This is a genomic window from Amycolatopsis rifamycinica (genome assembly GCF_000695625.1).
Lineage (GTDB): Bacteria > Actinomycetota > Actinomycetes > Mycobacteriales > Pseudonocardiaceae > Amycolatopsis > Amycolatopsis rifamycinica.
Window position 1 is genome coordinate 282,219 of the sequence record NZ_JMQI01000047.1, and the last position, 55,763, is coordinate 337,981.

Consider the following 55,763-nt stretch of genomic DNA (forward strand, 5'->3'; position numbering starts at 1 on the left):
CACCAGCGCTTCGCGCAGTACGCGGCGAAGCCCGGGATCTACGTGCCGTCGCTGCGCAGGTCGCTGCACCGCCGGGTCGAGCGCTTCGAGCGGGCGCACGGCCGTGAGCTGCGGATTTCCGCTCGGCGCGGAGTCGTCCTCGCCGCCGGCGGGTTCATCGCCAACCGGGAGATGGTGCGGGAGCACGCCCCGGCCTACCGCGGCGGGCTCCCGCTCGGCACGTCCGCCGACGACGGTTCGGGGATCCGCCTCGGCGTCGAAGCCGGGGCCGCGACGGGCGAACTCGGCCGGATCTCCGCGTGGCGGTTCATCACGCCGCCGAGCGCGTTCCTCGGCGGGATCATCGTCGACGCCGCGGGCCGCCGGGTCATCGACGAGTCGCGGTACGGCGCCGCGGTCGGCGAGAAGCTCATCGAGGAGCACGGGAGCCGCGGCTGGCTGCTCGTCGACGCGCCGATCGTCGCCGAGGCGCGGCGGGACACGAAGGCGCAGAGCCAGTGGTTCCAGGGTCTGCAGCTGCGCTACCTGCTGCGGCGCGGCCGGGTGACCGGGGCGACGGTCGAGGAGGTGGCCCGCAAGGCCGGCGTCGACCCCCAGGGGCTGCGCGCGAGCGTCGAGGCCTACCACGGCGACCGCGACCCGGTGGGCAAGCCGGCCGAGTTCGCGCGGCGCCTGGACAACCCGCCGTACTCGCTCATCGACATCTCCGTGCGGCCCAACCTCGGGTACCCGACGCCGATGCTCACGCTCGGCGGGCTGGTCGTCGACGAGGACACCGGCGCGGTGCGGGACACGGCGGGAGGGCCGATCCCCGGGCTGTACGCCGCCGGCCGCACCGCCGTGGGAATCTGTTCCAGGTCCTACGTGAGCGGCCTGTCCCTGGCCGACTGCGTGTTTTCCGGCCGCAGAGCGGGGATCAACAGTGCCCTGGCGCAGGGCGTTCTCGACAAAAACGAGAACGTGTTCTAGTCTTCTCGGGAGTGGAAACGAGAGAGGAACTGCGCATGAGCGAGCAGGTGATCGCCGGGGTCCGGGACCTCCTGCCGGTCCTGCGGGAACGGGCTCAGGACACCGAGGACGCGCGCCGCGTCCCCGAGGAGTCCGTCAAGGCCCTGCAGGAGACCGGGTTCTTCAAGCTGCTGCAGCCGAAGCTCCACGGGGGTCTCGAGGCCGACCCGACCAGCTTCTACACCGCCGTCAAACTGATCGCGAGCGCGTGCGGGTCCACCGGCTGGGTCGCCTCCATCCTCGGCGTCCACCCGTGGCACGTGGCCCTGTTCGACGCGCAGGCGCAGCAGGAGGTCTGGGGCGAGGACCAGGACGTGCGGATCTCCTCGTCGTACGCGCCGATGGGCAAGGCCGAGGTCGTCGAAGGCGGCTACCGCCTGTCCGGCCGGTGGAGCTTCTCCTCCGGCTGCGACCACTGCACGTGGGTGCTGCTCGGGGGACCCGCGTTCGCCGACGGCAAGCCGGTCGACTTCTGCACCTACCTGCTGCCCATCTCGGACTACTCCATTGTGGACGTCTGGGACACCATCGGCCTGCGCGGCACCGGCTCGAACGACATCGTCGTCGAGGACGTCTTCGTGCCGCAGCACCGGGCGCTGAGCTTCATCGCGACGTCGAAGTGCAAGGTGCCGGGCCAGGCCGTCAACCCCGGCCCGCTGTACCGCCTCCCGTACGGTTCGGTGCACCCGACGACGATCACCGCGCCGATCATCGGCATGGCCCAGGGCGCCTACGACGCCCACGTCGAGCACCAGCGCAAGCGCGTGCGGGCCGCGTACGCCGGCGAGCAGTCCAAAGAGGACCCGTTCACCAAGGTGCGGATCGCCGAGGCGGCCAGTGAGATCGACGCCGCCTGGCTGCAGCTGACCCGCAACATCGAGGAGCTGTACGAACTCGCCAAGCGCGAGCAACGGCTGCCCGCGGACCTGCGGCTGCGCGTCCGGCGCGACCAGGTGCGCGGCACCGAGCGCGCGATCGCCGCCATCGACCGGCTCTTCGAGAACTCCGGCGGCCGGGCGATCCAGCGCGGCACGCCGATCCAGCGCTTCTGGCGCGACGCGCACGCGGGCCGCGTCCACGCGGCCAACGACGCCGAGCGCGCCTACGTCATGTACGGCACCGGCGCCTTCGGGCTCCCCGTCGAAAACGCGATGTACTGATGGCGGCTCCCGAAGGCAAGTACGTCCAGGCCGGTGCGCTGAACCTGCACTACCACGAAGCCGGCGCGGAACACGCCGAGACGGTGATCCTGCTGCACGGCGGCGGGCCCGGCGCGTCGGCGTGGAGCAACTTCGGCCGCAACCTGCCGGAGTTCGCCAAGCGCTACCGGACGATCGCGGTCGACCAGCCCGGCTTCGGGCGGTCGGACAAGCCGGCCGAGCACCCGCAGTACTTCCGGCACAGCGCGGACGCCGTCGCCGGGCTGATGGACGCGCTCGGCATCGAGCGCGCACACTTCGTCGGCAACTCCCTCGGTGGGGGCGCGGCGGTGCGGTTCGCGCTGAACCACGGGAAGCGCGCCGGGCGGCTGGTGCTGATGGGGCCGGGCGGGCTGAGCGTCAACCTGTTCGCGCCCGACCCGACCGAGGGCGTCAAGAACCTCGGGCGGTTCGCGGCCAAGCCGTCGCGCGAACGCATGGAAGCCTTCCTCCGCATCATGGTCCACGACCAGGCGCTCGTCACCGACGAGCTGATCGACGAACGCTTCGCCGCGGCGAACACGCCCGAGTCCCTGGCCGCCATGCGGGCGATGGGGATGTCGTTCGCGCAGCCGGGCACGTACGAAGAGGGCATGCTCTGGCGCGAAGCCCACCGCCTGCGCCAGCGGGTCCTGCTGATCTGGGGGCGCGAGGACCGCGTCAACCCCCTGGACGGCGCCTTGGTGGCGCTCAAGACGATTCCGCGCGCGCAGCTGCACGTGTTCGGCGGCTGCGGGCACTGGGCCCAGCTGGAGAAGTTCGACGAGTTCAACCGGCTGGCCCTCGACTTCCTCGGGAGTTCCTGATGGGCATCCGGTCACTGGGCTACCTCCGCATCGAAGCCACCGACATGGCCGCGTGGCGCGAGTACGGGCTCAAGGTGCTCGGCATGGTCGAAGGCAGCGGCACCAATCCGGATGCGCTGTACCTGCGCATGGACGACTTCCCGGCGCGGCTGGTCATCTCACCCGGTGACGCCGACCGCCTCGCCGTCACCGGCTGGGAGGTCGCCCACGCGGGAGAGCTGGCCGAGTTGCGGTCGCGTTTGGACAGCGCGTCGGTGCCCTACAAGGAGGGCACGCCGGACGAGCTGGCCGACCGCCGCGTCGACGAGCTGATCAGCTTCGACGACCCGTCCGGCAACACCCAGGAGGTGTTCCACGGCGTCGCGCTGCAGCACCGGCGCGTGGTGAGCCCGTACGGCCACAAGTTCGTCACCGGGGAGCAGGGGCTCGGCCACGTCGTGTTGTCCACCAAGGACGACGAGGCGTCGCTGCGGTTCTACCGGGACGTCCTCGGCTTCCGGTTGCGCGACTCGATGCGCCTGCCGCCGCAGCTGGTGGGCAGGCCCGCCGACGGGCCACCCGCGTGGCTGCGGTTCTTCGGCTGCAACCCGCGCCACCACAGCCTGGCTTTCCTGCCGATGCCGACGCCGTCCGGGATCGTGCACCTGATGGTCGAGGTGGAGAACACCGACGACGTCGGCCTGTGCCTCGACCGCGCGATCCGGCGGAAGGTGCCGATGTCGGCCACGCTCGGCCGGCACGTCAACGACCTGATGCTGTCGTTCTACATGAAGACGCCGGGCGGCTTCGACGTCGAGTTCGGCTGCGAAGGCCGCCAGGTCGACGACGACAACTGGATCGCGCGCGAGAGCACCGCGGTCTCGCTGTGGGGCCACGACTTCTCGGTCGGCGCGCGGCCTCCGGGCGCATGACCTCCGTCGCGGTCGACCAGACCGAGTTCCGCAGCGTGCTCGGGCACTTCTGCACGGGCGTCACGGTCGTCACCGGCCGCGACGGCGACACGCTCGCCGGGTTCGCCTGCCAGTCGTTCGCGGCGTTGTCGCTGGACCCGCCGCTGGTGCTGTTCTGCCCGGCGCGCACCTCGCGCACCTGGCCGGTGCTGGCCGCGGCGGGCCGGTTCGCGGTCAACGTGCTGGCCGAGGACCAGCAGGAGGTCAGCGCGGTGTTCGGCGCCCGCGGCGAGGACAAGTTCGCCCGGTTCGCCTGGACGCCGGCGCCGTCCGGCGCGCCCCTGCTCGACGGCGCGCTGACCTGGATCGACTGTGCCCTGGAAGCGGTGCACGAAGCGGGGGACCACTACGTCGTGATCGGCCGGGTGACGGCGCTGGGCGCGCCTTCGGAGGCCCGCCCGCTGCTGTTCCACCGCGGCCGGTACGCGGTCACCGAGCCGGCCCGGGACGCGCTCGCGGCCCTGATGCCCTGGCCCCGCCCCGACGACTGGCTGTGACCGGCGGTCGCACGACCGGGTGGTTGTGCAGGGATTCACAGGTGGGCCGCATCCCATTGACGAGAAAAAGCCGAGCCCCGGCGCGCACACTGTTACCGAGAAGAAATCTTCCCGGGAGGAGTGAGTCGCGCATGCGTGGGCCCAGCGGACGGATCGCCCGGTTCGGGCGGCGGGTGCACCCCGGCCGCAACCCGCTGGCCCGGGCGGGCGACCGCGTCGAGGCCTTCCTGCTGCTCCTGGCCATCGCCGGCGCGGTGCTGGCCCTCCCGTTCGCGGCGGCGTTCGGCTCCGAGACGTACGCGGCGCAGAACGCCCGCGCGGCGCAGGAGCGCGCCACCCACCACCCGGCAACGGCGGTCACCCTCGCGGCGGCGTCCGGCCAGCCCTTCAGCACCGACGGCGCCGGCGCCCCGGCCGCCCAGACGACGGTCCGGGCGGCCTGGTTCGACGCGCGCGGCGCCCGCCACACCGGCGACGTCCTCGCCGACCCGGCCACCCCGGCGGGCGCCCGCGTCCCGATCTGGCTGGACCCCCGCGGCGAGCTGACGGGCGAGCCCCTGACGGCCTCGACCTCGGCGGCGGACGGAGTGTTCGCGGCGATCCTCCTGTGGTCGGCGATCACCGGAGCGTTGGCGGCCCTGTACGCGACCGCCCGGTTCATCCTGATCCGCTGCCACGCGGCGGCCTGGGACCGCGCGTGGTCGCAAGCCCGCCACGACAGCCGGTTCTGACTTCGTACGCCACCACGGCGCCGGCCGGCTTCCCGGGCCGGAATCACTTCCAGCGGAAGTGCACGAACACCCGGCCGAAGTTGTCCTTGTCCTTCTCGACCCGGTGGTAAAGCGCCTTGACGTCCTTGCGCTCGAGGAACCGCAGCACGTGCTTCTTCAGCTGACCCGAGCCCTTGCCGGGGATGATCTCGACGAGGGGGGCCTTCTTGGCGACGGCCTCGTCGATGATCGCGCGCAGCGCCCGGTCGATCTCGCCACCGCGGTTGTAGACGTCGTGCAGGTCCAGCTTCAGCTTCACAGCGCCTGCCACCAGCCGTTGACCGCCGGGGGCTCGGTGGCGTCGATGCGCTCGCCCGGGCGGGGGATGGCCAGGGGCAGGTCCGCCTCCTTCGCCTCGGTCCACACGCGGTCGGCCGGCTCGCCCCACGGGTGCATCGCCAGCTGGAACGTCGCCCAGTGGACCGGGACCAGCAGCTTCGCGCGGACGTCGAGGCCCGCCGCCACGCCTTCCTCCGGGGTCATGTGGATGTCGGGCCACAGCGGGGCGTACGCGCCCACCTGGATCAACGCCACGTCGAACGGGCCGTGCTCCGCGCCGATCGCCGCGAAACCGGCGAAGTAGCCCGTGTCGCCGCTGTAGAACACCCGGTGGGACGGCCCCAGCAGGGCCCACGACGTCCACAGCGTGCCGTCATTCGTGAGGCCGCGGCCGGAGAAGTGCTGGGCCGGCGTCGCGACGAAGCGGACGCCCGCCACCGTGGCCTCTTCGTGCCAGTCGAGCTCGATGATCCGGGCGGCCGGGACGTGCCAGCGTTCCAGGTGGGCGCCCACCCCGAGCGGCACGAGGAAGGGCGCCTCGGTGGAGGCGACCAGCTCGCGGACCGTGGCCAGGTCGAGGTGGTCGTAGTGGTCGTGCGAGATCACCACGGCGTCGATCCGGCCGAGCCCGGACAGCGGCACCGGCGGCTCGTGCAGCCGCCGCGGGCCGGCGAACGCCGCCGGGGACACCCGGTCGCTCCACACCGGGTCGAGCAGCACGCGGGCGCCGTCGAGTTCGACCAGCGTGGACGCGTGGCCGTACCAGGTCAGGTGCAGGCCGTCGGCCGCCTCGACCGGCGCCGAGGCGACCAGCGGCACCGCGCCGGCCGGTTTGCGCAGCTCACGGTGCTCGCCGAAGAACATCTCGCGGAAGATGGTCCGCATCGACGCCGCGGTCATCGGCTGCCGCGGCGCCGCGTTGCGGAACACCTTGCCGTCGAACTGCGGCGAGGAGCGGACCCGCTCGGCCCGGGCGCCGGTGGCCTTCGCGCCGAACGCCGCCGGCAGGTCCCGCAGGGCCGTGATCTTCTTCCTCATGCCCCGAGTCTACGAACGGTTCCTGAGAGGGGCCCCAGCTTCATGCAGGTGGGCCAGCGCCTGCCGGTAGGACTCGACCAGGCTCGTCTGCAGGTACGGGACGCCCAGCTCGGCGCAGTAGGCCCGGACGATCGGCTGCGCCCGCCGCAGGTGCGGCGACGGCATGCTCGGGAACAGGTGGTGCTCGATCTGGTAGTTCAGCCCGCCGAGCGCGACGTCGGTGACGACGCCGCCGCGGACGTTGCGCGAGGTCAGCACCTGCTTGCGGAGGAAGTCGAGCTCGGTCCGCCCGGTCAGCGTCGGCATGCCCTTGTGGTTGGGCGCGAAGATCGATCCCATGTAGACCCCCCACAGTCCCTGGTGGACGGCGAAGAACAGCAGCGCCATCCCCGGGCTCAGCACCGTGAACAGCGCGCTGAGGTACAGGACGAAGTGTCCGGCGAGCAACGCGGCTTCGACCTTCCGGTGGCGCAACCCCGGCTTGCGGACCGCGCGGATCCCGGACCAGTGCAGGTTGAGCCCTTCGAGCGTGAGCAGCGGGAAGAAGAGGAACGCCTGGTACCGCCCGATGAACCGCGGCACTGGTCCGGGATTCGCGCGCGCCTGGTCCTTCGACCAGACGAGGATGTCCGGATCGACGTCGGGATCGAGCTCTTCGTGGTTCGGGTTGGCGTGGTGGCGGGTGTGCTTGTCCATCCACCAGCCGTAGCTCATCCCGATCCCGAGGTTCCCGGCGAGCATCCCGGCGACCTCGGTGGGCCGCCGTCGCCGGAACACCTGCTTGTGCGCGAGGTCGTGGGACAGCAGAGCGATCTGCCCGAACATGACGGCCATGAAGGCGGCGACGCCGAGCTGCCACCAGGAGTTCCCCAGCAGTGCGAAGGCCACCCACCCGGCGGCGAACAACCCGGTCACCAAGGCGATCCGGGCGGCGTAGTAGCCGGGACGGCGTTCCATCAGCCCGGCGGCGGAGATGCGCTGGCTCAGCCGGGCGAAGTCGCTGCCGACGGAGTTCTCTGTGGTGGTCACCCACCCGAGTCTTCGCGCCCGCGACGTACTCCGGAATCCGGTGCGCCCCAGACGGTTTGCGGGGGCCAGCCCTACCGGCCGCGCTGGTATGCGCGGCCGCCGGACGATCAGCCCACGTACTCCGCGAGGTGCTTCCCCGTCAGCGTCTTCTTCCGCGCCTTCACCAGCTGCGCCGGCGTGCCCTCGAACACGATCTTGCCGCCGTCGTGGCCGGCGCCCGGGCCCAGGTCGATGATCCAGTCCGCGTGGGCCATCACCGCCTGGTGGTGCTCGATGACGATCACCGACTTGCCCGCGTCCACCAGCCGGTCCAGCAGGCCCAGCAGCTGCTCGACGTCCGCCAGGTGCAGGCCCGCCGTCGGCTCGTCGAGGACGTACACCCCGCCCTGTTCCGCCATGTGCGTCGCCAGCTTGATCCGCTGGCGCTCGCCGCCCGAGAGCGTGGTCAGGGGCTGGCCCAGGGTCAGGTAGCCGAGGCCGACGTCGGACAGGTGCGTCAGGATCTTGTGCGCCGCCGGCAGCGCCGCGTCACCGGCGGCGAAGAACTCGAGGGCCTCCGCCACCGGCATCGCGAGCACCTCGCTGATGTCGCGGCCGCCGAAGGTGTACTCCAGCACCTCCGCGTTGAAGCGCTTGCCCTCGCAGACCTCGCACGGCGTCGCCGTTCCGGCCATGATCCCCAGGTCCGTGTACACCACGCCGGCGCCGTTGCAGTTCGGGCACGCGCCTTCCGAGTTGGCGCTGAACAGCGCCGGCTTCACGCCGTTGGCCTTGGCGAACGCCTTGCGGATCGGCTCCAGCAGGCCCGTGTACGTCGCCGGGTTGCTCCGGCGCGAGCCGCGGATGCCGGTCTGGTCGACCGTCACCACGCCCTCGCCGCCGGACACCGAGCCGTGGATCAGTGAGCTCTTGCCCGACCCCGCCACCCCGGTCACCACCACGAGCACGCCGAGCGGGATGTCGACGTCGACGTCCCGCAGGTTGTGCGTGGCCGCCCCGCGCACCTCCAGGAAGCCCGACGGCGAGCGCACCGACGACTTCAGCGACGCGCGGTCGTCCAGGTGCCGACCGGTCAGCGTGCCGCTGGCGCGCAGACCGTCCACAGTGCCCTCGAAGACGATCTCGCCGCCCTCGGTGCCGGCCCGGGGGCCGAGGTCGACGACGTGGTCGGCGATCGCGATCGCCTCCGGCTTGTGCTCCACGACCAGCACCGTGTTGCCCTTGTCGCGCAGCTGCAGCAGCAGGTCGTTCATGCGCCGGATGTCGTGCGGGTGCAGGCCGATCGTCGGCTCGTCGAAGACGTAGGTGACGTCGGTCAGCGACGACCCGAGGTGGCGGATCATCTTCGTGCGCTGGGCTTCCCCGCCGGAGAGCGTCCCGGATGGACGGTCGAGCGAGAGGTAACCGAGCCCGATTTCGACGAACGAGTCGAGCGTGTGCTTCAGCGCGTCCAGCAGCGGCGCGACTGACGGCTCGGCCAGCTTCCCGACCCACGCCGCCAGGTCGCTGATCTGCATCGCGCAGGCGTCGGCGATGCTGATCCCGTCGATCTTCGACGACCGCGCCTCGTCCGACAGCCGCGTGCCGTCGCAGTCCGGGCAGGTCTGGAAGGTTACCGCCCGCTCGACGAACGCGCGGATGTGCGGCTGCAGCGCGTCGACGTCCTTGGACAGCATGGACTTCTGGATCGACGGCACCAGGCCCGAGTAGGTCAGGTTGATGCCCTCGACCTTGATCTTGGTCGGTTCCTTGTACACCAGGTCGTCGAACTGCTTCTTGGTGAACTTCTTGATCGGCTTGTCCGGGTCGAAGAAGCCGGAGCCGCGGAAGATGCGCCCGTACCAGCCCTCCATGCTGTAGCCGGGGATGGTGATCGCACCCTCGTTGAGGGACTTGTTCTCGTCGAAGAGCGCGGTCAGGTCGATGTCGTTGACCTTGCCGCGGCCCTCGCAGCGCGGGCACATGCCGCCGGTGATGCTGAAGCTGCGGCGCTCCTTGATCTGCCGGCCGCCCTTCTCGATGGTCACCGCGCCGGCGCCGCTGATCGAGGCGACGTTGAACGAGAACGCCTGCGGGGAACCGATGTGCGGCGTCCCGAGCCGGCTGAACAGGATGCGCAGCATCGCGTTGGCGTCGGTCGCGGTGCCGACCGTCGAGTGCGGGTTGGCGCCCATCCGCTCCTGGTCGACGATGATCGCGGTGGTGATCCCGTCGAGGACGTCGACGTCGGGTCTCGCCAGCGTCGGCATGAACCCCTGCACGAAGGTGCTGTAGGTCTCGTTGATCAGCCGCTGCGACTCGGCGGCGATCGTGCTGAACACGAGGGAACTCTTGCCGGATCCGGAGACCCCGGTGAACACCGTCAGCCGCCGCTTCGGCAGTTCGACGCTGACGTCCTTGAGGTTGTTCACGCGCGCGCCGTGGACGCGGATCAGGTCGTGACTGTCGGCCACGTGCTTGCTCATCGGGAACTCCAGTTTTCGGTTCGAGCCTCGGCGGCTTGCCGGTATTCGTGCGGTGAAAGGCCATAGGCGTCCCGGAAACGGCGGACGAATTGCGCGACCGGCAGGTCCACCGCGCTCGCGAGCGTTTCCAAGTCCAGGGGTCTGGCGTATTCGCGGTCGATGCGGTCGCGGACGCGACGCAACAGCACCAGTTCACGCAGGTGATGGTGCGCGGCGGCTTTCAGGCTGAGACACATGTCGGATTTCCTTCCGGAATGCGCCCGAGCACCGCCCGGGCCGCGATCGGGAGCAGCAGGAGGGTCAGCACGCCGGACAGCACGAGACCACCCGTGCTGCCGGCCAGTTCGATCAGCGGCCCGCCCAGGGCCAGGCCGAGCGGAGCGGCCACGGTGGCACCGGTCGTCCACAGCGTGACGACCTGCTGCTGCTCCCCGGGCGCGAGCCCGGACTGCAGGAAGCTGTACGCGACCGGCGTGAACGGCGCGTACACCAGGCCGCCGAGGCCGAAGACGAGCAGCGCCACGGTGAGGTCGCCGGTGACGGCGAGCGCGATCGGGCACAGCGCCCACAGGCCGATGATCGCGACCAGCAGCGGCCGCTGCGGCAGGTTCCGCAGCCGGCTCACGAGCGCGGCACCGACGAACGCGCCGGCCCCCAGCGCGCCCCACAGCATCCCCAGACCGGACGCACCGGCGTGCAGCGACCCGCTCACGTACAGCGGGAGCGCCACTTCGACCGGCATGTACAGGAAGTTGAAGAAGAACTCGACGACCAGCAGCCGCGCGGCGACCGGACGGCGCCGCAGGATCCGCCAGCCCGATTCGTGGGTTCCGCCGTCACGCAGCGCGTCCCGGCCCGCGGTTCCGCGGGGGACGCACGCGAGCGTGGCGGCCAGGAGGACCAGCGCTCCGCCGGCGTCGACGAAGAGCGCGAAGCCCGCGCCGGCGGTCGCCACGACCACCCCGCCCAGCACCGGACCGGCGATGTAGAGCGCGAACGTCGTGTTCAGCCCCAGCAGGCCGTTGACCGAGAACCGCCCGGCCTCGCCCGCGGCCGACGTCGCCAGCAGGCGGCGGCTGCTCGAGCCGGCCAGCCGGAACGTCGCGCCGCAGAGGAGACCGGCGATCAGCACCGGCAGCGTGAGCCGGCCGGTGACGGCCAGGACGCCGAGCACGGCGAAGGTCAGCGACCGCAGCAGGCAGTCGGCGACGAGCAGCGTGCACGGCGGCACCCGCACCCGGCCGAGGCCGATGGCCAGCGCCAGCACGGTGGACAGGACGAACGGCGCCGCCTCCACGAGCCCGATGGCGATCGCCTTCGGCACGTCGCCGTGGCGGGAGAGCGTCTGCACCGGCATGGCCACCAGCAGCATGCCGGTGCCGACGTTGGCGAGCAGGTCGCCCAGCAGGAGCCCGGCGATCCGCCGGTCGCGCAGCACCTCGCGGTAGCCGAGCGCCGCGGCGGCGGTCGCGGTCAGCGCAGCTCCTGGATGCGCAGGAGGTTGCCGGCCGGGTCGCGGAACGAGCAGTCGCGGATGCCGTAGGGCTGGTCGACCGGTTCCTGGACGACTTCGGCGTTGCCCGCCTCGAGCTTGGCGAAGAGGGCGTCGAGGTCCTTGGTGGCGAGGTTGACCCCGGCGTAGGTGCCCTTGGCCATCATCTCGTTGACGGTGCGGCGCTCGTCGTCGGTCAGGCCGGGCATCGCGGCCACCGGCGTCAGCACGATGGCGGTGTCGGGCTGGTTCGGCGGGCCGATGGTGATCCACTGCATGTCGCCGTACTTGACGTTCTGGCGGACCTCGAAGCCCAGCAGGTCGCGGTAGAAGGCGAGGGAGGCTTCCGGGTCGGTGTGGGGGAGGAAGCTCGAGTGAATGGTGACGTCCATGGCGGTCACCCTAGGTGGCCGCCGACGGCCGCGCTTCTCGATTCCTGATCGGCCTGGTGACCTGTTTGGCGACGCACGGCGGCATCCCGGCGGTGGCCTCGGCCTGCTGCTCGCGGTAGACGCTCGGGGGCATCCCGACCAGCTCGGCGAACCGGGTGCTGAAGGTGCCCAGCGACGAGAAGCCGACGGTGAAGCACACCTCCGTGACGCTCAGTTCGCCCTTGCGCAGCAGGGCCATGGCCCGTTCGATCCGCCGCGTCATGAGGTACGAATACGGTGACTCTCCGTACGCCCGCCGGAACTGCCGGCTGAGGTGCCCGGCGGACATGTTCACGCCACGGGCCAGCGCCTCGACGTCGAGGGGCTGGGCGTACTCCCGGTCGATCCGGTCCCGGACCTTGCGCAGCAGCGCGAGGTCGCGCAAATACTGGGCCGCGGCGGCTGGGCTGGTCACGCACGAATCGTCCCACATCGGACCGATCCCGCGGAGGGAATCGTGTCGACCCCCGAATCACGCGTGTCGACCCTCCGATCACGCGTGTCGACCGTTCCCGCACGGCGTCCGCGGTGACCCAAGAGGCATCTCGCGTGATCGGAGCGGCATCTCGCGTGATTGGAGGGGCATCACGCGTGATGGGAGGGTCGACACGGTCAGCGGAGGGCGTCGCGGAGGGTTTCGCGCAGCCAGCGCTGGGCGGGGTCGGCGTCCAGGCGGGCGTGCCAGGACAGGCGCACCTCGAGTCCGGGCAGGTCCGCCGGGACCGGGAACCAGCGGAGGCCGAGGGTGGGGCCGTACTGCTCGGCGAGGCGCTGGGGCAGGAGCCCGGCGTACTCGCTGGAGGCGATCACGAGCGCGGCGACGGCGGAGGTGGGCACCACGGCCACGACGTGGCGGCGCAGGCCCGCCGCGTCGAGCACGTCGTCCAGCGGCCCGCGGGCGAGGCCGCGGCGGGACGCCGACACGTGCGGGTGGCGGCACAGCTGCGCGAGCGTCGGGCGGCGGTGCCGGCCCAGCGGACTGTCCGCGCGCACCGCGGCCACCAGCCGGTCGCGGTACAGCACGGCGGTCCGGATGTCCGGGGCCGGGTGCTCGCCGACGCCGATGTCCAGGTCGATCGAGCCGTCCCGGAGGGCCTCGGCGCTCTCGGCGCCCTCGGCCACGAACCGCAACGTCACGCCCGGAGCCGCGGACGAAGTGGCTTCGGCCGCCGCTGACGCCAGCGTCGCGGCCACGCCGTCGTTGATGCGGATCGTGAAGGTGCGCTCGAGGTCCGCGGGCGACAGGTCGGTGTTGACCAGGGACGCCGCCTCCTCCAGCAGCGACCGCACCCGCGGTGCCGTGCGCAGCGCGAACGGCGTCGGGGCCAGCCCGCGGCCGGCGCGCACCAGGATCGGGTCGCCCATCGCCCGCCGCAGCCGGCCCAGCGCCCGGCTGGTCGCCGGGATGGACAGGTGGAGGCGCTCGGCCGCGGCCGTCACGCTCCCCTCCCGCAGGAGCGCGTCGAACACGCGCAGGAGGTTCAGGTCGAGCTGCTCGGGCATAGTTGCAGCCTACGCAAAAGAGCCTTGCCAAAGTTGCGTCGCGCGCAGTACTCCGCCGTTCCTACCGTCGGGCTCATGGATGTCAAAGAACGCACGGGCCTGCTCCCGCTCATGTGCGCCTGCGTCGTGCTGGTCGTCGGCATGGTCGCGGCGGTCAACCTCGCCGTCCCGCTGCTCGCCGCGAGCTCGCTGCACCCGTCCGCGTCCACGCTGGTCTGGATCGTCGACACCTACGTCATCGTGTTCGCCTGCCTGGTGATCCCCGGCGGGGCCGCGGGCGACCGGTTCGGCCGCAAGGGGATCCTGCTGGCCGGGCTGGTGCTGTTCGCGGCGGGCGCGCTGCTGTCGGCGGTGGCGCCCGGTGTCGCCGTCCTGCTCGCCGGCCGGGCGCTCACCGGGATCGGCGCGGCCGCCGTGCTGCCCAACTCGCTCGCCGTGCTGCTGCACGCCGTGCCCGCCGGCCGCCGGACGGCGACCGTCGCGACCTGGGCGTCGATGACCGGCATCGGCGGGGTCGCGGGCAACGCCGGCGGCGGGCTGCTGCTGGCCGGCGGGTCCTGGCGCTGGCTGTTCGCCGCCGCCGTGCCGGTCGCGCTCGCGGCCGCCGCCCTGGTCGCGCGCACCGCGCCGGTTTCGGCGCGCCACGACCGGCCGCTCGATCCCGTGGCCGCGCTCCTGCTGGTCGGCGCGTCGGTCGCGCTGCTGCTCGGGATCGTCCAGGGCCCGGAAGCGGGCTGGGGCAGCACGCTCGTCCTGACCGGGTTCACCTGCGCGGCCGTGCTGTTCGCGGCGTGGGCGTGCACCGAACTGAGGTCGGCGCACCCGCTGCTGGACCCGCGGCTGTTCCGGATCGCCGGCCTGCGCAGCGCCTGCCTGGGGATGACCACGATCTTCTTCGGCATGTTCGCGCTGTTCTACGTCAACGCGTCGTTCCTGCAGTACGCGAAGGGGTACGGCGTGGTGGCGACCGGCCTCGGCATCGTCCCGCTGACCGTGCCGATCGTCCTCGGCGGACGGCACACCGGGCGCCTGGTCCGGCGGATCGGCCTCGACGCGACCGTCGCGCTCGCCTTCGCGTGCGTCGGAGCCGGCTTGCTGGGACTGTCCACGAGCGACACGCGGACGCCCTACCTCGCCTATGCGGCTTGGCTCGTCGTGACCGGGACCGGGGTCGCGCTGGCGCTGCCGGCGCTTTCGGGGGTCATCGCGGGCTCGCTGCCGCCGTCGCAGGCCGGGGCCGGCACCGGGTTGCAGGCCACGACCCGCGAGTTCGGCAGCGCGCTCGGCGTCGCCGTCATCGGCACGGTGTCCACGGCGGGGTTCACCGCCGCGCTGCCGCCGGACGCCCGCGGGGCGCACACCGTGGCCGAGGCGCTCGCGCGGACCCCTCGCGCGGCCGACGTCGTCACGGCGTTCGTGGCGGGCACGGACGCCGGACTGCGCGCCGCCGGGGTCGCGGTGCTGGTCCTCGGCGGGCTCGTCGTGGGGGAGTCGTGGTGGGCACGGCGGACGCGGTAGAAGCCGCCCCGGGGGTTCCCGTGCCCCCGGGACGGCTTCGCACCGGTGCTTCAAGACCGTGGAGCCCCTTCCGGCGGCATACCCTTCCGCCGGAACGACCTCCACGGCCCGTGTGCCCCGGCGGAGTGACCCGCCGCGGCACCCGGCCCCGGGCCCCCGCCCGGTGCGCCGGAAGAGGGCCACCCCGGGGGCGTCGGGTTCCCTCGGGATGACCTTCTCCCGGCCCGCCGGGCGCTCGCTCGACCCACCCTCTTCCGAGGGGCCGGGGGCGAAGCCCCGATGGAGACGGACGCGAGGCGGGCTGGGGGACGCTGGGGGCCGGCCACCACACCACCCAGCCGCGGAGGGGGTGTGGTGGCCGGCATGGGACGGAGACCGCCGCGCGCAGTCCCGTCCCGGCTTCTCTACCTCCCCATCGGGATGGCCATGGTCGGCAGCGCCGCCCCGGGCTGGGCGGCGAACGCCGTGGTCGGCGGGGCCGGCAGCGACTGCGCGGGGAACGCCGTCGTGGGGATGTCGTTGGCGAACTCGCTTTCGAACTCGCGCTCGAAGGCCTGGTGGTCGAAGCCGCTGTCGAACTCCGGCGGCACGTCGGCCGCCAGTGCGGCGAGTGACGGCTCGATCGTGGGCACCTCGGGGACCTCCGCGACGGGCGCGGGCTCCGGCTCCGGCACGTAGTCGGGCGCGGGCAGCCGCCGGTCGAGCTCGGCCATCCAGTCCAGCATCGCCCTCGGCTTGTCCCACGCGGAGATGCCGACGAGCCGTCCGTCGCGGATGAAGCCGGTGATGCCGTCGGCCAGTGACACGGTGTCCTCGGCCAGCGACGGCATCCCGCACATCTGCAGCCGGGTGTCGTACAGCGTCGACCAGGCGCGGGGGAGCGGGGTGAACGGGATGGCGCTGGAGTGGCCCATCAGCAGGTTGTCCGCCGCGTGCCGGGCCGACTCGACCGCGTTGATCCAGTGCTCGACCCGCCGCGGGGTCTCGTCGAAGCGCAGGTTCGGCCAGCGCGCGATGTCACCGGCGATGACGACGTCGGAAGCGCCTTCGGCGAACAGCTTGGAGTCGCAGAGGACGCCGTCGCTGATGTCGAGGCCGGAGCCGCGCATCCAGTCGACCGACGGGACGCTGCCGATGGCGAGCACGACGACGCTGGCGACCAGCAGCTGGTTGTTCGTCAGGTGCAGCCCGACGGTGTCCTTCGTGCTGATCCAGTGCCGGACTTCGCTGCGCATCGCCAGGTTCGCGCGGTGCTCGTGGTGCGCCTCGACGATCCCGCTCGAGACGCGGTCGCCGAAGCGGTGCAGCGGCGCCTTCGCGTGCCCGATCAGGGTGACGTCCCGGCCGATGTGCCGCATGCTCGCGGCGAACTCGTTGCCGATCAGGCCGGCCCCGATGACGACGGCCGGCTTCTTGCTGGCGTTGAGGCAGCGCCGCACCGCCATCGAGTCCTCGACCGTGCGCAGGATCCGCACCCGCGGGTCGTGCCGCGGTGCCCCGGGCAGGTGCCGCGGGTAGACGCCGGTCGCGGCGATCAGGCCGTCGTACCAGAGGGACTCGCCGCCGGGCAGGTGCACGACCCGCTCGGTGGTGTCGAGGTGCGTGACCCGCGCCCCGAGCCGCCAGTGGACGTCGAGGTCGGGCAGGTAGTGCGAAAGGCCCACGTCGCTGGGCCGTTCGGTCCCCATCACCAGCGCCTTGGAGACCATCGGCCGGTGGTAGGGCCGCCGGGCCTCGTCGCCGATCAGGACGATCTCCCCGTCGAACTTCTGTTCCCGCAAGCGTTCCGCGGCGCGCAGCCCGGCGACGCCCGCACCGACGATGACGATCCGGTCGCCGTCAGCCATCGAGGTCCCCTCTCATCACGACCGCCTGCATCGGGCAGCAGCGGGCGGCCATCTTCGCCTGTTCAATGGTGGTTTCGTCCAGCAGCCGCGTGTGGAAGCGCAGGCGGCCGTCCTGACCGAGGTCGAACACGTCGGGCGCCTCCATGGCGCAGATGCCGTAGAGCTCGCACCGGTCGTTGTCGACACTGATCCGGGGCCCGCTACCGGGCAGACGGAAGGGCATGTCAGGCCACCTGCTCTTCCACGAGGCCGATGCGCTCGAGCGTGCGGGCCGGCATGAACCGCAGCATGGACACCGTCACGGCCGGGACGAGCAGCGTGATGCCGCCCAGCCAGGTGACCGAGAGGTGGCCGTTCGCGATGGCGCCGAACCAGGAGTGGATCGCGATCAGCCCGACGGCCGGGTACGCGCAGCGGTGCAGCCACAGCCACCGCCGGTAGGACGTGAAGCGCTGCAGGCCGGCGGTGAGGAAGATGGCGAACATGACCTCGAAGCCGACCATGCCCGCGATGTGGCGCGTTTCCTGGCCGGAGCCGAACGGGATGAACATGTAGGCGAAGCTGTACGGCTGGACCGTCAGGTAGGTGAAGCCCAGCGCGTGGACCAGGCCGAAGATGATCGTCGCGGTGGCCAGCACCATGTGGGTGCTGCGCAGGGCCTTCCGGCCGGTGACCGAGCGGATCCAGCCGGTCGCGGTGAGCACGCCCCAGGTGAGCGTCAGCATCGCCGCCCCGTACGACGTCCGGGCGGCGAAGGCGGCGAGGCCGCGGGCGGCCGGGTCGGTCTTCGGCTGGAACTGCTGGGTGAGGAAGATCGTCGCTTCGTGCCATGTCTCAACCATGGCTACCCCCGGTTCTCGCGGTGGCCGGCCGGGCTGCCCTGGCGCGGCCACGGTTGCTCTTGATCTGGCGCAGCACGTAGAACAGGCCGCCGCCGACCAGCAGGAACAGCGCCGCCACCACGGCGAGCTGGGACGTGTCGAGGCCGAGCTGGATCCCGGTGGGCGCCGCGGTCGTGGAGACGACCGGCGCGGGCAGCGCGGTGTAGTCGACCATCCCGGTGCTCTCGAGCATCGTCATGTGCCGCATCACGGCCTGGTTGCCGACGGTCGCGAAGGCCCGCACGTCGTCGTTGCGGGTACCGGCGCGCAGCTGCGCGAGGACGGCGAACACCTGGCCGTGCGCCGCGCGCAGCCGGTTGGCGAAGACGCGGTCGAACTCCGGGCCGGGGGAGGCGGCCATCTGCTCGGCGAGCCAGCCGCGCTGTTCCTCCGACGGCTGGTCGGGGACCGGCGAGTTCAGCTTCTGCGAGAGGGCACGGGTCGCCACGTCGAGGCGGCCGTGGTCCATCATGATCGCGAAGCCGACCTTCTGGACGAGGGGGCTGCCCTTCTCCATCGCCATCATGCCCGAGGGCATCTCCCACAGACCGGCCTGGCGGACCTTGGTGAGCAGCACCGCGTCGGTGTCGGAGACGGCGGTCGTCTGGGCGAGCGAGGTCGAACCCGGTGCGAGCAGCGACAGGACCAGGGCCAGCACGAACAGGATCCGGACGAGCGGCCGGGAGCGCTCGAAGACCGACGGCGACCCGGTCTCCAGCCAGGCGAGCTCAGACGCCGAACGCATTTTGCCTCCACTCGTCCTGGGTCAGCGTGATCTTCTTGCCGTCCGGCGCGATCGGGTACCACGCCTGGTCGAGGCCCTGACCGGAGGTGTCGGCGGGTTCGGTGTCGCCGGTGAAGTGGTAGAGGGGCCAGCCGGCGAGGGTGAGCTGCTGGCTGCCGTCGTCGCGGGTGATCTCGCCGATCAGCGACTGGTCGACGTCGATCGGCGGCAGGGTGCCGCCGGCCTTGACCGGGATCCACTTGGCCGCGCACGCGCCGGTGCAGTTCGACCGCGGGGGATTGGGGGTGTCCCGGTCGTAGCGGTAGATCGTGTACCCGGTCCCGTCGACGAGCAGGAGCCCGAGGTCGAACGTCTTCGCTCCCCTGAGCTGGCTCTTCGCCGGGTTGTTCGGGTCGGCGGTGATGCCCTGCGGCATCGGCAGGACGACCTGTCCCTGCTGCATGCCGGGCATCTGCATCCCGGCGGCGCCGCCGGCGGCGTAACCACCACCCGAGGTGGTGGCCGCGCCGGCGGTACAGGCGGTGAGCAGGGCGAGTGCGGTGAGGCACACGGCGGCGGGGACCACCGGGCGGGGAATGCGGATCACTGCTCCTCCGTGGGGCATGACTACGCGCTGTTGCCGGTAGTGCAACGGAAAAGGGCGCGAAAGATCCACAGTGGACATTCGGTCCGGAGTGGATGCGGAGCGTTGCGGGGGACAACGCCTGGTCGGGGTCTTCGGTAGGGGATACGGACACGGTACGGAAACGGTTCAAAAAAGTTTTGCTCCCGGTTTGCGGGCCCGGGGGCTGGACGTAGGCCGTCCGGCCCACCAGGATGTCCCGCGTGGGACGGCACACCCGGGCGCTGAGAGCCATCGGAGATCACGATGCCGTCGCCGAACCCGGCGACGGCCACGACGATCTGGCGAAGGCGCTCTACCAGGAGTTCGGCGGGTCCCTGATGGCGTTCGCGCTGCGGCTGACCGGCCACGACCGGCAGTGGGCCGAGGACGTCGTGCAGGAGACCCTGATCAAGGCGTGGCGCAACGCCGACAAGCTCGACCGCCAGCCCGAGATGCTGCGTGCCTGGTTGTTCACGGTGGCCCGGCGGATCGTCATCGACGGCTGGCGCAGCCGCAGTGTCCGGCCGCAGGAGCTCGAGGAGATCGAATCCGACGCGATCGCGGTGTCCGACGAATCGGACCGGACGCTCGCCGCGATGATCGTGTACGAGGCGCTGCAGGGCCTCTCGCCCGAGCAGCGGGAGGCCATCCAGCAGACCTACCTGCGCGACCGGACCGTGAACGAGGTCGCGGCGACCCTCGGCGTGCCCCCGGGCACCGTGAAGTCCCGCATCCACCACGCCGTCCGCGCGCTGCGCCGGGCCTTGCGCGAGCGGGGGTGAACTGAGCGTGGCCGGATCCGCACACACCGACGTCGCCGCCTACGTGCTGGGCGTGCTGAGCGAGGCCGAGAACACCCAGTTCGAAGCCCACCTGATGAACTGCCCGCACTGCCAGCTCGACCTGATCGAGCTCTACCAGCTGCCGGACGTGCTCGACCTGGTGAAGCGCAGCTGGCCGGAGCCGCCGATGCCGGCGCCCGGCCCGCGCACCCTGTCGCCGGGCCCCCGGGTGCTGCGCGGCCTCATGGAAGAGGCCGCCGTCAAGCGCCGCCGCCGTCGCCGGATCGGCATCCTCGCCGCGGCCGCGGCCGCGGCGGCCGTGATCGCCGGCCCGCTGGTGACCCTGGCGGTCCGGCCGGCCGACGCCGTCCCGCCCGCTTCGCTGGCCGCCCCGAGCAACAAGCAGCCGCCGCCGGCGACGAGCGTTCCGGCGACGTCCACCGCGCCGCCCGGCGGTGCGCAGGGCCAGCCCGGCGGCGGCCAGACCTACGGCCGCGGCAGCGGCGGGTCCGCCGTCAGCGCCCTCGTCACCGTTTCGCCGGTGGAGTGGGGCAGCCGCGTCGAGCTCGAGCTGCGCGGGATCGTCGGGCCGGTGAAGTGCCAGCTGGTCGCCGTCCCGGCCACCGGTACCGAGCGCGTCGTCTCCAGCTGGTCGGTGCCGCCCAAGGGCTTCGGCATCCCCGGCTCGCCCGAACCGTTGCGGCTGCAGGGTTCGGTCTCCCTGGCGATGGACCAGATCAGCCGGTTCGAGGTGCGCGGCGAAGACGGCACCGTCCTCGTCGTCGTTCAGCGCTGAATCTCTTTCTTTTCGGTAGAACGCCGTGACCTGGATCGATGCCGTCCGGTTGCGTTCTGGTAGATAACGAACAGATAACGAGCCGGTCGCTTTTGAACCTCAGGGCGCCCATGTCCGTATCCCCCAATGCATCCCCCGATGCGATCCGACAGCCGGAACCGCAAGCATCTCCACTCCGGTTCCGAGCGATCTCGAGCTCCATCAACGGTAGTTCTTGCCCGGGCTGCCGCGCTGCCAAAGCGCGCGCCCGGAAAAACGAACGAGGTGAACTAGTCTATGGCCCGGAATTCTCGGTCCCCCGTGACGGGCAAGCACCGCGTTGCCCGCCGAACCAAGATCGCGATGGGTGCGATCGGCCTGGCGATCGCCGTCGGCGCACTCGCCGTCGCGGTCACCACGGGCCGCACGGGCGAAGCCAGCGCGGACCAGGCGGACCCGTCGTTCTTCATCGACATCACCAAGGTCCCCGCCGGCACCAATGTGAACGCGGCCTTGAAGCAGAAGGGCGCCAAGGGTTCCTTCACCGTCGACTGTGGAACGAACGCGGACGGCTCGCACCACAACCCGGACAACTTCATCGCGCAGCCCGGGATCAAGAACGGCGCCCAGCACCTGCACGACTACGTCGGCAACGTGACCACCGACGCGGATTCGAGCCTCAAGAGCCTGCTCGCCGGCGGCACGACCTGCAAGAACGGTGACAAGTCGGCGTACTTCTGGCCCGTCATCCGCATCGACCGCGAGGACGCGGCGGCCGACCAGAGCGAGAACCAGAAGGCCAAGCAGGAGCAGCAGGGCAAGACGGGCGACGTCCAGGAGGACAAGAGCGCGCAGGACGCCCAGGACGCGCAGGCGCAGAACCAGCGCGAGCGCGCGGGCCAGGGCGGCGGCCGGACGGGCTTGAGCGCCCAGCAGCAGCAGGGCGACCAGAACGACGGCCGGCAGCAGGACCGGCAGCGCCGTCAGCAGCAGCAGAATCAGCAGCAGGACCAGAACCAGCAGCAGGACCAGAACAAGAACCAGCAGAACCAGACTCAGGGTCAGCAGCAGGAGGAGCTCGGCGGCCCGCAGGGCGAGAACGAAGAGGTCGGCGACAACGACGGTGAGATCGTCGAGCCGGAGTCCGCGGAGCTGAAGTTCATCGGCGGTGGCGCGCAGAACGTCGTCGCGATGCCGCTCGGGCTGAAGATCCTCTACGGTGACGCCAAGCAGAGCACCAACGGCCCGGCGAACGCCCGGCCCAGCTGGACCTGCACCGGGTTCGAGGACCGGCTGACCGACAAGTACCCGATTTGCCCGCAGGGCAGCAAGGTCGAGCGCATCCACGCCTTCCCGAACTGCTGGGACGGCAAGAACACCGACAGCGCCAATCACCGCACCCACATCGTGTTCGCTGACCAGCAGGGCAAGTGCCCGCAGGGCTTCAAGAACGTCCCGCAGCTGCAGGTCACCCTGGTGTACGACATCCCGCAGGACGTCCAGCAGAACAAGCAGTACAAAGTGGACGCTTTCGCGCAGGAAGCGCACAACCCGCGGTCCGACCACGACGACTTCGCGAACGTGATGAGCAGGCAGATCATGAACCGCCTGGTCAACTGCGTGAACTCCGGCAAGGTCTGCGCCGAATAACGCCACCCGGCCACCTCGAAAGCAGGAGGGAGAACTTCCGATGAACCGTGCTCGCCCGGCCGCCGCCGCGCCGATCGCCCTTGCCGGACTCGCGCTGGTCGCGGCCTGCGGGACCAACCCGTACGCCGCTTCCGGTGCCGTCCAGCCGGTGGTGCTCGGGGCGCAGCAGCAGCCGGCGAGCGCGGTTCCGGCCGGCGCCGCGACCCGGCTGATATCGTCCACTGTGGACGGGTTGGGCCCGGTGCTGGCCGATGCCGAAGGGCACACGCTCTACCGGTACGCGAAGGACTCGGCCGAGCCGCCCGCGGCCACCTGCGCCGGCCCGTGCGCGATGACGTGGCCGCCGCTGGTGTCCGACGGCCCGGCGATCGCCGCCGGGGTCGACGGCGAGCTGGTCGGCCTGGTCACCCGGCCCGACGGCCGCAAGCAGGTGACGGTGGCGGGCCGGCCGGTCTACCGGTACGCCAAGGACACCGGCCCGGGCGTCGCCCTCGGCCGGGAAGCGGGCACGGACTGGACCCCGGTCACCCCGCCGGGCCAGAAGGCGGACCCGGCCACGGTGCAGACAGCGGAGGTCGACGGCCTCGGGCCCGTCCTCACGGACGCGGACGGCCGCACCCTCTACCTCTTCACCAAGGACGCCAAGGGTTCCGGAAAGTCCACCTGCGACGGAGCCTGCGCGCGGAAGTGGCCACCGCTCCCGGCGGACGGCCGCGTCACGGTCGCCGGCGGCATCGACCCCGGACTGGTCGGCCGCATCACCCGAGCGGACGGCACGAGCCAGGTGACGGTGGGCGGCTGGCCGGTGTACACCCACACCGCGGACAGCGCACCGGGCGAAGCGAGCGGCCACGGCGCGGGCGGCACCTGGTTCGCGCTCGAACCCAACGGCTGCAAGGCCGACCCGGCCAGCAGGCCGACGGTCCGGCAGGCACTGGCCACCACAACCGGCGGGTAAGCCCGCCCCACGATCCCCGGCCCGGCGGACCCTTCCCTCCACCTCACCCCCTTCGGTCCGCCGGGCCGGTCGCACCACCCCGAAACCGCGGGATCCCTCCCGCACCCCGGCCCCGGCCCGGTGGACGCTTCCCTCCACCTCACCCCCCCCAGTCCACCGGGCCGGTTGTTTCACCGCACGAAACCGCGGGAGCCTCCTCCCGCACCCCGAAACCGCGGGATTCCTCCCGCACCCGAGCCCCGGTCCGGTGGACGCTTTCCCTCCACCTCACCCCCCCAGTCCGCCGGGCCGGGATTCTTCACCCACCGATCCGGTCCAGCCGGATCAGCGAAGGAGGAGAAAGGCGGGACCCCTCCCGCCCGCGAGTTCCGGCCCGGTGGACGCTTCCCTCCACCTCACCCCCGTCCACCGGCCGGAACCCTTCCCCCCAACCTCAAGCCCGCAACCCACCCCTCCAGACCCGCAGCCGAGCCCAGATCCGCGAGATGCCCTCCCACCCACGCGAGATGCCCTCCCAATCCCGCGAGATGCCTCTCCAGTCACGCGAGATGCCTCTCTAGTCACGCGAGATTCGCCCCCAGTCACGAGATGCCCTTCCGATCACGCGAGATGCCTCTCCAGTCACGCGAGATTCGCCCCCAAGCACGCGAGATCCCCCTCCCGTCACACAAGCTCCTCGGCTGATCACGCGACTTCCGCCCCAGCCACGCGAACCCCGCCAAGCCCCAGCCAGGTGGCCGCCCCTCGATCACCCGGCCGCCGGCACCGAAGGCTCCGCGGTCCCGAACCCCGGTCCGGGGGATGCTTCCCTCCACCTCACCCCCTCATCCCCCGGATCGGTGAACGCTGCGGTCCCCGTGCTCCGGCACGGGGACCGCGGCCCAGAAGTCCAGCGGCACCCGGCCCGTTCCCCGGCCCGCGGAGTCGAGCAGCCGCCCCATCAGCTTGATGCTCCGCAGCGTCACCGCCCGGCCGGTGATCTCCAGCCACGGCAGCTTCGCCGCCAGCCGCGCCTCCACCGCCAGCACGTCGGGCGGGGAAGCCAGCCACAGCACCAGCATCAGGTTCTCCGCCCCGGTCAGCGCCGCGCACATGCGGACCTCCGGCACCATCGCCAGCGACCGGGCCGTCGTCTCCAGCTTGTCCGGCGGCACCCGCAGCCACAACGTCACCGTCACCGGCGCCGGGGACACCGACCGCGCGATCTCGCAGCGGACGCGGATCGCGCCGCGGCCCAGCAATCCGTCCAGACGGCGGCGCACCGTCGTCGCCCCGACGCCGAGCGCGGCCGCCAACGCCGCCGCCGACGCGCGGGCGTCCGCCCCCAGCGCCAGGATCAGGGCCCGGTCCGCCGCGTCGAAGCGCAGCGGTGCGCGGTGGCGAGCCGGCTTGGCCGACAGCGCCTCCCGCTGACGCGGCGAAATCGCGCGGACCCGCCAGCGGCTGCCCTCGGTGAACATCCGCGGGGACAGCGTCGTCCGCACCCGGGCCACGCCGGGCACCGCCGCGATCCGGTCCGCCACGTGCGCCGCCAGCTCCCGCAGCGACGGCGCCACGACGTGGACGAGCAGATCGCACGGGCCGGCCACGTACTCGACGGTGGCCACGTGGCCGTCCGAGGCCAGCGCGGCGGCCACCGGAAGGGCCGCGCCTGGCTCGCAGTCGATCGCGACGAAGGCCAGCGTCAGCTGCTCGAGCAAGGCGCCGCCGGGGTACGCGGTGAGCCAGGCGTCCCCGCGCTCCACGAGCGCGTCCCAGCGCCGCGCCACGGTCACCGCGCTCAGGCCGAGCGCGTCCCCGAGCGTCGACCACGACGCCCGCGGCGCCGCCTGGAGCGCGTCGGCCAGTTTGAGGTCCTGCTCCGCCAGCATGGCGGACTCTTCGCTCATCGGCCCTCGAAACGGTGGTTTCGGCGATTTTACCCGGCCATTGTGCTCGACTCTCGCATGATCGGCGGATGAGCCTGCACTCCGACGCCGCCGCCCTGCTCGACGAACTGGTCGCCCTGCGCCGTGACCTGCACCGCATCCCCGAGATCGGCCTGCAGCTGCCGCGCACCCAGGAACGGGTGCTCACCGCCCTGGACGGCCTGCCCCTCGAAATCACGCTCGGCGAGAACCTGTCCTCGATCACCGCCGTCCTGCGCGGCGGCCGGCCCGGCGGCACCGTCCTCCTGCGCGGCGACATGGACGCGCTCCCGGTCACCGAGGCCAGCGGCGAAGAGTTCACCTCGATCCTCGACGGCGCCATGCACGCCTGCGGCCACGACCTCCACACCGCGGGCCTGGTCGGCGCGGCCCGGCTGCTCGCCGCCCGCAAGGAAGACCTCCCGGGCGACGTCGTCTTCATGTTCCAGCCCGGCGAAGAGGGCTGGGACGGCGCCGGCCTCATGATCGACGAAGGCGTGCTGACGGCGTCCGGCAAGCACGTCGACGCCGCGTACGGCCTGCACGTCTCGGCCGCGAGCTACCCGAAGGGCCAGTTCACCGCCCGGCCCGGCACGCTGATGGCGGCCTCGGGTGCCCTCGAAGTCCGCGTCCTCGGCGACGGCGGCCACGGCTCGTCCCCGCACGACGCCCGGGACCCCATCCCGGCCGCGTGCGAAATGGTGACCGCCCTGCAGACGATGGTCACGCGCACGTTCGACGTCTTCGACCCGGTCGTGATCACCGTCGGCTCGTTCCACGCCGGCACCCGGCGCAACATCATCCCCGACGACGCGGTGTTCGAGGCGACGCTGCGATCGTTCTCCCCGGAAGTCGCGGCGCGGGTCGGCGAGCGCGCGGTGCGGGTCTGCCGCGGCATCGCGCAAGCGCACGGCCTCGACATCGAAGTCACCTACGAACCCGAATACCCGGCCACGGTCAACGACGCCGGCGCGTACGAGTTCGTGGCCGCCACGATCCGCGACGTGTTCGGCGAGGAGCGCTTCACCGAGATGGCCGATCCGATCACCGGCTCGGAGGACTTTTCCCGTGTCCTGGAACGGGTTCCGGGCGCTTACCTCTTCCTCGGCGCGTGCCCCGCCGACCCGGCGACGGCCCCGGACAACCATTCGCCGCGGGCCCGCTTCGACGACAGCGTGCTCGGCGACGGCGCCGCGCTGCTGGCCGAACTGGCCGTCCGCCGTCTCGCACTCCTGGCCGGGTGACACGCGGGTACCCTGGCCCTCGTGCTCGGCATCTTCCGGCCGGATCGGCCGGTCGAACACCCTGCGGTTCCGGTGACTTCGGAGGAGGCGGCGTGACGCGCACGGTGTTCACGGGCGGTTCGGTGTTCGACGGCACCGGGGCGGACCCGGCACCGGCCGACGTCGTCGTCGAGCACGGCCGGATCGTCGACGTCGGGACGGACCTCGACGGCGACGAGGGCGTCGACTGCACCGGCACGGTGCTGCTGCCCGGGCTGTTCGACTGCCACGTGCACGTCACGATCTCCGACATCGGGCTGCTGTCCCGCGTGCAGAAGCCGTTCTCCTACCAGTTCTACGAAGCCGCGCGGAACCTGTGGGCGACGCTGGGGCTGGGCATCACGACCGTCCGCGACGCGGCGGGCGCGGACCTCGGCATCAAGCAGGCGGTGGACGACGGCCTGATCCCGGGCCCGCGGCTGCAGATCTCCATCGGGCTGATCAGCCCGACCGGCGGCCACGGCGACGCGTGGAACCCGTCGGGGCTGTGCGTCCCGCTGATGGTCCCGCACCCGGGCCGGCCGGAAACCACGGTCGACGGCCCCGACGAGATGCGCCGGGTGGCCCGGACGCTGCTGCGCGCGGGCGCGGACGTGCTCAAGGTGTGCACGACGGGCGGCGTGCTGTCCCCGCGCGACGACCCGCGGCACTCGCAGTTCACCCCGGAGGAATTGGACGTCCTGGTGACGGAGGCGGCGATGCAGGGCCGCCCGGTGATGGCGCACGCCCAGGGCGCGGCGGGCATCAAGAACGCCGTCCGCGCGGGCGCGCGTTCGATCGAGCACGGCATCTACCTCGACGACGAAGCGATCGAGCTGATGCTGGGCCACGGAACCTGGCTGGTGCCGACGCTGATCGCCCCGGTCAACGTGGTCCGCGCGGCCGACGCGGGCGTCGACCTCCCGCCGGCGGTGGTGGCGAAGGCGCGCGAAGTGGTGGAGGCCCACCGGGACTCGGTCCGCCGCGCGTACGCGGCGGGCGTCCGGATCGCGATGGGCACGGACAGCGGAGTGGGCCCGCACGGGACGAACCTCGAGGAACTGGCGTTGATGGCGGCGTGCGGAATGCCGCCGGGCGACGTCCTGGAGGCGACGACATCCTCGGCGGCGCGGCTGATGGGCCTGGACGGCGAACTGGGCCGGCTGGAGCCGGGCCTGCGCGCGGACGTCGTGGTGGTGGCCGGGAACCCGTACGACTTCCCGGCACTGGCGGCGAACATCCGGGAAGTGTGGAAGGACGGCATCCGCGTCGTCTGACACAGCGGTTAGCCCTTTCGGCGCTACTCAGCGTCATGCGGAGGCGGCAACCTGTGACGCGTGAAGTTCTTCCGCTCCGAAGACCCCGTACTGCGGCCCTCGGCCGTCGTCCTGTGGGCCACAGCGGGCATTCTCCTGGCCGTCGGGTTGACTGCCGGCCTCCTCGTCGTCTACCGGAACATGGACCCGCAACGCGTGTCCACGTGGTTGGACATCGTGCGGATCGGCCTCAGCGTCGGTGCGGGCACCGGCGGCCTGTTCGCCCTGTGGCTGGCGTCCAGACGCCAGCGCTCGGCCGAGCAGACGCTCGTGCTGCAGCGGGAGGTGTCCCGCTCGACGGTCACCGACAGCACGGAACGCCGGATAACCGATCAGTACAGCAAGGCGATCGACCAGTTGGGACACGAGAAAGCTGCGGTGCGGCTCGGTGCCATCTATTCGCTCGAACGCATAGCGCAGGATCACTCCGGGCATAGGCAGACCGTCGTGGACGTCTTCTGCTCGTATCTTCGCCTCCCTTTTGCTGTCCCGGGTGGTATCGGTGAGGGTGGTGAACCAGTAAAAGGTGAGTACGATGACGCCGACGAATTGGAGGTCCGCCGCACTGTTCAGAGTATGATCTGGGCGCATCTCGGCGATCCGGAAAAGCGCAATTTCAAGGACAAGTTCTGGCCTGGAATCTCACTGGATCTGTCGCGGACAATTCTCGTCGATCCGATCTTTCGGCACTTGTCGGTCCGTAGTTTGAAGTGTGAGGGCACGGTTGTTCACGGTCTGGCGGACTTCCAAGGTATCAAGGCCGCGGAAGTAAGCGGCTTCGGCAAGGTGAAGTTCTATGGGAAGACGACGCTGGCCGGGAGTGTGTTTCGTAATGGCCTGGCGTTGATCTCATCGAATTTCAGTGACGAACTCGACCTGTCGGGAGTCAGTGTCTCGCGACCGTTCTCTGTAGGGCACTGCCACTTCGGCGGCAAGGTCGTGTTGACGGGTAACCCGTCGGGTGGCCTGATGTTGAACAATTGTGTTTTCGAAAAAGATCTATTCTTGAACGATGGCAAGTTCGATCTTCTATTTGTATATAAAAGCGAGTTTTGCGGCCGTTTCATCACCGATAATTTATATCTCGAGACTGTGGCGTTGGTAGTTGGTTCCACTTTCCATACTCCGCCTGATCGGCATGACCGTGTGGTGCATGTCGCAAACCTGGAGAACTCCGACGAGCTGCTTCGGTCCATGATCGAGCAACTCGGCGCCGACGACAGTTGAAGCACGCGTGTCGTCCGTCAGAGGTCCGGGTTCAGCAGGTCCTTCAACGCGGCCGCGAACTTCGCCGGGTTGCGCTGCGGGGCCAGGTGCGCCCCGGGCATCTCGGTGAACGGCAAGCCCAGTTCCAGGGCCAAGATCTTCGCCGGCTGGTAGTGGTAGCGGCCCCGGCTGCCCTCGCCCGCCACCGGGAAGATCTCCGTGCTCGCCCTGCGCAGGGCCCGCAGGTCCGGCAGGTAGTCGAAGAACGCCGTCAGCTCGCGGTCGAACAGCCGGATCCACTCGGCTTCGTGGGGGAGGCGCAGGTTCGGCAGGTTCGGCAGCGCCGCGCCGGCGATGGCGTCCGCGAAGCGGGTCACCGCGGCCATCAGCTCACCCGAACGGGCCAGCCGGACCTGTTCCGCCGCCGCTTCGAGCCAGCCGCCCGCGTCCGGCATCAGGTGGACCGCCGGGGGTTCGTGCGCGACCAGCGTCGTCACGCGGTCCGGGTGGCGGGCGACGAGGTCGAGGCCGATCAGGGCGCCCGCGCTCGAGCCGAACACCTGGGCCGGGCCGTCCGCCGCGTGGTCCAGGACCGCCAGCGCGTCGTCCGCCTGGCGGGCCACCGGGACCGGGCCCGTCGTCGTGTCCGTGCTGCCGAAGTGACCGCGGCGGTCGTAGGTGATCACGGTGTAGTCCGCGTACAGGTGCTTCGCCAGCGCGCGGTAGGCGTCGCCCGCTCCGGTGCCGCCCGCGATCAGCAGCAGTGCCGGGCCCTCGCCGCCGCGGCGGACGAGGAGCTCGCCGTCCTCCACCGGGCAACGGCTCTCCGAGATCATGCCCCGAAGTGAAGCACAAGCTGCTCACCCGACGGCGTGGTGGTCGATCCCCTGAGGGGCTAGAGCCGTTCGATGATCGACGCGGTCGCCAGCGCGCCGCCCGCGCACATCGTCACCAGCGCCGTCGAGGCGTCCCGGCGCTCCAGCTCGTGCAACGCCGTCGTCAGCAGGCGGGCTCCCGTGCTGCCCACCGGGTGGCCGAGGGCGATCGCGCCGCCGTTGACGTTCACCCGCGACGGGTCCGGCGAAACCACCTGCTGCCAGGACAAGGCGACCGACGCGAACGCCTCGTTGACCTCGAACAGGTCCACGTCGCCCACGGTCATCCCGGCCCGGGACAGCACGCGTTCCGTCGCGCGGATCGGGCCGTCCAGGTGGTAGTACGGCTCCGCGCCGACCAGCGCCTGCGCCACGATCCGGGCCCGGGGACGCAGCCCCAGCGCCGCGGCCCGGTCCGCGTCCAGCAGGAGCAGGGCCGCCGCGCCGTCGGAGATCTGGGACGACGTGCCCGCCGTGTGGATGCCGTCTTCGACCACCGGCTTGAGCCGGGCGAGGCCTTCGACGGTCGTCTCGCGCAGGCCCTGGTCGCGGGCGACCAGGTGGGTTTCGCCCGTCGGTTCGCCCGAAGCGGAGAGGACCGGTGCCTTCACCGGCACCACTTCGCGGTCGAAGTGGCCCGCCGCCCAGGCGGCCGCCGCCTTCTGCTGGGAGGCCGCGCCGAACGCGTCGACGTCGGCCCGCGTCAGCCCGCGGCGGACCGCGATCCGCTCGGCCGCGCCGTACTGGTCGGGCAGGTCGATCGACCACGACGACGGCCGCGGGGACGCGCCCGCGCGGTTCGTGCCCAGCGGCACCCGGCTCATCGCCTCGACCCCGCACGCGACACCGGCCTCGATGGCGTCCGCGGCGATCAGGCCGGCGATCAGGTGGGTGGCCTGCTGCGCCGAGCCGCACTGGGCGTCGATCGTCGTCGCGCCCGCCGTCTCGGGCAGGCCCGCGTGCAGCCACGCCGTGCGCGTGACGTTGTTCGACTGCTCACCGGCCTGCGTGACGCAGCCGCCGATGAGCTGCTCGACGAGGGCCGGGTCGATCCCGGCCCGGTCCAGCAGGGCGAGCTGCGCGGCGCCCAGCAGTTCGGCCGCGTGCAGGCCGGCCAGCAGCCCGTTCCGCTTGCCGATGGGGGTCCGCACGGCTTCGACGATGACCGGCACGCCCATGTCGTCCCCTTCGTCGGGAAACACTGTTCACTACCGCAGAAACTAGAACAAGTTATCGTTTCCTGAAAGTCTGCGCAGGTTTGACCCCTTGTTGATCTTCCAGCGGTGAACGCACGCTCACCTGGCCTCATCGGTTAAGTAAACGGGTTTCACTGACGGTCTTCCGTTGGTTAACGCCGTATGCTTCAATCCAACCTAGAACGTGTTCCAAGCCGAACCGTGGGAGGCAACGTGGCCGCTCCGCTCATCCCCGCCGGGTTCGACTTCACCGATCCCGATCTCCTGGCCGAGCGACTTCCCGTCGCCGAGTTCGCCGAGCTGCGGCGGACCGCCCCGGTGTGGTGGAACCCCCAGAAGCACAACACCGCCGGCTACCGCGACGACGGCTATTGGGTCGTCTCGCGCCACGCGGACGTCAAGGAGGTCTCCCGCGACAGCACGCTGTACTCGTCGCGCGAAAAGACCGCCATCATCCGCTTCGACGAGAACATGACCGAGGACAACCTCGAGGCGAACCGCCTGGTGCTGCTCAACATGGACGCCCCGCAGCACACGAAGCTGCGGCGGATCGTGTCGAAGGGCTTCACCCCGCGGTCCATCGCGAAGCTCGAGGACACGCTGCGCGACCGCGCCGAGCGGATCGTGCACGAGGCGCGCAAGAAGGGGTCGGGCGACTTCGTCACCGACGTCGCCTGCGAGCTGCCGCTGCAGGCGATCGCCGAGCTGATCGGCATCCCGCAGGCCGACCGGCTCAAGATCTTCGAGTGGTCCAACCAGATGGTCGCCTACGACGACCCCGAGTACGAAGTCGAGCCTCTGGAAGCGTCCACCCAGCTCGTCGGCTACGCCTGGAACATGGCCGAGGACCGGCGCCGGTGCCCGATGGACGACATCGCCACCAAGCTGATCCAGGCGGACGTCGACGGCGAATCACTCGGCTCGGACGAGTTCGGCTTCTTCGTCATCCTGCTCGCCGTCGCCGGCAACGAGACGACGCGCAACGCCATCACCCACGGGATGAAGGCGTTCCTGGACCACCCGGACCAGTGGGCGCTGTTCAAGGAGCAGCGGCCGAAGACCGCACCCGACGAGATCGTCCGCTGGGCCACCCCGATCGTCGCCTTCCAGCGCACCGCCACCCGCGACACCGAGCTCGGCGGCGCGCGGATCCGCAAGGGCGACCGCGTCGGCATGTTCTACAGCTCGGCCAACTTCGACCACGAGGTCTTCGAAAACCCGGAGAAGTTCGACATCTTCCGCGAGGACAACCCGCACGTCGGCTTCGGCGGCACGGGGTCGCACTACTGCATCGGCGCGAACCTGGCCCGGCTGGAGATCGACCTGATCTTCAACGCGATCGCCGACGTGATGCCGAACATCTCCGAGGCGGCGCCCCCGGTGCGGCTGCGGTCGAGCTGGATCAACGGCATCAAGCACTACCCGGTGCGGTACGCCTGAGGAACTCCATGACGCGTTCCCCGGTGAGCCCGGCCGCGGCCTCGTCGTACTCGGGGCCGTCCTCGTCGGTGTAGAAGTGCCCGATGCCCGGGTAGGTGTACACCCGGGCATCGGCGCCCGATCGCGCTGCGGCTTCTCGCCAGGCCGCCACCTGCGCCGGAGGCGCGATCGGATCGGGGTCGGCGACGTGGACCTGCACCGGCAGGCCGGCGCGGATCCCGGCGGGCAGGTCGCCCAGCGCGTGCAGCAGGAGGACACCGGCGGTGCCGAGCCGGTGCGGCAGCACGGCCTGGACGACGCCGGCCCCCATCGAAACTCCCGCGAGCACGGTCTCCGCGGGCAGCTCGCGCACGGCGTCGAGGGCCCGCCCGGCGATGGTCTCCCACCCGACGGCGTCCTTCAACGCGAAGCCCGCGTCGAGGGCCGAGGCCGTCCGGCCGTCGTAGAGGTCCGGGGTCACCACGCGGTGCCCGGCCGCCCGCAGCCGGTCGGCGAAGCGGAGCTCGGCGGGCCGCAGCCCCAACACGGAGTGGAACACCACGATGTCGCTCATCCGGCGATCCTGCCAGGGGGTGACATGATGGGGCGATGGCCCCGCGAGCGACCGTGGACGTCGAGTTCGCCATCCGCGTCACCGAACCCGGGCCCGCGGCGATCTCGGTCGCCGCGGCGCACGCCGACACCGAGGAGCTGACCGTGTCCTGGCACGGGACCAGCCGGACCGTCGAGTTCGCGCACGGTACCCGGGCCGAGGTCTTCGACCTCCCCGACGGCGAACACCGCGTCACCTACCACGCCGAGCGCGTGCTGACCGAGCCCGAACCCGAGCCGGTCACCCTCGCCGACGTCGCCGTGTTCACCCGGCCGAGCCGGTACTGCCCGTCCGATCGCGTCGCCGGGCTCGTGCCGCCGGAGATCGTCCAGCTCGGCAACGCCCGCGGGCAGGTCGAAGCCATCGTCCGGCACGTCCACCGTCGACTGTCCTATGTGGTCGGTTCGAGCCGTCCCGTCGACGACGCGATCGACACCCTCCTGGCCGGCGAAGGCGTCTGCCGGGACTTCGCGCACGTCTGCGTCACGCTCTGCCGGTTCCTCGACATCCCCGCGCGGTACGTCGGCGTCTACGCGCCCGGGCTCGCGCCGATGGACTTCCACGCCGTCTTCGAAGCCGCGGTCGACGGCCACTGGTCCGTCTTCGACGCCACCCGCCTCGCGCCGCGGCAGACCATGCTGCGGATTTCCACCGGCCGCGACGCCGCCGACACCGCTTTCCTCGCCACGCTCGGCGGCGAGCTCGACTTCCTCGGCAGCACCGTGTTCGCGACGACGGACGCCCCGCTGCCCGTCGACGACGGCTCCGGGTTGGTCGTTCTGGGCTGACCCGCGTGTTGCCTGCGCAAAGACGGCCCCGGCTGGGTAGACAGTCTTCGTGAAGAGTTCCCCCAAGGCGCCGAGCCAGTGGGCCCGGGCGCGCGCCCGGTACCGGTGGCTGGACCACATCGCCCGCGCGGCCAACCGGTACATCGACTCCGGTGGCTACCACTACGTCGCCTCGATCACCTACTTCAGCCTGCTGTCGCTGGTGCCGCTGCTGATGGTCGCCTCGTCGGTCGCCGGGTTCGTGCTGGCCACCCAGCCGCACCTGCTCGACACGCTGGTGCACGCGATCGTCAGCACGCTGCCCGGCGGGCTCGGCGACAAGGCCACGGAGCTGCTCACCGGCTTCGTCGAGCAGCGGACCAGCGTCGGCGTCGTCGGCCTGGCCATCGGCCTGTACTCCGGCTGGAACTGGATGAACGCGCTGCGGGACTCGCTGACGGCCCTGTGGGGGCAGAACCGGTCGGACCAGTCGCTGCTGCGGCTCATCCTCGTCGACCTGCTCGCCCTGCTCGGCCTGACCGCGGCGCTGCTGGTGTCGTTCACGCTCACCATCTCCGGGACCGCGCTCGGCGGCTACCTGCTCCGGCTGGCCGGTCTCGACGACACGAGCTGGGGGCACCAGCTCGTGTCGGCGTCCTCGGTGCCGCTGTCGCTCGCCGCCGACTGGCTGGTGTTCCTCTGGGTGCTCACCCGGCTGCCGCGGCAGAAGGTCGGCGTGCGCAGCGCGGTCCGCGGCGCGGTCGCCCTGGCCGTCGGGTTCGAGGTGCTGAAGCTGCTCGGCGGGTTCTACCTGCGGCTCATCGGCGACTCGCCGACCGGCATCGCGTTCGGCTCGATCATCGGCCTGATCTTCTTCATCTCGCTCGTCGCCCGGCTGCTCGTGTACGTCACGGCGTGGACGGCGACCGGCTCCGACGCGCCCCCGAAGCCGGTCCAGCCGCCGGCGCCGGTGGTGCTGAAGCCGACGGTCGTGGTGGACCCGCCGATGGCCGTGCCCGCCACGGTCGGCGTCGTCACCGGCGTGCTCGGCACCCTGCTCGCCCTCCGCCTGCGCCGTCGCTCCCGCCCCTGACAAGCGGGGCACTTTCACGTGAAAGTGCCCACCAGGAGACGGCACTTTCACGTGAAAGTGCCCACCAGGGGACGGCACTTTCACGTGAAAGTGCCGTTCACGAGCCGGGCTTCTCCGCACCCACCAGCCACATCGAGAAGTACTGGGACCCGCCGCCGTAGGCGTGGCCGAGGGCGCGGCGGGCGCCGTCCACCTGGTAGTCGCCGGCCCGGCCCATGACCTGCTTCGCCGCTTCGGAGAAACGCAGCATGCCGGACGCGCCGATCGGGTTGGACGAGAGCACCCCGCCGGACGGGTTGCACGGCAGGCGGCCGCCGATCGCCGTCTCGCCCTTCTCGGTCACCTTCCAGCCTTCGCCTTCGGGCGCGAACCCCAGGTTCTCCAGCCACATCGGCTCGAACCACGAGAACGGCACGTAGATCTCGGCGACGTCCACTTCGGACATCGGGTCGGTGATCCCCGCCTCGGCCCACAGCGCGGCCGCGGCCTCGCGCCCGGCCCGCGGGTTCACCTGGTCGCGGCCGGCGAACGTGGTCGGCTCGGTGCGCATCGCCGTCGCGTGGATCCAGGCCGCGCCGCCTTCGACGGCGTCCCCGGCGGCCTCGTCGCCGAGCACCATCGCGCAGGCGCCGTCGGACGACGGGCACGTCTCGTCGTAGCGGATCGGGTCCCACAGCATCTGCGACGCCCGCACCGACTCGACGGTGATGTCCGGCTGCCGCAGGTGCGCGTACGGGTTGAGGGCGCCGTTGCGCCGGTCCTTCGCCGCGACGATCGCCCCGACGTGCTCCGGCGCGCCCGAGCGGCGGATGTAGGACCGCACGTGCGGCGCGAAGTAGCCGCCCGCGCCGGCGCCCACCGGCATCTGGAACGGCGGCAGGATCGACAGGCCCCACATCGCGTTCGACTCGGACTGCTTCTCGTAGGCCACGGTCAGCACCCGGCGGTGGACACCGGACTGGATGAGCGACGCCGCCACCAGCGCCGTCGAGCCGCCGACCGAGCCGGCGGTGTGCACCCGCAGCAGCGGCTTCCCGGTCGCGCCGAGCGAGTCGGCGAGGAACAGCTCGGGCATCATGACGCCCTCGAACAGGTCCGGCGCCTTGCCGAGCACGACGGCGTCGATGTCGGCCCACTCCACCTGGGCGTCGAGCATCGCGCGGTCGATCGCCTCGCGCAGCAGGCCCGGCATCGAGACGTCTTGGCGCTTGGCGCGGTGGTGGGTCTGGCCGGTGCCGAGCACGGCGGTGAGCTGCTTGGTCATCGGGCCTCCAGCACGGTCACCAGGTTCTGTTGCAGGGCGGGCCCGCTCGTCGCGTGCGCCACGGCCTTGCGGGATTCGCCGCGGTGGATCCGGACCGCCGCTTCGCCGATCCTGGCCAGCCCGGCGGAGAACATCGGGTTCGCGGCCAGTGCCCCGCCGGAGGGGTTGATCTTCACGCCGTCGCCGAGCCCGAGCGCGGTGCGCAGGATGAGCTCCTGGTGGGTGAAGGGCGCGTGCAGCTCGGCGAGGTCGGCGCCGTCGAGGTCCAGCGCCTTCGCCGCGGCTTCGGTGGACGGCGACCGCGTCAGGTCACGGGCCCCGAGCACGGGGGAGTCGACGCGGTGCTCGATCCCGGTGATCACCGCCGGGCGCTCGACGATATCGCGTGCGCGTTCCACAGTGGACAGAATGATCACGGCGGCGCCGTCGGTGATCGGGGCGATGTCGTGCCGGCGCAGCGGATCCGCGAAGTACGGCGTGTCGAGCAGTTCCGCGACGTCCTTGCCGGTCCCGCGCGCGGCGACCTCGGCGAGGTCCTTTTCGGACCAGATCCCGGCCTCCAGGCCCAGCCGCGCCTGGATCCCGGCGATGGAGATCGAATCGGGCCACAGCGGCGTGACGACGTACGGGTCGAGCTGCAGGGCGAGCACCCGGCGCAGCCGCCCGGCGCTGGACTTGCCGAAGCCGTAGACGAGCGCGGTCTCGACCTCGCCCATCTTGATCTTCAGCCACGCTTCGTAGAGCGCCCAGGCGGCGTCCATCTCGACGTGCGACTCGTGGATCGGCGGGAACGCGCCGATCGCGTCGACGGCGGCGATGAAGGAGAACGCGCGCCCGGCCAGGTAGTCCGACGAGCCGGAGCACCAGAAGCCGATGTCCTTTTTGGATAACCCGGTCTGCGCGAAGACCTCGGCGAAGATGGGGACGAGCATCTCCACGCCGTTGGTGGTACCGGGAGTCTCGCGGACGTTGGGGGCCTTCGCGAAGCCCGCGATCGCGACGTCTGGCATCAGGACCTCACAGGTGGTGGGCGAAGGTTTCGTAAGCCGCGTCCGGCTCGCCGGTCGGCTCGAAGTGGCTGATGTTCTCCAGCGACGTCCACCACTGCTCGCGCGGCTTCCACGCGGCACGCACGCGCAGGCCCATGCGCACGTCTTCGGCGGCGCAGCCCAGCACGAGGTGGAGGAAGGCGATGTCGGCCCCGTCGAGCAGGATGTACGCGGCGACGTACGGCGGCTTGATCCGCTGGCCGAGGAACGGGACGTTGACGATGCAGAACGTCGTGACGATGCCGGTGTCGGGGAGTTCGACCTCCTCGGTGGTCGGCACGCCGTCGGTGGGGCACGCGCCGCGCGGCGGGATGTAGACCTTGCCGCAGGCGGGGCAGCGCTGGCCGATCAGCTTCCCTTCGGCGAGCCCGCGCAGGTAGGTGCTTTCCTCGGGCGACGCGGAGTGCGTGTACTCGAGGTGCACCGGCGTGATGACGACGCTGACCGGCGCGCCCTCGTCCCGTTCGGCGACCGGGGGAGCGGGCTCGGTGGGCGTGGTGTCCGCCGCGTCGGCGGGCAGGAAGTAGGCGATGTCCCGGATGTGCCCGACGACCTCGTCGGCCCACCGCACGCGCACCCGCTGTCCACTGTGGATGTTCTCGGGCGAGCCGGCGTCGACGGCGTGCAGCATGGGCGTGTCGGCGCCGTCGAGCTTCACCAGCGCCCAGGCGAAGGGCCGGCTCAGCGGCTGCCCGTCGAGGGGTTCGGGGCACCACGACCAGGAGACGACGGTGCCCTCTTCGCTCACGGGGACGAACTCGCCGAGCTGTTCGGCGGTCACCGGGTCGTACTCGACCGGCGGGACGTGCACCCGGCCGTCGCTGCCGCGGATGCCTTCGATCCGGCGCTCTCGCAGCGCGTTGACGAACCGCCCGAGGACGGGCCCGGTCGAGCGGGTGTAGTCGAAGCCGACGTTCAGCGGTGCCGCAAGCGGTGTCTCGGTCACGTCTTTGAGTGAAACATGTTCTTGTTCTACCGACAAGGTTCCTCCGCGGGCCGGTTCAATCCAACTGGAACGCGTTCTACGTCAGCGACCATCGAAGTCCGGCTTCCGCTTCTCGGAGAAGGCCCGCGGCCCCTCCTTGGCGTCCTCCGACGCGAAGACCTCGATCCCGTACTGCGAGTCCAGCTTGAAGGCCTCTTCCTCGTGCAGCCCCTCCGTGTCCCGCATGGTCCGCAGGATCGCCCGCACCGCCAGTGGTCCGTTCGCGTTCACCAGCGCGGCCAGCTCGAGCGCCTTCGCCAGCGCGGAACCGTCGGGGACCACGTGGCCGATCAGGCCGATCGCCAAGGCTTCGGAAGCGGACAGATGACGTCCGGTCAGCAGGATGTCCGCGGCCACCGTGTACGGGATCTGGCGCGGCAGCCGCACCGCCGAGCCGCCCATCGGGAACAGGCCCCATCGCGCCTCCGACACGCCGAAGCGAGCCGACTCGCCCGCCACCCGGATGTCGGTGCCCTGGAGGATCTCCGTCCCGCCCGCGATCGCCGGCCCTTCGACCGCCGCGATCAGCGGTTTCGTCAGGCGGCGGCCCTTCAGCAGGCCCGGGATGCGGGCCGGGTCGAACTTGCCCGAGGCGAACGACTCCGACGGCGAGTGGCGGGACATCGACTTCAGGTCCGCGCCCGCGCAGAACGCGCCGCCCGCGCCGGTCAGGACGCAGCTGCGGATCGAATCGTCGGCGTCGACCCGGTCCCAGGCGTCGACCATGATCGACATCATCTCGCCGGTGATCGCGTTGCGCGCCTCGGGCCGGTTCATCGTGACGACGAGGGTCTGGCCCTCCTGCGACACCAGCGCGTGCGGTTCACCCACGGAAGACCTCCTGAAGGAGCAGTGCCATTGCCCAGAACGATAACATGTTCTACTTTGAGGGCGTGGCACTCAACATCGCGGATCTTCTGGAGCACGCCGTCGACGCCGTGCCGGAGCGCGTCGCGGTCGTGTGCGGTGACCGGCAAGTCACCTTCGCCGAACTGGAGGCGCGGGCCAACCGGCTCGCCCACCACCTCGCCGCGCACGGCGTGGGACGCGGATCCCACATCGGGGTCTACTCCCGCAATTCGATCGAGGCCCTGGAGGCGATGGTCGCGGCGTACAAGCTGCGCGCGATCGCCGTCAACGTCAACTACCGCTACGTGCACGGCGAACTCGTCTACCTGTTCAACGACGCCGAGATCGTCGCGCTCGTGCACGAACGCAGCTACGCGGACAAGGTCGCCGCGGCGCTGCCGGAAGCGCCGAAACTGAAACACGTTGTCGTGATCGACGACGGCAGCGACGGCGACTACGAACGCTACGGCGGCGTCGACTACGAAGCCGCCCTCGACGCGCAGAGCCCCGAGCGGGACTTCGGGGAACGCAGCAACGACGACCTCTACATCCTCTACACCGGCGGCACCACGGGCTACCCGAAGGGCGTGCTGTGGCGGCAGGAGGACGTCTGGCGCGCGCTCGGCGGCGGCATCAACTTCGTCACCGGCGAGTACATCCCCGACGAGTGGACGCTCGCCGAGCAGGGCAAGGCCGGCAGCCTGAGCCGGCTGCCCGCCGCGCCGCTGATCCACGGCGCCGCGCAGTGGGCCGCCTTCGGCGCGCTGTTCACCGGCAGCCCGGTGGTCTTCGTGCCCCGCTTCGACGCCCACGAGATCTGGAAGGCCGTGCAGGAGCACAAGGTCCAGGTCCTCACGATCGTCGGCGACGCGATGGCCCGGCCGCTCATCGAGGCCTACCGCGAGGGGGATTACGACGCTTCGTCGATCGTCGCCGTGTCGAGCCACGCCGCGCTGTTCTCCCAGTCGGTGAAGCAGGAGTTCGTCGCGCTGCTGCCGAACGCCGTGATCACCGACGCCATCGGCTCGTCGGAGAGCGGCTTCACCGGGATCGGCATGGTCGGCAAGGACTCCGACCACAGCGCCGGGCCGCGGGTGACCTTCGGCAAGGACGCGATCCTGCTCGACGAAGACGGCAACGTCGTCGAGAAGAAGCCCGGCGCGGTCGGGCTGATCGGCCGCCGCGGCCACGTCCCGCTCGGCTACTACGGCGACCCCGAGAAGAGCAAGAAGATCTTCGTCGAGGTCGACGGCGCCCGGTACGTCGTCCCGGGCGACTACGCCCGTTACGAAGAGGACGGCACGGTCACGCTGCTCGGCCGCGGCTCCCAGTGCGTCAACACCGGCGGCGAGAAGGTCTACCCCGAGGAGGTCGAAGGGGCGCTCAAGTCCCACCCCGACGTCTTCGACGCGCTCGTCATCGGCGTCCCGGACGAGCGGCTCGGCCAGCGCGTCGCCGCCGTCGTCCAGCTGCGCGAAGGCGCCGAACCGGATCTCGCCGCCATCGAAGAGCACGTCCGCGGCGAGGTCGCCGGGTACAAGGTGCCGCGCACGATCTGGCTGGCCGGCGAGATCGGCCGCTCGCCCAGCGGCAAACCGGACTACCCGTGGGCCCAGCGCTACGCCGCCGAGCACGAACCGGCCGCGGCCCAGCCCGTCTGAGCCCCTGACTACCGACCCAGAAGCGTCACTTTCACGTGAAAGTGGCGCTCGGAGGAGGACGAGAGAGTGCGGACACCCCTGTGCGACCGGCTCGGCATCGACCTGCCGATCATCGGGTTCACCCCGTCGGAGCACGTCGCCGCGGCCCTCAGCCGCGCCGGCGGGCTCGGCGTGCTCGGCTGCGTCCGGTTCAACGACGCCGCCGAGCTCGACCGGGTGCTCACCTGGATGGACGAGAACACCGGCGGGAAACCGTACGGCGTCGACATCGTCATGCCGGCCAAGGTGCCCGCCGAGGGCACGCAGGTCGACCTGGCGAAGCTCATCCCGGACGGTCACCGCGCGTTCGTCGACCGCGTGCTGAAGGAGCTGTCGGTGCCGCCCCTGCCGGACGACACCGACGAGCGCGCGGGGGTGCTCGGCTGGCTGCACTCGGTGGCCCGGTCGCACGTCGAGGTCGCGCTGAACCACCCGATCAAGCTGATCGCCAACGCGCTCGGCTCGCCGCCGCCGGACGTCATCGGCCAGTGCCACGACAAGGGTGTCCCGGTCGCGGCGCTCGCCGGGAAGGCCGAACACGCGGTGCGGCACGTCGAGACCGGCGTCGACTTCGTGGTGGCGCAAGGCTACGAAGCCGGCGGGCACACCGGCGAAATCGCGTCCATGGTGCTGGTGCCGGAGATCGTCGACGCCGTCGACGTGCCGGTGCTCGCCGCGGGCGGGATCGGCTCCGGCCGCCAGGTGGCCGCGGCGCTCGCGCTCGGCGCGTCCGGCGTCTGGATGGGCTCGATGTGGCTGGCGACCGAGGAGTACCTGCAGACGATGGGCGAATCGGTCGCGATGCAGCAGGCCCTGGTCGCGGCTTCGTCGTCGGACACGGTGCGGACCCGGATCTACACGGGCAAGCCGGCCCGGTTGCTCAAGACCCGCTGGACCGAGGCGTGGGCGGCGCCGGACGCGCCCGAGCCGCTGCCGATGCCGCTGCAGAACCTGCTGGTTTCCCACGCCCACAACCGCATCCACGCGGCGAGCGACCCGAGCGTGGTGTCGATGCCGGTCGGGCAGATCGTCGGCCGGATGAACGCGGTCCGGCCGGTCGCCGACGTCGTCGCGGAGCTCGTCTCCGGCTACGAAGAAGCGCTTTCCCGGTTGGACAAGACCCGCTGAAAACCATGAGGGTCGCCTTCACGGACGCGATGTCCGTGCAGGCGACCCTCATGGCATGTGGGCACCGGCTGCCGGGGGAGGATCAGCAGAGGCCGGTGTACCAGGCCGGTGTGTTCGGCTTGATGCGCGTTCCGGCGGGTCGAAATCGTTCCGATGAAACGAGTCGTCGATTTCGTGATGCGCCGGACATCAATGAACCTAGAAGGGGAGCCAAGATCTCGGCAAGCCGTTTCAGGCAGGCTTGAAGCGCCGTTCCGCGCGCCGGCGGGTTGGGCTCGAGGCGTGAACGAGTCGATCCCGCGTGACGGAACACGTCACGCGGGATCGATGTCGGTGGTGATCCGGCAGGGAGCGCTACAAGCCGGCGGCCGCCGCGGCGATCTTCGACGCGAACGTGCTCACCTCGGTGTAGACGCCGGGCGCGTGCGGCCGGGCGCAGCCGTCACCCCAGCTGACGATGCCGACCTGGATCCAGGCACTGTTGTTGTCCCGGCGGAACATCGGGCCACCGGAGTCGCCCTGGCAGGTGTCGACACCGCCGGAGGCGAGGTTGCCCGCGCAGATCTCGGCGCTCGGGATCAGGTCGGGGTAGCTGCCGCCCTGGGCGGCGCAGGTGGCGTCGTCGACGAACGGGACCGTCGCCTTGAGCAGGTACCGCTGCTGGGAGCCGCCTTCGGTCGCCGCGCCCCAGCCGGCCACGGTGAACGTGCCCGAGTTGTACGCCGTGGTCGTCGCGATCGGCAGGGTGGACAGGCCGCTCACCGGGCTGGCGAGCTTGATCAGCGCCCAGTCGCCGCCGGTCGAGGTGCCGTACGTCGGGGACCGGTAGACGTAGGTCGAGCGGATCTTCTGCGCGCTGGAGCTCTGCAGGTCGACCACGCCGACGGTCGCGGTGATCGAGGTGTTGCTCCCGGTCCGGCTGACGCAGTGCGCCGCGGTCAGCACGATCTGCTTGGTGTACAACGCCCCGCCGCAGCCCATCGAAAGCCGGACCATGAACGGGAATTCGCCCTGGGCCGCCCGGGTTCCGCCGACGACGTCGGTGGCGGGCGGCTGGGCCGCGGTGGCGATCGCGGGGGTGGCGAACGAAGCCGCCGCGGCGACCGCGGCGAGTGCGGTGGTGGCGTTTCTCAGCAGGGTGAACCAGCGCTTGGGAGCCAAGGGGATCAGTCCTTCCAGTGTCCACAGTGGAAGTGGAGCTCGAGAGCGGCCCCATGACTACACCAGGTGTTCACAGAGCGGGACAACCAACTTTCTTCGGATCTTTCGGGCGGTTGGGTGATTTCTCACCGCCGGATCCGACGAACGCCGTAGGCCAGACCGCCCAGCAACAGCGCGCCGCAGCCGGCGAGCACCGACGGCAGCGGCAGGCTGAAGGCCAGCACCACGCACCCGGCCAGCCCGAGCACGGCGATCGGCCGCGCCTTCCCGCTCAGCGTGAACGCCGCGGCGTTGGCGACGGCGTAGTACGTCAGGACGGCGAAGGACGAGAAGCCGATCGCGGCGCGCAGGTCGATCGACGCGGCGAGCACGGCGACGACGACCCCGACGGCGAGCTCGGCCCGGTGCGGCACCTGGTAGCGCGGGTGCACGGCGGCGAGGAAGCGAGGGAGGTGGCCGTCCCGGCTCATCGCCAGCGTCGTGCGCGAGACGCCGAGGATGAGCGCGAGCAGCGAGCCGAGGGCGGCGACGGCGGCGCCGACCCGGACGACCGGGGCGAGCCACCCCGGGACGGCCGCGGCGATCGGGTCCGGGCTCGCGGCGAGCGCGGCCGGGCCGAGCCGGACGAGCAGCAGCACCGCCAGCGCGGCGTAGACCACGAGCGTGATGCCGAGGGCGAGCGGGATGGCGCGGGGGATGGTGCGGGCCGGGTCGCGGACCTCCTCGCCGAGCGTGGCGAGCCGCGCGTACCCGGCGAAGGCGAAGAAGAGCAGCCCGGCCGCTTCGAGCACGCCCCCGCCACCCGGCCAGGCGACGAGCGGGCCGCCGCCGGCGGGCCCGGCGGCCATCGCCACGCCCGAGACCAGGAGCACGAGCAGGGTGCACGACACGATCACCCGGGTGGCGAGCGCCGACCGGTGCACGCCGAAGTAGTTGACGGCGGTGAGCGCGGCGACCACCGCGACGGCGAGGAGGCTCCGCCACGGCTGTCCGAGCCCGGGCGCGGCGTAGGCGACGACGGTCAGCGTCATCGCGGCGCAGCTGGCCGTCTTCCCGGTGACGAATCCCCACCCGGCCAGGTATCCCCAGAATTCACCGAGCCTTTCCCGGCCGTATACGTAAGTACCCCCGGATTGCGGATAAATCGCGGCCAGTCGCGCCGAAGACGTCGCATTGCAGTAGGCGACCACGGCCGCCAGGACCAAGGCGATGAGCAATCCGGCTCCCGCGGCGCGGGCCGCCGGGGCGAACGCGGCGAAAACGCCCGCCCCGATCATCGAGCCCAGGCCCAGGAAGACGGCGTCGGCGAGGCCGAGCCTGCGGGTGAGGGAAGTCGGGGGCATCCGGGTGATCCTCCAGGTAACGGCCGTGTTGCGTGCCACAGCGAACCACGGCGCACGGCAAACCGAATAGGGTCGGTTCCGTGCCCGCCCCTTCGCGCCTTTTCCGCCTGTCCGCCGACGGCCCCGTCCTCGACGGGATTCCCGAACACGGCCGCGTCCCGCGTTACTACGCGGTCAAGGTCGAACTGCTGGCGGTGATCGCGGAACTCGGCGAGGGCGCGGTGCTGCCCACGGAACGGGAATTGTGCGAACGGTTCGAAGTGTCGAGGGCGACCGTACGGCAAGCGGTCGCGGAACTGGTTCTCGAGGGCAGGCTCAGCCGCCGCCAGGGGAGCGGCACGTACATCGCCGGCCCGAAGCTCGTCCAGCCCCTGGCCCCGACGGGGCGGCGGCCGGGCATCCGCCCCGGCCGCACCGCGATCACCCTGGAGCGGCGCCCGGCCGGACGCGCGCTGGCGGCCGACCTGCGGGTGACGTCGGACGCCGAGGTGTTCCACCTCGAGCGCGTCCTGCTGGCCGGCGACGAGCGCGTCGGGCTCGAGTCGACATATCTCCTGGCGTCGCGGTGCCCGGACCTGCTCGAGGTGTTCGTCCCGGAGCAGCCGTTGAACGAGCAGCTCGGCGTGGAGCCCGCCGGGGCGGAGGAGCGGGTCGAGACGGTGCTGGCCACGCCGCGCGAGGCGCTGCTGATCGGGACGAACCCGGCGCTGCCGATGCTGCTGACGCACCGGATCTCGTGGGGCCCGGACGGAGTGCCGTTCGAGCGGGTGCGGTCGCTGTACCGCGGGGACCGGCTCAGCTTCACCACCCGCCTCGGCGGCTGACGGCGGTCACGGTCCGCGCGGTTTCCGGTTCGCCGATGCAACCCGGGGCCGGTCCGCTCCGTCTGGCAGGTATGCGTACCACGGTGAAACTGCTGGGTGCGGGCCTGCTGCTCGTCATGGCGACGGCCTGTGCGGCGAACTCCGGCGCGGGTGCTCCGGCGGGCACCGGTCCGGGGCCCTCGGCGACCACGACGTCGGCGAGCGCACCGGGAACCGTCACGCCCACGCTCGGCCCGCCTCCGTCGCAGACGGTCGGACGGCCGACGCAGGGCATCGCGCCGGGTGACGACGTCGTCGCCGAAACGCAGGTCAACGCCCGCGCGCTGCCCGAGGGCTACCCGCGCAGCCTCACCCGCGGCCTCGACGGGCGAACCCTGCTCCTGCAGGCCGAGGAGGGCGGCTGCCGCCGCATCTCGGCCCGCGTCGGCGAGCAGACCGCGCAGCAGGTGGTCGTGCTGATCACCGTGCTGCCGGCCCCCAAGGGCCAGATGTGCCCGGACTACCTCCGGGAGATCAAGATCCCGCTCGCCCTCGCGGCGCCGCTCGGGACACGCACGGTCGTCCTCCGCCAGGGCTGAGCACCACCGACGCTGGGAGGGCCGCCCCGGGGTGCCCGGGAACATCTCCGGGTGCAACCCACGGGCGTCCCCGTTCCGTCCTGACACCATGAGGTACTCAGCGAAGGTGGTCGGGACGGGCGCGCTCCTGCTGATGGTGACGGCCTGCGCCGGCCACGACATGGCCACCAACCAGCCCGCGGGTTCGACCGGCAGCGTGTCGGTCCCCGCACCGGCGTCTCCGTCGCCGACCGAATCGACGCCGCCCGGGGCGAACCCGCCGGGCAAACCCCGGCTGACCGTGCCCGAGGGCAGCACGCCGGTTCCGGCGGACCGGATCGACGCGACCGCGCTGCCCGCCGGGTTCCCGCGCGAGGTGTGGACGGCCAACGGCGGCACCGTCCTCAACATCCGCGCCCAGGAAGGCGGCTGCGGTCACGCGCTCGGCGAGGCGGCCGAGCAGGCGGGCGACCGCGTCGTCGTCAACCTGAGCGAGACGAAGGCCCAGACGAACCAGATGTGCACGATGGACATCCGCTACCCGGTGATCTCGGTCGCGCTGGCCGCCCCGCTCGACCAGCGCACGGTGGTGCTGAAGACCACGCCGCCGAAGTAAAGGCGGGCACTTTCACGTGAAAGTGCCCACCTGCGGGCGGCACTTTCACGTGAAAGTGCCGCGGTCCGGACCACGGCCTGCGCGTGGTCCGCTTTGTCGAAGCTGTCGAAAATTGTCGGGGCTCCCGCTGAACCGCCGCCGTGACCGGGCCGTGTCCCGGGGTGAGGTGGCGATCAGAGAGGAGGGGCCCATGCCCCGGTTGAGCAGTGGCCGGCACCGCAAACAGGCGACCGTCGGACTGGCCGCGTTGCTGGGCGTCGCCGGGATCACCGCGACCGCCATCGCGCTGAGCAGTCCCGCGGGCAACGCGGCCGAAGCGCCCAAGGAGAATTGCGGGGGACTCGACACCGCCCTGCAGAACAACCTGACCTTCATCGCGGGCCAGCAGGCGAACCCGGACGCGCAGTCGGCCGCGCGGATCGCCAACCGGCAGGCCGTGGTGGACCTGATCCAGCAGCGGCGGCAAGTGGCGGGCTGCACGGCGAACGTGGCGGCGGGCAACGGCCAGGCGGCCGCGGCGCCGGGCAATTCCGGCAACGCGCCGGGCAAGGCGCAGGCGCCCGGCCAGCAGAAGAAGCAGGAGCAACCGGCCGCCGGTGGCGCGGCGGGTGAAGTCGTCTGCGCCGGTTCCACCGTGACGCTCTCGGGCGAAGGCGGCGCGCCGGCCGCGTCGAGCAACCAGTTCCCGGCCGGGACGAAGCTGAAGGTGACCAACCTGGACAACTCGAAGTCCACGACGGTGGAAGTGACGTCGGTGTCGGGCAGCTGCACGCTGCTCAACAACGCGGCCTTCGAACAGGTCCGGGAGCCCGGCAAGTTCCTCATCCGGCGCGCGCGGATCGAGCGCGTCGGCTGAGGGAGGAGGGGACACCGGCGGCGGGCCGGTGTCCCCTTTCCTCTGTGGACTAACGGAAACTGATCTGCAGCACCGGATCACCGGTGCTGGCGAAGAAGTCGTTGCCCTTGTCGTCGATGACGATGAAGGCGGGGAAGTCCTCGACCTCGATCTTCCAGACGGCTTCCATGCCGAGCTCGGCGTACTCGAGGACGTCGACCTTCTTGATGCAGTCCTGCGCGAGCCGCGCCGCCGGGCCGCCGATGGAGCCGAGGTAGAACCCGCCGTGCGCCTGGCACGCGGTCGTCACCTGCTTCGAGCGGTTTCCCTTGGCCAGCATGACGAGCGAGCCGCCGGCGGCCTGGAACTGCTCGACGTAGGAGTCCATCCGCCCGGCCGTCGTCGGGCCGAACGAGCCGGACGCGTAACCTTCGGGCGTCTTCGCCGGGCCGGCGTAGTAGACCGGGTGGTTCTTGAGGTAGTCCGGCATCCCCTCGCCGGCGTCGAGCCGCTCGGCGATCTTGGCGTGCGCGATGTCCCGCGCGACGACCAGCGGCCCGGTGAGCGAAAGCCGCGTCTTGACCGGCAGCTGCGAGAGCTGGGCGCGGATCTCGGCCATCGGCCGGTTGAGGTCGACGGCGACGACGTCGTCGGAAAGGTCTTCCTCGGTGACGTCGGGCAGGAAGCGGGCCGGGTCGCGCTCGAGCTGTTCGATGAAGACGCCGTCGGCGGTGATCTTGGCCTTGGCCTGCCGGTCGGCGGAGCAGGAGACGGCGATGCCGACGGGGCAGCTGGCGCCGTGGCGGGGGAGCCGGATGACGCGGACGTCGTGGCAGAAGTACTTCCCGCCGAACTGCGCGCCGATGCCGAACTGCCGGGTCATTTCGAGGACCTGCTGCTCGAGGTCCGGGTCGCGGAAGGCGTGCCCGAGTTCGGAGCCTTCCTGCGGCAGGTTGTCGAGGTAGCGCGCGGAGGCGAGCTTCGCGACCTTGAGGTTGAACTCCGCGGACATCCCGCCGACGACGACGGCGAGGTGGTAGGGCGGGCAGGCGGCGGTGCCGAGGCTGCGCAGCTTCTCGTCGAGGAACCGCGCGAGCCGCTTCGGGTTCAGGACGGCCTTGGTCTCCTGGTAGAGGAACGTCTTGTTGGCGCTGCCGCCGCCCTTGGCCATGAAGAGGAACTCGTAGGTCGGGTCCCCCTCCTTGTGGTAGAGCTCGATCTGCGCGGGCAGGTTGGTGCCGGTGTTGCGCTCGTCCCAGAAGGTGAGGGGAGCCATCTGCGAATACCGCAGGTTCAGCTGCTGGTAGGCGTCGTAGATGCCCTGCGAAAGGGCGCGTTCGTCGTCCCCGCCGGTGAGGACGCCTTCGCCGCGCTTGCCGATGACGATGGCGGTCCCGGTGTCCTGGCACATGGGCAGCACGCCCCCGGCCGAGATGGCGGCGTTGCGCAGCAGGTCCATGGCGACGAACCGGTCGTTGCCGCTGGCTTCGGGATCGTCGACGATGGCCCGCAGCTGCCGCAGGTGTGACGTGCGCAACAGGTGCTGGATGTCGGTGATGGCGGTGCGGGCGAGCGTGGTGAGCGCCTCGGGGGCGATCTTCAGAAAGGTCCGCCCGGCGGCTTCGACGGTTTCGACGCCCTCGTCGGTGACCAACCGGTATTCGGTGGTGGTGTCCTTGCCCAGCGGGAGGACTTCGGTGTGCTGAAACGTGGTGGACGGCACTGCCAGGCTCCTTTGCCAGCTCCGGGATCGGTCCACCCTACGCAGCGGCGGCGGCAACGCCGAAGAGGCATGCGGTCACTGTGGGCCACCCCACGCCCCCGAAAACTCCCCCGCCCTCCCAGGGGGGCGTGCCCTTGTCCAGCGTATCGGGCGCGCCTGACGAAAAGCCGGGAAAAGCGCGCTCAAGGCCTGGTTGTCCCCACCTCGGCCGAGTTGTGGACAACGCAACGCCAGCCGCCCCGGTCCCGGTGCGCGAGCAGCGAACCGGAAGGGTCGCTCGCGCGCCGGAACGAGGTCGCCTCACGTATCGGGACGGCGGCCGGTGGGCCGGGTGTGCCGCGGAAGCTGGTCGGGAGGCCGGGTCCACCCCGACGGACCCGACCTCCCGGGGAAAGCTCCCGGATGCGTGCACACCCGGTCGCGAGGCCTGCGCCGGCACTGGTCGTTCCGTGGCCGTCTCCACGAGGCTGGCGTGACGCACGTCATAAGTCAACGCCGCCGAACGGGTGCTGGCGGAGGGTTGCTACCCAGGCCTGTGAACGACGAAACCCGGCTTTCGTGGAAAATTTTCACGCCCCGCCGAGCACCTGGTCAGCGCGGTGCGAAAACGGCCGAGGGCGGGTGCACGATGTGCACCCGCCCTCGGCCGGGAACCAGAAACCGATCAGCTGGCGTAGGCGCGCAGCCGGTCCGCGCGCTCGCCCTGGCGCAGCTTCGACATGACCTCGCGCTCGATCTGGCGGACGCGCTCGCGGGACAGCCCGAAGTGCTTGCCGATCTGGTCGAGCGTGCGCGGCTGGCCGTCGTCGAGGCCGTAGCGCAGGCGGATCACGTGCTGCTCGCGGTCGTCCAGCGTGGCCAGCACCCGGCGCAGGTCGTCCTGGAGCAGACCCGAGATCACGGCGCTCTCCGCGTCCGTCGCCTCGGAGTCCTCGATGAAGTCGCCCAGCGGGGCGTCCTCCTCCGTACCGACCGGCATGTCCAGGCTTACCGGGTCACGCGAGTGGTCGAGCAGGTCCGAGATCTTGTGCGCGGGGATGCCCGACTCGGCGGCCAGCTCCTCGTGCGTCGCGTCGCGGCCGAGCTGCTGGTGCAGGTCGCGCTTGATGCGGGCCAGCTTGTTCACCTGTTCCACCAGGTGGACCGGCAGCCGGATGGTGCGGCCCTGGTCGGCCATGCCCCGGGTGATCGCCTGCCGGATCCACCAGGTGGCGTAGGTCGAGAACTTGAACCCCTTGGAGTAGTCGAACTTCTCCACCGCGCGGATCAGACCCAGGTTCCCCTCCTGGATCAGGTCGAGCAGCGGCATCCCCCGGCCGGTGTAGCGCTTGGCCAGCGAGACCACCAGGCGGAGGTTGGCCTCCAGCAGGTGGTTCTTGGCCACGTGGCCGTCGCGGACCAGCGCGGCCAGCTCGGTGCGGCGCTTGGCCGTGAGCTCCTCGGCGGTGTCCAGCATGTGCTGGGCGAACACGCCGGCTTCGATGCGCTTGGCCAGCTCGACCTCGTCGGCCGCCGACAGCAGGGCCGTCTTGCCGATGCCGTTGAGGTAGACGCGGACGAGGTCGGCGGCGGGGCTCTGGGCGTCGAGGTCGGCGTCGGTGAGCGTCCCCACGCTCAGCGGCTCCTCGGTCGTCTGAGCCGGGATGCGCTCGCGAATCCCGCGCGACTCGCGTTCGAGAGTCTGGACTGACATTCTGCCTCCCCGGTCACGGGCTGAACGTGCTGCTGCGGTCGTCCACCGGGTGCGTACCCGCGAACCGGGGCCTGTGGATCCCGGTACGCCGGTCCGGCCGGCTTGGCTGGACATCTGGCACAACGCTCCGGGTTCCCAAAACGTTCCCGGCTCGTCACAGGAGAAGACGGATGCCGGAGCGATCCGGTTGCTCAACCAATGCTGAGCTTTTGCTGAGAACGTTCCGTGACCGGGGAACCTGAGAATTCCCTATGAATCCGGTCAGAAATCGAACCGGATCTCAATGGTTTAGACCTCTACCAGAACCGTGAATGGACCGTCGTTGACGCTCGAGACCGCCATCATGGCGCCGAATCGTCCGGTCGCCACGGTGGCGCCGCGGCCGCGCAGCTCGGCCACGACGGCGTCCACCAACGGCTCGGCGACCTCCGGCCGGGCGGCCTGCGTCCACGACGGCCGGCGCCCTTTCTTCGTGTCGCCGTAGAGCGTGAACTGGCTCACCACGAGCAGCGGCGCATTCGCCGTGGCGCATGATTCCTCGTCGCGCAGCACCCGCAGTTCGTGCAGTTTGCGCGCCATCGTGGCGGCCTTCGCGATGTCGTCGTCGACGTGAATTCCCAGCAATACCAGCAAACCCGGCTCGTCGATCGCGCCGACGACCGCACCGTCGACGGTGACGTCCGCCCGCGTGACGCGGGCCGCGACCGCCCTCACCGGCCCGCCGGAACGAGCATTCCGTGCCGCACCAGCTCCCGGACGACGGGCAGCGCGGCGGCCGCCAGTTCCTCCGGCGACAGGCCCTGCGCGGCCGCCAGCAGCTCGATCAGGTCCGCCAGCGGCAGCGCGCCGCGGCAGCCCGCCAGCAGCCGGGTCGCCAGTTCGTCGACTTCGTGCTGCCAGCCGGGCCCGTCGGTGCGGTGCAGCCGCCGGATGGTCGTCTCCCAGCCTTCGTCCCCGGGTTCGTCGACGCTTTCGAGCAGCACCGTGTCCGGCACCACAAATCGGACATCGAGCAATGAATCACCGGATTCGCGCAACCATTCCACCCGGTCCAGCCAGCCCGCCGCTTCCGGCCCCAGCGGGTCGTCGTAGGCCTGCCGCAGGTCTTCGCACACGACGGTCGGTGTCCGCCCGGACGCCCGCCGCAGCGTGACGAACCCGAATCCCACGCCCTGGACGTCGTTCGCGGCGAACCAGTCGAGCCACGCGGCCGCCTTCGCCCGGCCCTCGGGCGAGCGCGGGTCCAGCCCCGCGTCCCGCAGCCAGGTGCCGACGTACAGCGCCGGATCGGCGACGTCGCGCTGGACGAACCAGGCGTCGGTCTCGGCGGGCAGCCAGCGGCTCACCCGATCGGCCCAGTCCTCGCGGGAGGTGTGCAGCCAGGACGCGAGCAGGTGGCCGGTGCCGCCGTCGTTGAGGAAGCCCGGCAGCTGGCGCACGACCAGCGCGCTCGCGTCGTCGCCGGCCAGCCCGGAATCCCGGTACGTGTAGTCGACCCGCGCCGGGCCGACCACGAACGGCGGGTTGCACACGACCTGGTCGAACTTCCGCCGCGCGACCGGCGCGAACCACTCGCCGCGGACGAGCTCGACGGCCAGCTCGTTCAGCCGGAAGGTCGCCGCGGCCAAGGCGAGCGCCCGCGCGGAGACGTCGGTCGCGGTGACGCGCCGCGCGTGCCTGCTCGCGTGCAGCGCCTGCACCCCGTTGCCGGTGCCCAGGTCGAGCAGGGTGCCGACCGGACGGCGGCTGGTGGCGCGGATCAGCGACAGCGACGCGTGGCCGACGCCGAGCACGTGGTCTTCGGGCACGGTGTGGCCCAGCAGGTCGGCGTCCAGGTCGGAGACGACCCACCAGGAGCCCTCTTCGTCGCCGTGGGGCCGGATGTCGAGGGCGGCGCGGTAGCCCTCGCGCGCCGAAGCCAGCACGCCCGCGGCCACGGCTTCTTCGGGGGAAAGCGGCGCGAGGGCGGCCTTCACGGCCGTCTCCGGCTCGGTGCCGCCCAGCAGGAACAGCCGGATCAGCGTGCCGAGGTCGCCCGCGTCCCGGCTCGCGCGCTCCGCCGGCACCGGCTCGCCGCGGCCCAGCGCGGCGTGCGCGGCCCCGCCGAGGGCCGCCACCACGCCGTCGGCGTCGTAGGAGGTGCGCCGGAAGGCCTCGCGCAGCCGCGCGCAGACGTCGTCGGACAGGTCGGGCAATGCCTCTCGCGTGCTCACGGTGGGTAATGCTGCCACGATGGCCCCCGTGACCCTCGAACGCGTCCTCGCCCCGCTCGACGCGGCGCTGCCCGAACTGGAAGCGCTGTACATCGACCTCCACCGGCACCCGGAGCTGTCCTTCGCCGAGACGCGGACGGCGGCGGAACTGGCCCGGCGGCTCGAGGGCGACGGCTACGAGGTGCACACCGGCATCGCCGGCACCGGCGTCCTCGGCGTGCTGCGCAACGGCGAGGGACCGGCGGTGCTGCTGCGGGCCGACATCGACGCCCTGCCGGTCGAGGAGAAGACCGGGCTGTCCTACGCCAGCACCGCCCGCGCCACCGACGAGCACGGCACCGACGTCCCGGTCATGCACGCCTGCGGGCACGACATGCACGCCACCTGGCTCTCCGGCGCCGCCGCGCTGCTCGCGAAGGGCCGCGACACGTGGTCCGGCACGCTGCTGGTGGTGTTCCAGCCGGGGGAAGAGGGCGCGGGCGGCGCCGCGGCGATGGTGCGCGACGGCCTGTTCGACGTCGCGGGCAAGCCCGACTTCGTCTTCGGCCAGCACTTGGTGCCCGGCCCGGCAGGCTGGGTGCTCACCCGGCCCGGCGTGATCATGGCCGCCACCGACACGCTGCGCGTCACCCTGCACGGCCGCGGCGGGCACGGTTCGCGCCCGGAGACCACCGTCGACCCGGCCGTGCTGGCCGCGTCCGTGGTGCTCAAGCTGCAGACCGTCGTCTCGCGCGAGATCGCCGCCACCGACTCGGCCGTGGTCACCGTCGGTTCGCTGCACGTGGGCACCGCGGCCAACGTGATCGCGGACGACGCCGTCATGGAGGTCAACGTCCGGTCGTTCGACCAGGCCGTGCGCGAGCGGGTGCTGGCCGCGGTCGAGCGGATCGTCCACGGCGAGGCCGCCACCGCCGGCGCGCCGAAGCCGCCGGTGATCGAGCGGTCCGGCGCCTACCCGGTCACCGAGAACGACGAGGCCGCCAACGAGGCGCTCACCGAAGTCTTCCGCGAGCGCTTCGGAGCCGACGTGGTGATGCCGGCCCCGCTGATCACCGGCAGTGAGGACTTCAGCGAGTTCGGCCGCGCGGCGGGCGTGCCGTCGGTGTTCTGGCTGGTCGGCGGCTTCGACCCGCCGACGGTCATCTCGGCGATCACCGAGGGCCGGTTCGAGCGCGACATCCCGTCCAACCATTCGCCGCGGTTCGCCCCGGTGCTGCACCCGACCCTGCGCACCGGCATCGAAACCCTCGTCGTCGCCGCGTTGAGCAAGATGCGTCACCCCGGTGTCGGATGAACCGCGCAGGTGGGACGATGGACGGCGGAGGTGGTGCAGTGACCACGCCCGCCAAGGATTCGGACCCGGTGCTGATCACCGGGGCGGCCCCGTCGTACGAAGAGCAGTTAGCGGCACGCAAGCGCAAGTACGTCATCATGATGGCCTGCCGCATCCCGTGCCTCATCCTCGCCGGGCTGACCTACCACACGTGGTGGCTGGCGCTGGGGTTCCTGGCGATCTCGGTGCCGCTGCCGTGGATCGCGGTGCTGATCGCCAACGACCGGCCGCCCCGCAAGTCCGAGAAGGTGAACACCTACCAGCGCGAGGCGACGGCGATCGAAAGCACCACCCACCGCGTCATCGACGGCTGAAAGGCGCCACTTTCACGTGAAAGTGGCGCCTCCAGGTGGGCACTTTCACGTGAAAGTGCCGCCTCAGGTCGGCTGGGGGCCCACCTTGCCGACGGCCAGCGCGCCCAGGCGCGTTCCGTGCCGGAGGGCGTCCACTGTGGACTGGCCGGCCAGCCAGCCGGTGAGGACGCCCGCGTCGAAGGCGTCGCCCGCGCCGGTCGAGTCGATGCAGTCGGCCTCGACCGCCGGCACGCTCGTGACGCCGTCCGCGCCGACCCAGCTGGCGCCCTCGAGCCCGGCGGTGACCACCACCGCGCCGACCGTGCCGAGCAGGTCCTTCGCCGACGCCGGGTCCGCCGAACCGGTCAGCGCGACCAGTTCTTCGGTGTTCGGCATCAGCAGGTCGACCCCGCGGACGTCGGCCAGGAACGCCGCCGGGTCGGTGATGTGCGCGGCGGCCTGCGGGTCGACCGACGTGGTCAGCCCCGCCTCGCGAGCGGCCGCCAGCGCGGCGAGGCCGGCTGCCCGCGACGGCGGGTCGAGCAGCACGTAGCCGGACAGGTGCAGGTGGCTCGCCCCGGCGAGCGCCTCGGGGGTGACGTCCTCGGGCGCGAACCGCTGGTTCGCGCCGCGGTCGGCCAGCATGCTGCGCTGCCCGGACCCGTCGACCATGACCACGACGCAGCAGGTCGGCGCCTCGGGGTCGACGGCGAACGCGCACCGCACGCCGGCCGCCTCCAGCTCGGCCCGGATCAGCCGGCCGCCCGGGTCGTCGCCGATCCGCGCGACCAGCGTCGTCTCCGCACCGAGGGACCGCAGCCACAGGGCCGTGTTCGCGCCCGCGCCGCCGCCGGTGAACCGGATCTTCGCGCGGGCGTCGCCGCCGTGCGGCAACGGCTTGTCGTGCCGGGCGATCACGTCGAGGGCCGCGTCACCGACCACCACGATCCCGGTCATGCCAGCGCCACCGCGACCTCGGTGGCCAGCTTCGCGTTGTTCAGCACCAGCGCCTCGTTCGCGTCGATGCTCACGCCGCCACTGGCGGTGTGGAAGTGCTCCAGCAGCACCGGCGTGACGTCGGCGCCGTGCACGCCCCGCTCGTCGACGAGCGCGAGGCCCTCGGCAAGCAGCCGGTCGTGCAGCTCTTTGTCCATTTCGGACGCTTCGGGGATCGGGTTCGCCAGCAGGACACCGGAATCCGCGTACGCACGGTGCGCGTCGATGACGGCGGCGGCCTGCTTCGGGTCGTCGACCCGCCAGCCGACCCGGTGCCCCGACGAGCGGAGGTAGAACGCGGGGAAGTCGTCGGTGCGGTA

General features: G+C 71.3%; 55 protein-coding genes (2 of these 55 cut by a window edge). 25 read left to right on the top strand and 30 right to left on the bottom strand.

Annotated features, from left to right (window positions below):
• The 6 genes from DV20_RS22960 to DV20_RS22985 all read left to right on the top strand — a co-directional run.
• A protein-coding gene (locus DV20_RS22960) for an FAD-binding protein (protein ID WP_043783542.1) crosses the window boundary here: on the top strand, nucleotides 1-969 show its 3' portion. 633 nt of this gene lie to the left of the window's left edge; the window shows 969 of its 1,602 coding nt (coding positions 634-1,602); its start codon lies beyond the left edge, outside the window; the stop codon is at nucleotides 967-969.
• A 35-nt stretch (nucleotides 970-1,004) separates the two neighbouring features.
• Nucleotides 1,005-2,168 (top strand): 3-hydroxy-9,10-secoandrosta-1,3,5(10)-triene-9,17-dione monooxygenase oxygenase subunit, encoded by a 1,164-nt coding sequence (gene hsaA, locus DV20_RS22965; RefSeq protein ID WP_043783544.1) that lies wholly within the window; start codon nucleotides 1,005-1,007, stop codon nucleotides 2,166-2,168.
• Nucleotides 2,168-3,013 (top strand): 4,5:9,10-diseco-3-hydroxy-5,9,17-trioxoandrosta-1(10),2-diene-4-oate hydrolase, encoded by an 846-nt coding sequence (gene hsaD / locus DV20_RS22970; protein ID WP_043783546.1) that lies wholly within the window; start codon nucleotides 2,168-2,170, stop codon nucleotides 3,011-3,013. The genes hsaA and hsaD overlap by 1 nt, the downstream gene beginning before the upstream one ends.
• On the top strand, nucleotides 3,013-3,924 hold the full coding sequence (hsaC, locus tag DV20_RS22975; RefSeq protein WP_043783547.1) for an iron-dependent extradiol dioxygenase HsaC: 912 nt from the start codon (nucleotides 3,013-3,015) through the stop codon (nucleotides 3,922-3,924). The genes hsaD and hsaC overlap by 1 nt, the downstream gene beginning before the upstream one ends.
• The gene (gene hsaB / locus DV20_RS22980; protein WP_043783549.1) at nucleotides 3,921-4,460 is read left to right on the top strand and encodes a 3-hydroxy-9,10-secoandrosta-1,3,5(10)-triene-9,17-dione monooxygenase reductase subunit; all 540 of its coding nucleotides are present in this window, start codon (nucleotides 3,921-3,923) and stop codon (nucleotides 4,458-4,460) included. Before hsaC ends, hsaB begins: the two co-directional genes overlap by 4 nt.
• Before the next feature lie 131 nt (nucleotides 4,461-4,591).
• Nucleotides 4,592-5,191, top strand: a complete 600-nt coding sequence (locus DV20_RS22985; protein ID WP_043783551.1) for an Rv1733c family protein — start codon at nucleotides 4,592-4,594, stop codon at nucleotides 5,189-5,191.
• A gap of 43 nt (nucleotides 5,192-5,234) precedes the next feature.
• On the opposite strand, the gene DV20_RS22990 is transcribed toward DV20_RS22985, so the two are convergent.
• From DV20_RS22990 to DV20_RS23030, 9 genes are all read right to left on the bottom strand, one after another.
• Entirely contained in the window at nucleotides 5,235-5,489 is a 255-nt protein-coding gene (locus DV20_RS22990) for a Smr/MutS family protein (protein ID WP_013224398.1), read from the bottom strand.
• Nucleotides 5,486-6,547, bottom strand: a complete 1,062-nt coding sequence (locus DV20_RS22995) for an MBL fold metallo-hydrolase (protein ID WP_043783553.1) — start codon at nucleotides 6,545-6,547, stop codon at nucleotides 5,486-5,488. Before DV20_RS22995 ends, DV20_RS22990 begins: the two co-directional genes overlap by 4 nt.
• Before the next feature lie 9 nt (nucleotides 6,548-6,556).
• On the bottom strand, nucleotides 6,557-7,576 hold the full coding sequence (locus tag DV20_RS23000) for a fatty acid desaturase family protein (protein WP_043783555.1): 1,020 nt from the start codon (nucleotides 7,574-7,576) through the stop codon (nucleotides 6,557-6,559).
• Between the two features lie 107 nt (nucleotides 7,577-7,683).
• Nucleotides 7,684-10,041 (bottom strand): ATP-binding cassette domain-containing protein, encoded by a 2,358-nt coding sequence (locus DV20_RS23005; RefSeq protein ID WP_043783557.1) that lies wholly within the window; start codon nucleotides 10,039-10,041, stop codon nucleotides 7,684-7,686.
• On the bottom strand, nucleotides 10,038-10,277 hold the full coding sequence (locus tag DV20_RS23010) for an AraC family transcriptional regulator (protein WP_043783559.1): 240 nt from the start codon (nucleotides 10,275-10,277) through the stop codon (nucleotides 10,038-10,040). The genes DV20_RS23005 and DV20_RS23010 overlap by 4 nt, the downstream gene beginning before the upstream one ends.
• Nucleotides 10,262-11,479, bottom strand: coding sequence for an MFS transporter (locus DV20_RS23015; RefSeq protein WP_043783561.1), 1,218 nt, complete (start codon nucleotides 11,477-11,479; stop codon nucleotides 10,262-10,264). The genes DV20_RS23010 and DV20_RS23015 overlap by 16 nt, the downstream gene beginning before the upstream one ends.
• Before the next feature lie 35 nt (nucleotides 11,480-11,514).
• Nucleotides 11,515-11,925, bottom strand: a complete 411-nt coding sequence (locus tag DV20_RS23020) for a VOC family protein (RefSeq protein ID WP_043783712.1) — start codon at nucleotides 11,923-11,925, stop codon at nucleotides 11,515-11,517.
• A 10-nt stretch (nucleotides 11,926-11,935) separates the two neighbouring features.
• Entirely contained in the window at nucleotides 11,936-12,397 is a 462-nt protein-coding gene (locus DV20_RS23025; protein WP_084093609.1) for a helix-turn-helix transcriptional regulator, read from the bottom strand.
• A 179-nt stretch (nucleotides 12,398-12,576) separates the two neighbouring features.
• Nucleotides 12,577-13,467, bottom strand: coding sequence for a LysR family transcriptional regulator (locus tag DV20_RS23030; protein ID WP_043783563.1), 891 nt, complete (start codon nucleotides 13,465-13,467; stop codon nucleotides 12,577-12,579).
• Nucleotides 13,468-13,578: 111 nt separating this feature from the next.
• Between DV20_RS23030 and DV20_RS23035 the strand changes: the two genes are divergently transcribed.
• Nucleotides 13,579-14,985 (top strand): MFS transporter, encoded by a 1,407-nt coding sequence (locus DV20_RS23035; RefSeq protein WP_043783719.1) that lies wholly within the window; start codon nucleotides 13,579-13,581, stop codon nucleotides 14,983-14,985.
• Between the two features lie 404 nt (nucleotides 14,986-15,389).
• On the opposite strand, the gene DV20_RS23040 is transcribed toward DV20_RS23035, so the two are convergent.
• From DV20_RS23040 to DV20_RS23060, 5 genes are read right to left on the bottom strand one after another with little or no spacing between them, the layout of a single operon-like run.
• Nucleotides 15,390-16,832, bottom strand: coding sequence for an NAD(P)/FAD-dependent oxidoreductase (locus tag DV20_RS23040; RefSeq protein WP_043783565.1), 1,443 nt, complete (start codon nucleotides 16,830-16,832; stop codon nucleotides 15,390-15,392).
• A complete protein-coding gene (locus DV20_RS23045) occupies nucleotides 16,825-17,055 on the bottom strand; it encodes a ferredoxin (RefSeq protein ID WP_043783567.1) in 231 nt (76 codons plus the stop codon). Before DV20_RS23045 ends, DV20_RS23040 begins: the two co-directional genes overlap by 8 nt.
• Before the next feature lies 1 nt (nucleotide 17,056).
• Nucleotides 17,057-17,674: a ferric reductase-like transmembrane domain-containing protein gene (locus tag DV20_RS23050; protein ID WP_043783568.1), complete on the bottom strand. Its 618-nt coding sequence runs from the start codon at nucleotides 17,672-17,674 to the stop codon at nucleotides 17,057-17,059.
• Nucleotides 17,667-18,458 (bottom strand): DUF4142 domain-containing protein, encoded by a 792-nt coding sequence (locus tag DV20_RS23055; RefSeq protein ID WP_043783570.1) that lies wholly within the window; start codon nucleotides 18,456-18,458, stop codon nucleotides 17,667-17,669. Before DV20_RS23055 ends, DV20_RS23050 begins: the two co-directional genes overlap by 8 nt.
• The gene (locus DV20_RS23060) at nucleotides 18,442-19,044 is read right to left on the bottom strand and encodes a hypothetical protein (protein WP_051736094.1); all 603 of its coding nucleotides are present in this window, start codon (nucleotides 19,042-19,044) and stop codon (nucleotides 18,442-18,444) included. The genes DV20_RS23055 and DV20_RS23060 overlap by 17 nt, the downstream gene beginning before the upstream one ends.
• Nucleotides 19,045-19,283: 239 nt before the next feature.
• Between DV20_RS23060 and DV20_RS23065 the strand changes: the two genes are divergently transcribed.
• The 4 genes from DV20_RS23065 (at nucleotide 19,284) to DV20_RS23080 (ending at nucleotide 23,227) form a co-directional block, all read left to right on the top strand.
• Nucleotides 19,284-19,844 carry a sigma-70 family RNA polymerase sigma factor gene (locus DV20_RS23065; protein ID WP_043783573.1) on the top strand — a complete coding sequence of 187 codons (561 nt, stop codon included), beginning with the start codon at nucleotides 19,284-19,286 and terminating at the stop codon, nucleotides 19,842-19,844.
• A gap of 7 nt (nucleotides 19,845-19,851) precedes the next feature.
• Nucleotides 19,852-20,640: a zf-HC2 domain-containing protein gene (locus DV20_RS23070; protein ID WP_043783574.1), complete on the top strand. Its 789-nt coding sequence runs from the start codon at nucleotides 19,852-19,854 to the stop codon at nucleotides 20,638-20,640.
• Between the two features lie 276 nt (nucleotides 20,641-20,916).
• Complete coding sequence (locus tag DV20_RS23075) at nucleotides 20,917-22,269, top strand: DUF1996 domain-containing protein (RefSeq protein WP_043783575.1); 1,353 nt, start codon at nucleotides 20,917-20,919, stop codon at nucleotides 22,267-22,269.
• Nucleotides 22,270-22,309: 40 nt separating this feature from the next.
• Entirely contained in the window at nucleotides 22,310-23,227 is a 918-nt protein-coding gene (locus tag DV20_RS23080; RefSeq protein WP_043783576.1) for a lipoprotein, read from the top strand.
• 824 nt (nucleotides 23,228-24,051) lie between these two features.
• On the opposite strand, the gene DV20_RS23085 is transcribed toward DV20_RS23080, so the two are convergent.
• On the bottom strand, nucleotides 24,052-25,116 hold the full coding sequence (locus DV20_RS23085; protein WP_235190921.1) for an Lrp/AsnC family transcriptional regulator: 1,065 nt from the start codon (nucleotides 25,114-25,116) through the stop codon (nucleotides 24,052-24,054).
• 68 nt (nucleotides 25,117-25,184) lie between these two features.
• Here DV20_RS23085 and DV20_RS23090 point away from each other — a divergent pair, with 68 nt between their 5' ends.
• The 3 genes from DV20_RS23090 (at nucleotide 25,185) to DV20_RS43160 (ending at nucleotide 28,939) form a co-directional block, all read left to right on the top strand.
• Nucleotides 25,185-26,378: a M20 metallopeptidase family protein gene (locus DV20_RS23090; protein WP_043783578.1), complete on the top strand. Its 1,194-nt coding sequence runs from the start codon at nucleotides 25,185-25,187 to the stop codon at nucleotides 26,376-26,378.
• Nucleotides 26,379-26,470: 92 nt separating this feature from the next.
• Nucleotides 26,471-27,673 carry a metal-dependent hydrolase family protein gene (locus DV20_RS23095; RefSeq protein ID WP_043783579.1) on the top strand — a complete coding sequence of 401 codons (1,203 nt, stop codon included), beginning with the start codon at nucleotides 26,471-26,473 and terminating at the stop codon, nucleotides 27,671-27,673.
• Nucleotides 27,674-27,733: 60 nt separating this feature from the next.
• Nucleotides 27,734-28,939 carry a hypothetical protein gene (locus DV20_RS43160; protein WP_051736095.1) on the top strand — a complete coding sequence of 402 codons (1,206 nt, stop codon included), beginning with the start codon at nucleotides 27,734-27,736 and terminating at the stop codon, nucleotides 28,937-28,939.
• A gap of 17 nt (nucleotides 28,940-28,956) precedes the next feature.
• On the opposite strand, the gene DV20_RS23105 is transcribed toward DV20_RS43160, so the two are convergent.
• Both DV20_RS23105 and DV20_RS23110 read right to left on the bottom strand, forming a co-directional pair.
• Nucleotides 28,957-29,754 carry an alpha/beta fold hydrolase gene (locus DV20_RS23105; RefSeq protein ID WP_043783581.1) on the bottom strand — a complete coding sequence of 266 codons (798 nt, stop codon included), beginning with the start codon at nucleotides 29,752-29,754 and terminating at the stop codon, nucleotides 28,957-28,959.
• 59 nt (nucleotides 29,755-29,813) lie between these two features.
• Nucleotides 29,814-30,971 carry a steroid 3-ketoacyl-CoA thiolase gene (locus DV20_RS23110; RefSeq protein ID WP_043783583.1) on the bottom strand — a complete coding sequence of 386 codons (1,158 nt, stop codon included), beginning with the start codon at nucleotides 30,969-30,971 and terminating at the stop codon, nucleotides 29,814-29,816.
• A 231-nt stretch (nucleotides 30,972-31,202) separates the two neighbouring features.
• Here DV20_RS23110 and DV20_RS23115 point away from each other — a divergent pair, with 231 nt between their 5' ends.
• On the top strand, nucleotides 31,203-32,429 hold the full coding sequence (locus tag DV20_RS23115; RefSeq protein ID WP_043783585.1) for a cytochrome P450: 1,227 nt from the start codon (nucleotides 31,203-31,205) through the stop codon (nucleotides 32,427-32,429).
• On the opposite strand, the gene DV20_RS23120 is transcribed toward DV20_RS23115, so the two are convergent.
• Nucleotides 32,401-32,982: a dienelactone hydrolase family protein gene (locus DV20_RS23120; protein ID WP_043783587.1), complete on the bottom strand. Its 582-nt coding sequence runs from the start codon at nucleotides 32,980-32,982 to the stop codon at nucleotides 32,401-32,403. The genes DV20_RS23115 and DV20_RS23120 overlap by 29 nt on opposite strands.
• Before the next feature lie 35 nt (nucleotides 32,983-33,017).
• Between DV20_RS23120 and DV20_RS23125 the strand changes: the two genes are divergently transcribed.
• Nucleotides 33,018-33,809 carry a transglutaminase-like domain-containing protein gene (locus tag DV20_RS23125; protein WP_043783588.1) on the top strand — a complete coding sequence of 264 codons (792 nt, stop codon included), beginning with the start codon at nucleotides 33,018-33,020 and terminating at the stop codon, nucleotides 33,807-33,809.
• Nucleotides 33,810-33,858: 49 nt separating this feature from the next.
• Entirely contained in the window at nucleotides 33,859-34,881 is a 1,023-nt protein-coding gene (locus DV20_RS23130; protein ID WP_043783590.1) for a YhjD/YihY/BrkB family envelope integrity protein, read from the top strand.
• A 97-nt stretch (nucleotides 34,882-34,978) separates the two neighbouring features.
• On the opposite strand, the gene DV20_RS23135 is transcribed toward DV20_RS23130, so the two are convergent.
• The 4 genes from DV20_RS23135 to DV20_RS23150 form a co-directional block, all read right to left on the bottom strand.
• Nucleotides 34,979-36,145: a thiolase domain-containing protein gene (locus tag DV20_RS23135; RefSeq protein ID WP_043783591.1), complete on the bottom strand. Its 1,167-nt coding sequence runs from the start codon at nucleotides 36,143-36,145 to the stop codon at nucleotides 34,979-34,981.
• The gene (locus tag DV20_RS23140) at nucleotides 36,142-37,155 is read right to left on the bottom strand and encodes a thiolase domain-containing protein (protein WP_043783593.1); all 1,014 of its coding nucleotides are present in this window, start codon (nucleotides 37,153-37,155) and stop codon (nucleotides 36,142-36,144) included. Before DV20_RS23140 ends, DV20_RS23135 begins: the two co-directional genes overlap by 4 nt.
• A 7-nt stretch (nucleotides 37,156-37,162) precedes the next feature.
• A complete protein-coding gene (locus DV20_RS23145) occupies nucleotides 37,163-38,140 on the bottom strand; it encodes a Zn-ribbon domain-containing OB-fold protein (RefSeq protein ID WP_043783595.1) in 978 nt (325 codons plus the stop codon).
• A gap of 81 nt (nucleotides 38,141-38,221) precedes the next feature.
• Nucleotides 38,222-39,010, bottom strand: a complete 789-nt coding sequence (locus tag DV20_RS23150; RefSeq protein WP_043783596.1) for a crotonase/enoyl-CoA hydratase family protein — start codon at nucleotides 39,008-39,010, stop codon at nucleotides 38,222-38,224.
• Nucleotides 39,011-39,072: 62 nt separating this feature from the next.
• On the opposite strand from DV20_RS23150, the gene DV20_RS23155 reads away from it, so the two are divergent.
• Complete coding sequence (locus DV20_RS23155) at nucleotides 39,073-40,689, top strand: acyl-CoA synthetase (protein WP_200876480.1); 1,617 nt, start codon at nucleotides 39,073-39,075, stop codon at nucleotides 40,687-40,689.
• Between the two features lie 66 nt (nucleotides 40,690-40,755).
• On the top strand, nucleotides 40,756-41,856 hold the full coding sequence (locus tag DV20_RS23160; RefSeq protein WP_043783599.1) for an NAD(P)H-dependent flavin oxidoreductase: 1,101 nt from the start codon (nucleotides 40,756-40,758) through the stop codon (nucleotides 41,854-41,856).
• A gap of 354 nt (nucleotides 41,857-42,210) precedes the next feature.
• Here DV20_RS23160 and DV20_RS23165 read toward each other — a convergent pair whose 3' ends face one another.
• Nucleotides 42,211-43,017 carry a S1 family peptidase gene (locus tag DV20_RS23165; RefSeq protein WP_043783601.1) on the bottom strand — a complete coding sequence of 269 codons (807 nt, stop codon included), beginning with the start codon at nucleotides 43,015-43,017 and terminating at the stop codon, nucleotides 42,211-42,213.
• A gap of 125 nt (nucleotides 43,018-43,142) precedes the next feature.
• Entirely contained in the window at nucleotides 43,143-44,360 is a 1,218-nt protein-coding gene (locus tag DV20_RS23170) for an APC family permease (protein WP_200876481.1), read from the bottom strand.
• Nucleotides 44,361-44,440: 80 nt separating this feature from the next.
• On the opposite strand from DV20_RS23170, the gene DV20_RS23175 reads away from it, so the two are divergent.
• The 4 genes from DV20_RS23175 (at nucleotide 44,441) to DV20_RS23190 (ending at nucleotide 47,213) form a co-directional block, all read left to right on the top strand.
• A complete protein-coding gene (locus DV20_RS23175) occupies nucleotides 44,441-45,184 on the top strand; it encodes a GntR family transcriptional regulator (protein WP_043783604.1) in 744 nt (247 codons plus the stop codon).
• 71 nt (nucleotides 45,185-45,255) lie between these two features.
• Nucleotides 45,256-45,762: a DcrB/PsbP domain-containing protein gene (locus tag DV20_RS23180; RefSeq protein ID WP_235190922.1), complete on the top strand. Its 507-nt coding sequence runs from the start codon at nucleotides 45,256-45,258 to the stop codon at nucleotides 45,760-45,762.
• Between the two features lie 88 nt (nucleotides 45,763-45,850).
• Entirely contained in the window at nucleotides 45,851-46,357 is a 507-nt protein-coding gene (locus DV20_RS23185) for a hypothetical protein (protein ID WP_235190923.1), read from the top strand.
• Between the two features lie 190 nt (nucleotides 46,358-46,547).
• Entirely contained in the window at nucleotides 46,548-47,213 is a 666-nt protein-coding gene (locus DV20_RS23190) for an RlpA-like double-psi beta-barrel domain-containing protein (protein ID WP_043783607.1), read from the top strand.
• 49 nt (nucleotides 47,214-47,262) lie between these two features.
• On the opposite strand, the gene DV20_RS23195 is transcribed toward DV20_RS23190, so the two are convergent.
• From DV20_RS23195 to DV20_RS23210, 4 genes are all read right to left on the bottom strand, one after another.
• The gene (locus tag DV20_RS23195) at nucleotides 47,263-48,915 is read right to left on the bottom strand and encodes a fumarate hydratase (protein ID WP_043783609.1); all 1,653 of its coding nucleotides are present in this window, start codon (nucleotides 48,913-48,915) and stop codon (nucleotides 47,263-47,265) included.
• A 664-nt stretch (nucleotides 48,916-49,579) separates the two neighbouring features.
• The gene (locus DV20_RS23200; RefSeq protein WP_043783610.1) at nucleotides 49,580-50,608 is read right to left on the bottom strand and encodes a sigma-70 family RNA polymerase sigma factor; all 1,029 of its coding nucleotides are present in this window, start codon (nucleotides 50,606-50,608) and stop codon (nucleotides 49,580-49,582) included.
• Nucleotides 50,609-50,896: 288 nt separating this feature from the next.
• The gene (gene dtd, locus DV20_RS23205) at nucleotides 50,897-51,322 is read right to left on the bottom strand and encodes a D-aminoacyl-tRNA deacylase (protein ID WP_043783612.1); all 426 of its coding nucleotides are present in this window, start codon (nucleotides 51,320-51,322) and stop codon (nucleotides 50,897-50,899) included.
• Nucleotides 51,319-52,821, bottom strand: coding sequence for a DUF7782 domain-containing protein (locus DV20_RS23210; RefSeq protein ID WP_200876482.1), 1,503 nt, complete (start codon nucleotides 52,819-52,821; stop codon nucleotides 51,319-51,321). Before DV20_RS23210 ends, dtd begins: the two co-directional genes overlap by 4 nt.
• Nucleotides 52,822-52,849: 28 nt before the next feature.
• Between DV20_RS23210 and DV20_RS23215 the strand changes: the two genes are divergently transcribed.
• On the top strand, nucleotides 52,850-54,115 hold the full coding sequence (locus DV20_RS23215; RefSeq protein ID WP_043783731.1) for an amidohydrolase: 1,266 nt from the start codon (nucleotides 52,850-52,852) through the stop codon (nucleotides 54,113-54,115).
• Nucleotides 54,116-54,132: 17 nt separating this feature from the next.
• Nucleotides 54,133-54,468, top strand: a complete 336-nt coding sequence (locus tag DV20_RS23220; RefSeq protein WP_043783618.1) for a DUF3099 domain-containing protein — start codon at nucleotides 54,133-54,135, stop codon at nucleotides 54,466-54,468.
• Nucleotides 54,469-54,531: 63 nt separating this feature from the next.
• Here DV20_RS23220 and DV20_RS23225 read toward each other — a convergent pair whose 3' ends face one another.
• Together DV20_RS23225 and DV20_RS23230 are read right to left on the bottom strand one after the other, a co-directional pair.
• Nucleotides 54,532-55,404 carry a carbohydrate kinase family protein gene (locus tag DV20_RS23225; protein WP_043783623.1) on the bottom strand — a complete coding sequence of 291 codons (873 nt, stop codon included), beginning with the start codon at nucleotides 55,402-55,404 and terminating at the stop codon, nucleotides 54,532-54,534.
• Nucleotides 55,401-55,763: the 3' portion of a pseudouridine-5'-phosphate glycosidase gene (locus DV20_RS23230; RefSeq protein WP_043783626.1), read on the bottom strand. 543 nt of this gene lie beyond the right edge of the window; 363 of the gene's 906 nt are visible here — the last part of the coding sequence; its start codon lies beyond the right edge, outside the window — the gene reads right to left on this strand; the stop codon is at nucleotides 55,401-55,403. Before DV20_RS23230 ends, DV20_RS23225 begins: the two co-directional genes overlap by 4 nt.

Excerpts from the sequence above, each read along its gene's own strand:
- DV20_RS23140 (WP_043783593.1), bottom strand. The coding sequence starts at position 37,155 with ATGCCAGACGTCGCGATCGCGGGCTTCGCGAAGGCCCCCAACGTCCGC.
- DV20_RS23005 (WP_043783557.1), bottom strand. The coding sequence starts at position 10,041 with ATGAGCAAGCACGTGGCCGACAGTCACGACCTGATCCGCGTCCACGGC.
- DV20_RS23225 (WP_043783623.1), bottom strand. The coding sequence starts at position 55,404 with ATGACCGGGATCGTGGTGGTCGGTGACGCGGCCCTCGACGTGATCGCC.
- DV20_RS23090 (WP_043783578.1), top strand. The coding sequence starts at position 25,185 with ATGAGCCTGCACTCCGACGCCGCCGCCCTGCTCGACGAACTGGTCGCC.
- DV20_RS23200 (WP_043783610.1), bottom strand. The coding sequence starts at position 50,608 with ATGTCAGTCCAGACTCTCGAACGCGAGTCGCGCGGGATTCGCGAGCGC.
- DV20_RS23040 (WP_043783565.1), bottom strand. The coding sequence starts at position 16,832 with ATGGCTGACGGCGACCGGATCGTCATCGTCGGTGCGGGCGTCGCCGGG.
- hsaC (WP_043783547.1), top strand. The coding sequence starts at position 3,013 with ATGGGCATCCGGTCACTGGGCTACCTCCGCATCGAAGCCACCGACATG.
- DV20_RS23055 (WP_043783570.1), bottom strand. The coding sequence starts at position 18,458 with ATGCGTTCGGCGTCTGAGCTCGCCTGGCTGGAGACCGGGTCGCCGTCG.
- DV20_RS23125 (WP_043783588.1), top strand. The coding sequence starts at position 33,018 with ATGGCCCCGCGAGCGACCGTGGACGTCGAGTTCGCCATCCGCGTCACC.
- DV20_RS23170 (WP_200876481.1), bottom strand. The coding sequence starts at position 44,360 with ATGCCCCCGACTTCCCTCACCCGCAGGCTCGGCCTCGCCGACGCCGTC.
- DV20_RS23105 (WP_043783581.1), bottom strand. The coding sequence starts at position 29,754 with ATGATCTCGGAGAGCCGTTGCCCGGTGGAGGACGGCGAGCTCCTCGTC.
- DV20_RS23075 (WP_043783575.1), top strand. The coding sequence starts at position 20,917 with ATGGCCCGGAATTCTCGGTCCCCCGTGACGGGCAAGCACCGCGTTGCC.
- DV20_RS23030 (WP_043783563.1), bottom strand. The coding sequence starts at position 13,467 with ATGCCCGAGCAGCTCGACCTGAACCTCCTGCGCGTGTTCGACGCGCTC.
- DV20_RS23180 (WP_235190922.1), top strand. The coding sequence starts at position 45,256 with ATGCGTACCACGGTGAAACTGCTGGGTGCGGGCCTGCTGCTCGTCATG.
- DV20_RS23020 (WP_043783712.1), bottom strand. The coding sequence starts at position 11,925 with ATGGACGTCACCATTCACTCGAGCTTCCTCCCCCACACCGACCCGGAA.
- DV20_RS23110 (WP_043783583.1), bottom strand. The coding sequence starts at position 30,971 with ATGGGCGTGCCGGTCATCGTCGAAGCCGTGCGGACCCCCATCGGCAAG.
- DV20_RS23035 (WP_043783719.1), top strand. The coding sequence starts at position 13,579 with ATGTGCGCCTGCGTCGTGCTGGTCGTCGGCATGGTCGCGGCGGTCAAC.
- DV20_RS23185 (WP_235190923.1), top strand. The coding sequence starts at position 45,851 with ATGAGGTACTCAGCGAAGGTGGTCGGGACGGGCGCGCTCCTGCTGATG.
- DV20_RS23135 (WP_043783591.1), bottom strand. The coding sequence starts at position 36,145 with ATGACCAAGCAGCTCACCGCCGTGCTCGGCACCGGCCAGACCCACCAC.
- hsaD (WP_043783546.1), top strand. The coding sequence starts at position 2,168 with ATGGCGGCTCCCGAAGGCAAGTACGTCCAGGCCGGTGCGCTGAACCTG.
- DV20_RS23010 (WP_043783559.1), bottom strand. The coding sequence starts at position 10,277 with ATGTGTCTCAGCCTGAAAGCCGCCGCGCACCATCACCTGCGTGAACTG.
- DV20_RS23190 (WP_043783607.1), top strand. The coding sequence starts at position 46,548 with ATGCCCCGGTTGAGCAGTGGCCGGCACCGCAAACAGGCGACCGTCGGA.
- DV20_RS23120 (WP_043783587.1), bottom strand. The coding sequence starts at position 32,982 with ATGAGCGACATCGTGGTGTTCCACTCCGTGTTGGGGCTGCGGCCCGCC.
- DV20_RS23050 (WP_043783568.1), bottom strand. The coding sequence starts at position 17,674 with ATGGTTGAGACATGGCACGAAGCGACGATCTTCCTCACCCAGCAGTTC.
- hsaB (WP_043783549.1), top strand. The coding sequence starts at position 3,921 with ATGACCTCCGTCGCGGTCGACCAGACCGAGTTCCGCAGCGTGCTCGGG.
- DV20_RS23085 (WP_235190921.1), bottom strand. The coding sequence starts at position 25,116 with ATGAGCGAAGAGTCCGCCATGCTGGCGGAGCAGGACCTCAAACTGGCC.
- DV20_RS23080 (WP_043783576.1), top strand. The coding sequence starts at position 22,310 with ATGAACCGTGCTCGCCCGGCCGCCGCCGCGCCGATCGCCCTTGCCGGA.
- DV20_RS23220 (WP_043783618.1), top strand. The coding sequence starts at position 54,133 with ATGGACGGCGGAGGTGGTGCAGTGACCACGCCCGCCAAGGATTCGGAC.
- hsaA (WP_043783544.1), top strand. The coding sequence starts at position 1,005 with ATGAGCGAGCAGGTGATCGCCGGGGTCCGGGACCTCCTGCCGGTCCTG.
- DV20_RS23045 (WP_043783567.1), bottom strand. The coding sequence starts at position 17,055 with ATGCCCTTCCGTCTGCCCGGTAGCGGGCCCCGGATCAGTGTCGACAAC.
- DV20_RS23025 (WP_084093609.1), bottom strand. The coding sequence starts at position 12,397 with ATGTGGGACGATTCGTGCGTGACCAGCCCAGCCGCCGCGGCCCAGTAT.
- DV20_RS22985 (WP_043783551.1), top strand. The coding sequence starts at position 4,592 with ATGCGTGGGCCCAGCGGACGGATCGCCCGGTTCGGGCGGCGGGTGCAC.
- DV20_RS22995 (WP_043783553.1), bottom strand. The coding sequence starts at position 6,547 with ATGAGGAAGAAGATCACGGCCCTGCGGGACCTGCCGGCGGCGTTCGGC.